This is a genomic window from Amycolatopsis sp. NPDC004747 (assembly GCF_053601335.1).
Window position 1 is genome coordinate 227263 of sequence record NZ_JBSGBQ010000007.1, and the last position, 54875, is coordinate 282137.

Sequence of the window (54875 nt, forward strand, 5' to 3'; positions counted from 1 at the left end):
GGGAGCTCGCCGAACGGATCCGCGCCCACCCGGCGCTGTCCGCCGGGCGGTGAAGCCGGGTGTCCGCCTACATTGGACGGCATGACATCGACCGCCGAGAAGGCCACGCTCCTGCAACAGCTGCACGCCGCTCCCGAGCTGCTGCTCGTCGTCAACGTCTGGGACGCCATCACCGCCAAGGTCGTCGCCGAGACCCCCGGCACGCGGGCCCTCGCCACGCCGAGCCACGGCATCGCCGCCTCGCGGGGCTACCCGGACGGCGAGAAGATCCCGCGCGACGAAATGATCGCCGAGGTCGCCCTGATCGTGCGGAGCGCCGGTGACCTGCCGGTCACCGCGGACCTCGAAGCCGGCTACGGGGATCCGGGCGGCACGGTGGCCAGGGCGATCGAGGTCGGCGCCGTCGGTGCCAACCTCGAAGACCAGATGAAGCCGCTGGGCGAAGCGGTGAAGGCCGTCGAAGCCGCCGTCGCGGCCGCGCAGTCGGCCGGTGTCGACTTCGTCCTCAACGCCCGCACGGACGCCTTCCTCAAGACCGACCCCGAGACCGCGCTGACCGAGGCCATCACCCGCGGCCGCGCCTACCTCGACGCCGGCGCGTCCAACTTCTTCGTGCCGGGCAAGCTGGACGAGGACCAGGTCGCCCGGCTCGTCGGCGAGCTCGGCGAGCGCAAGGTCAACCTCATCGGCATCCCCGGCTCGATCCCCCTGTCCCGCGCCCAGGAACTCGGCGTTTCGCGCGTCTCCTACGGCCCGTGGAGCCAGAACGTCGCACTGACGGCCCTGGCCAAACTGGCCGAAGACGTCTACGCCGGCGGCGGGCTGCCCGCCGACACCCGCAAGCTCAACTGAACCCGGCAAACGCCGGTGGGGCCGCCCGGCAGCGGCCCCACCGGCGGCGCGCCTCACACCAGGGACGCGGTCAGCCCGCCGTCGAGGACGTAGTGGCTGCCGGTCACCCAGCTCGCCCGGTCGGACGCCAGGAACGCCGTCACCTCCGCGATGTCCTGCGGAGTGCCGAGCCTGCCCTGCTTGGCCGCGACGAGGTCGCCGAACGGGACCTGCGTCGCCGCTTCGAAGTCCGGGACCAGGCGCTCGACCATCGCCGTGTCCGCGAAGCCCGGGCAGACCGCGTTGACCCGGACGCCCGTCGGCCGCATCTCGACCGCCGCGACCCGGGTGAGCTGGATGACCGCGGCCTTCGTCGCGCAGTACGACCCGAGCAGCGGGCTGCCGCCGATGCCCGCGATCGAGGCGATGTTGACGATGTTCCCCTTCGACTCCACCAGGTGCGGGATCGCCGCCTTCATCGTCACGAAGGTGCCGCGCACGTTGACCGCGAAGATCTTGTCGAAGCTCTCCGTGGGCTGCTGCAGCAGCGGCGACGACACCTCGATGCCGGCGTTGTTGACCAGGACGTCGAGGCCGCCGAGGAGGTCGACCGCCTGCTGGATCGCCGTCTGGACCTGGGTTTCGTCGGTGACGTCGCAGTTGGCGACGCCGGCCGCGCCGATCTCGTCGGCCGCCTGCTTGGCCGAGAGGGAGTCGAGGTCGCTCACGACGACCCGGGCCCCGCGTTCGGTGAACAGCGCCGCGATCGCCTTGCCGATGCCGGCTCCGGAGCCGGTGACGAAGACGCGCTTTCCTTCGAGTTCGGACATGCTGGTCCCTTTCACATCGCTTCGATCTTGGGAAGGATTTCTTCCTTGAGCCGCTTCATGTCGTCGAGTGTCTTGGCCACCGGGACGTCCTGGAAGGGCGGCCACAGGAACGGCATCGTCAACCCGGCTTCGCGGTAGCGCTTGAGCTGGTCGGTGATCTGCGCCTGCGAGCCCACGAGCAGGTTGGTGCCCTTGCCCAGCGGGCTCTGGTCCATGTCCTGGTCGGTGATGACGAACCAGATCATGCTGGCGATCTCGAGGTCGCCGACCGAGCGCGGGGTGTCGAGGGCTTCGAGCTCGCGCTGGATCTCGGCGCGCCAGCGCTTGATGTCCTCGGGCGAGTCCTGGATGCCGATCCAGCCGGACAGCCCGTACTTGGCGATGCGGGCGGCCGAGCGCTTCGCGTCCTTGAGGCCGCTGAAGAAGATCGGCGGGTGCGGCTGCTGCACCGGCTTCGCGCCGAACCCGCTGCGCTGGAAGTCGGCGAACTCGCCGTGGTACTCGAACACGTCGTTGGTCCAGATGCCCTGCATGATCTCCAGGGTTTCCCGAACGTGCTTGTGCCGCTTGGGAAAGATGTGCGACGCGCTCGCGGCGGCGAACTCCTCGGGCATCCAGCCGGAGCCGACGGCCACGTTGAGCCGGCCGCCGGAGAGGTGGTCGATGGTGGCCAGCTCCGCGGCCAGGACGCCGGGCGCGCGGTAGGGCGTGTCGATGATGCTCATCCCGATCCGCACCTTCGACGTCTTCGCCGCCAGCCACGGGATGAGCGGCATGCCCTGCAGGAACTCGCCCCGCGAGCTGACCGGCAGGCCCTTGGGGAACCCTTCGATCATGCCGAAGGCGTACTGCATCTCCTGGGTGTCCGACGTCTCCGGGACGATGATCCGGTCGAGCGTCCAGACGGAGTCGAAGTCGAGGTCCTCGGCCAGCGCGGTGAGGTCCCCGAGTTCCCGCACGGTCACCTTGTCCCGGAAGTTCGGCAGGTAGAGCGCGAGTTTCATGTGTTCTCCTTCAGCGGGTGGCGAGGGTCGTGCGGATGTCGGCCTTGAGGACCTTGCCGACGGTCGAGCGGGGCAGGTCGGGCCAGACTTCGATCTGCTTGGGCGCCTTGACGCTGCCGATGCGGTCCTTGACGAACGCGATCAGCTCGCCGGTGTCCAGTTCGGCGCCGGGCCGGAGCTGGACGACGGCGGTGACGCGCTCGCCCCACTTGTCGTCGGGCAGGCCGACCACGGCGCAGTCGCGGACCGCGTCGTGGGCCAGCACCGCCTGTTCGACCTCGGCGGAGTAGACGTTGAACCCGCCGGTGATGACCATGTCCTTGGCGCGGTCGACGATGTGGAGGAAGCCCTCCTCGTCCAGGAAACCGATGTCGCCGGTGTGGTGCCAGCCGTGCGCGGAGGCTTCCGCGGTGGCTTCGGGGTTGCGGTAGTAGCCGGCCATGACCAGCGAGCCGCGCACGCAGATCTCGCCGCGTTCGCCCTGCGGCACGGTGTTTCCGTCGCCGTCCAGGATCGCCACGGTGACCAGCGGCGACGGCCGCCCGGCCGATGACAGCCGTCCGGTGTGGACGGTCCCGTCCGGCCGCCGGTGCTCCGACGGCGACATCGTCGAGATCATCATCGGCGCCTCGGACTGCCCGAAGAGCTGGGCCATCGGCCCGATCCGGTCGAGGGCTTCGGCCAGCCGGGCCGTCGACATCGGCGCCGCGCCGTACCAGAAGCACTGCAGTGACGAGAGGTCCGTGCGGTCCAGGGATTCGTGGCCGAGCACCAGGTAGATCAGCGTCGGCGGCAGGAACGTGTGGGTGACGCGGTGGCGCTCGATCAGCTCCAGGAACCGGCCGACGTCGGGCTTCGGCATGATCACGACCTCGCCGCCGCGGGCGAGCACCGGGAAGCAGAGGACGCCGGCGGCGTGGGTCAGCGGGGCCAGGGCCAGGTAGACCGGGCGGCCCTCGAAGGGGTAGCTCATCAGCGTGATCGCCGACATCACTTCGAGGTTGCGGCCGGTGAGCATGACACCTTTGGGGCGCCCGGTGGTGCCGCCGGTGCCGACCAGAGCGACGATGTCGCCGGGTGGCGAGGCCTCGACGGTGGGGTCCGCGCGGGCGGCGTCGAGCCAGGCCTCGAAACCGGGCGCGAAGTCGTCGCCGTCGCTTTCGCCGAGGCGGACGAGGGTCGTCAACTTCGGCAGCCGCGGGGCGATCTTGCGGACCAGGTCTTCGAAGGCGGGCTGGAAGATCAGCGTGGTGCAGTCGAAGAGGTCGAGGAGCTCGGCGTTCTCGCCGGCGGCGTTGCGCGGGTTGATCGGGCACCACACCGCACCCGCCCGGGAAATGCCGAAGACGCAGGTGAACGCGGTGGGGTCGTTGGCCGAAAGGATGCCGACCTTGTCGCCCGGGGCGACACCGGAGCGCCGCAACGCGCGGGCGACGGCCTCGGCGAGCTCGACGACCTCGGCGTAGGACCGGGACACCCCGTCGAGGGTCAAGCAGGGCGCCCCGGGGTCCAGGGAGGCGCCTTTCTCCAGGTAGAAGAACAGAGACATCGTCGTCCCTCCCGACTTCGCCGGCGGCTGGTGAAGACCATGACCGCCATTTGGACGAATGTCAAGATTTTCTTGGACGATTGGTCAGAAAACTGCCGGATGGTATCTTCGGACCCGTGACCAGCGCAGCCGCCGTGAGGCGCCGGACCCCAGCCGACAAGTTCGAGGACCGCCGCCGGGAACTGGCCGACGCGGCGCTCCTGGCGCTGGCCGACCTCGGCTACGCCCGCACGAGCCTGCGCACGATCGCGGAGCACACGAAGTTCTCCCACGGGCTGCTGCACTACTACTTCGCCGACAAGGTCGAGCTGATCACCTACTGCGTGCGGCGCTACAAGGCCGCCTGCGTGCAGCGGTACGAGGGCGGCGTCGGCGAGGCGGGCTCCCCGGCCGAGCTCGCGGCCGCCTGCGCGGACGGCCTCGCCACCGCGCTCGGCGAGGCGCCCCTCATGCACCGCATGTGGTACGACCTGCGCACGCAGTCTCTCTTCGAGCCGGCGTTCCGCGAAGACGTCGCCGAGATCGACGACAGCCTGCGGGACATGATCTGGCGCAACGTGAGCGCGTACGCCGAGCTCGCGGAGAGCCACCCGACCTGCTCGGCGGCCGACGCGTACGCGTTGTTCGACGGGCTGTTCCAGCAGGCCCTGCTGCGCCACCTCGCCGGCGAGGAAGCGGCGCTCGACGAACTGCGGCGCGGGGTGCGCGAGCTGTTCCCCCGCTTGGTCGCCTGAGCGGCTACCCCTCGCCGGTGACGACGATGGTGATGAAGCCGTTCCTGGGCACCGGCTCACTCGCCGAGTACGTCACCGTCTCGGCGGCTACGGCGTGGCCGCCCGCCCGCCGGAGCTGACGTGCGCGAAGCCGGGGCGCCCGGGCCGGCGTGGTGATCGACAGTGACGACACTGCCGTCTCCGGGGTGCCCACTGCGCCGGCCGTGGAGTTTTCGCGCCACCACCGGGATTTCGCGCACACGGACCGTGATCAGGACGGCCGCGGCGCTCGCGCGGACGTGGCCGTCCGTGCCGATGCACGCCCATCCGCAGACGTCATCGGAACGGACGCAACCGTTGAAGGGCAACAAAAGTTCGTTCATCCGTCAGGTGACGGATGTCTGCGGCACGCGTAGCACGAAACATTGTTCTACGGAGTAGAACGCTCCGGCCTCGACTTCGAGGAGGAGCGATGTCCCGTGCCACCACCACCGTCTCCACTCTGGTCATCTTCGTTCTCGCACTGAACCTCCGGCCCGCCGTCACCAGCCTGGGCGCGGCGCTGCCGGACATCTCCGTCGCCGGCGGTCTCGTCGCCGCGGTGCTCGTCGCCCTGCCGCTGTGGGCCATCGGCCTGGGCGGCTGGGCGACACCGTGGCTGTGCAGCCGCGTGGGAACACACCGGACCGTCACCGTGGCCCTCATCGGGCTGGTGCTGTCGCTGGCCGGGCGGGTCCTGGGTGGCTCGGTGGAACTCCTGGTCGGGACGGCGCTGGCGTGCCTGTCCATCGCTGTCCTCGGCACCATGTTGCCGCTGCTGGCCCAGGGTTCGGCCGCCTTCACGTTCGGGCTCGGCGTCGGCAGCACGGCGGGCGCGCTGGTCACGCCGACGGCGGTCATGTCGTCGTCGTGGCGGGTCGCGCTCGGTGTGTGGGCGGGCACCGCGCTGCTGGCCCAGCAGGTGTGGCAGCGCACCCCGGGCGAGTTCGTGTCACCGCGGACCGCACCGGGCGCGGTGCGGGCCTCGGCACTGACCATCCACTTCGGACTGATCTCGACGGTGACGTTCCTGGTCATGGGGTGGCTGCCCGGGATCCTGCGCAGCGCCGGTGTGCCGTCGACGACGGCCGGGGCGTGCCTCGCGGTGTCGATGGCCATGGGATTGCCGATGATGTGGCTGGTGCCGGGCTGGACCCGACGCTGGCGCAACCAGACCCTGCTCGTCGTCGTCCTGGCCACGCCCAACGTGATCGGGGTGACCGGGCTGCTCCTGGCACCGGCGGCCGCGCCCTGGCTGTGGGCCGTGGCGACCGGCACGGGCATGGGCGCGCTCGCCTTCGCCCTGACCACCATTTCATTGCGCAGCAAGGACAGTTCGGTGTCATTGTCCGCGGTGGTCCAGGGCGTGGGGTACGTCATCGCCGGCTTCGGGGTGCTGGTCTGCGGCTGGCTGCACACGGGCACGGGTACCTGGCGGACGCCGTTGATGCTGGTCCTGGCCGTCCTGCTCGGCCAGATGGTCAGCGGGCACATCGCGGTGTTCCGCCGGAGCCCGGCACCGGCTCCGGCGCCGGCCCCGGCACCGACCGAGGCACCGGCACCTGCGCCGGCGCCCACCCCGCCGGTCGCCGTGCATCCCCAGGACGACGCCCCGGAGGTGGCAGCCTGACCCGCCGTCCCGCGCGTACCGCCCCAAGGCGGCCTTGGTTGCGTCCAGCGCACCGAAGGCCGCCTTGGGTGCGTCACACGCACCGAAGGCCACACTGGGGCGCTTGGCCCGCTCCGGTGGCGGCCGGTTCAGCCGGAGGCGGATTGGTGGCGGGCTGCTTCCCGCGCGATGTCGATGCGCGAATGCACCCCCAGCTTGGTCAGGATGTGCGAGACGTGCGTGCCGACCGTGCGCGGGGACAGGTAGAGGCGGGCCGCGATCTGCGGGTTCGACAGGCCTTCGACCACCAGCGCGGCGATCCGGCCCTCGGTCGGGGTGAGGCTGTCCCAGCCGTGCGTGGCCTGGCGGTGCTTCACCTTCGGGCCGCGGCGGATGCCCAAAGCCCGAAACAGGGCGCGCAGCCTCGCCACGTCCCACTGCGCGTCCAGCTCCGCGTAGAGGTCGATGGCGTGGATGAAGGCGGCTCGCGCCGAACCTTTGTCTTCGATGCGGGCCTCGGCGAAGGCGATCGCGGCCGCTTCCAGGGCTTTGGCCCGGGACAGCGGCCGGCCCGCGTCGGCGTAGCCGTCGGCGGCTCGCAGCAACATCGTCCCGTCCCGCTCGAGCAGGCCACGGCAGTACAGCGCCAGCGCACGGCGGTGCGGCACGGCGGACTCGGCGGCGATCCCGCGCGCCCTGGCCTCGATCTCCGTCGCGGTCCGCACGTCGCCGAGCGCCATCGCCAGCCGGGCGGCGTCGCCCAGCCGCTCCTCCCCCGCGTCTTCGCCGGCCGGCACCGCGGTCAGCACGGCGAGCGCCCGCTCCGGCGCGCCCGCGTGCTCGAAGGCGAGACTGCGGGCCCGGACCAGCGATTCGACGACCTCGTCGCCGGCGCGTTCGGAGTGACGCGCGGCGACGTCGAGGTGGTGCTGAGCCGCGGCCGTTTCGTCGCGGTGGAGGTGGATGATCGCGGCGACGCCGTGGTCGCAGCACACCACCCCCGGGTCCTTCTGGTCGTCCGGCACGACGTCCACCTCGGCCAGCGCGTCGTCCCACCGGCCGGCCCCCAGCATCAGCTGCCCGATCGCGCTCTGCACCTGGGTCAGCCGCGCCTCGCTGCCGGTGCGCTCGGCCAGCTCGCGCGCCTGCCCGGCGGCGGTGAGCGCGTCGGCGTACCGATCGAGCGCGCCGTAGGTGACCGACTGGTTGATCCGCAGCAGCAGGGTCAGCTCGATCAACGTCGGATCGCCCCGCACGACGGCGATCGCGCGCTCGAACAACGGCAGCGCGGCCGCCCATTCGCCGCGCGCCATCGCGCCCTGGCTCAGCACGTGCAGCGCCCACCCGGTGGCCCAGCGGTCCTCGTCCGAGCCGAGCTCGGCCAGCGCCGCGGAAGCGGCCCGGCCCGCGGAGTCGACCTCGCCCCGGAAGCGGCGGATCCGCGCGATGAGCACCAGCAGCCTCGCCCGGTGCCGCGCCTCGAGCCCCGGCTGGTTCAGCGCCTCGTTGAGCGCGGGCAGCGATTCGGCGGCCCGGCCGTCCGTCCCGCGGCTCTGGACGATCGTCGTGTGCAGGTCGACGCGCACGTCCGGGTCGCGGACGCGATCCAAGGCGCGGCAGGCGATCCGCTCGGCCTGGGCCACGTTGCCCACCCGGTAGTAGGCGTCGGCCAGCCGGCAGGCCAGCGCGCCGGTGACCGCGTCGTCGAGCGGCGCGTCCCGCACCGCCCGTCTCAGCAGCGCGACGGCCACCACGGGCGCCTGGCCGATCAGCGGCATGGCCACCTTCAGCAGCCACCGCACGGCCCAGTCCGGGACCGGCATCCGAGTGTCCGTTGTGGACACCATGGGCAGCAGCTGTCGCGCCACCCGCTCGACCGGGGCGCTCGCCTCGGCCAGCGCCCAGGCGGCGGACTGGTGCCAGGCGACCCGGACCGCCGTCGGCATTTCGTCGTACAACGCCGTGCGGATCAACGGGTGCCGGAACTCCAGGTCGTCGCCCGCCGCCACCAGCACACCCGCGGCACGGGCCTCGTCGAGGGCGGGCAGCAGCTCGGCGAGCGAGGAGTTCGTCACGGTCATCAGGTCCGCCACCGAGAAGCCGACGCCGAGCAGCGCCGCCGTCCGCAGCACTTCCCGGGCCGGCTCGGTGAGGAAGCCCAGCCGGTCCGCGATCGCCTCCGGCAGGGAGTCCGGGGTGGCCGCACCGGTCAGCTCCGCGATGCCCGCGGGATCGACCTCCAGGCACGAACTCCTGGTCAGCGCGTCGAGGAGTTCGGTGAGGTACAAGGGATTCCCGGCCGCGCCGGCGGCCAGCTCCTCGAGCCGGGCGCCCGGCTTGCCGCCGGCCAGCGCGGCCACCAGTTCGAGCACCGCCGGTTCCGCGAGCCTGCCCAGCCGCAGCCGCTCGGCCGGCCGGACGATCCGGAAGAGCGACCGCAGGTCGTCGCGGCGCGGCACCGGCCGCAGCACGCCGATGAGCAGCAGCGGGAGCTGGCGGACCGAACGGGCGAGCCGGCTCCACACCGCCACCGTCGTGCTGTCGGCCCACTGCAGCTCGTCGACGACCAGCACGGCCGGGCCGTCCTGGCAGAGCTGGTCGACCAGCGCGATCAGCTGTTCGGCGGCCGCGGCGGCGAGGTCGGCGCCCTTGCCCGCGACCGCTCCGCCGCCCAGCAGCTGGGAAACGGCGTCACGACGGGGATCCCGCGTGACCGGCGTGATTTCCAGGGCGTCCAGGAGCGGCAGCAGCGGCAGGGCCTGGCCGAGCTCGTCGCCGGCGCCCCAGAACACCTGGCAGCCCGCGTCGGTGGCGGCCGCGCAGGCGGACCGGACCAGCGCCGACTTGCCGATCCCGGGTTCGCCGTCGACCAGCACGGCGCGGCCGCGGCCCGCGGCGACGTCACGGATCCAAGCGACCAGCCGGGACAGCTCGCTGTCCCGGCCGACGAGCAGCTCGGTACCCTCCGTAAGCGGTCGCACACCGGGGATTTTAGAAGTAAAACCCGTTATCCAACAAGAGGTCCGGTTGGCCACCGCGGAACGGCTGCCGGCCGTCCGCCGTTCCCGGCGCGGAAACCTCCCATTCGGCAACCGCGCCGATTCGTGATCCGGCCGTGATTTCCGCACCCCGCACCGGCGGATCTTCGGCCGCTCGCCGGCGCGTCCGGGCCCGCACCGCGGATCCGGACAAGCGCCGGGTCCGGCCCTCCCGTGCGAGACGAATGCGTTGCGACACAGGCGGGTCGGCGCCGCATCCACGGCTGTGAGCGCTCCCGGCCGCGACTACTCTCGGTCAACTAGGCGGGGAACCCGGCCGAGTTCGGTGCCCCACGGCCATTGCCTGCCTTAGCAGACAACGCGGCGAATACCGGGGTTGCGGTTTCATTTCCGGGAAGCAACTACGCCCGGTTCGCCCTCCTGGATATGGCGGCCGATCCGTTGCTTTCCGCCCCGCCGGGTGCCCTCCGGCCACGTTTTTCGCACTCCGCCGACGCCTTCGTCGACCCTCGCACCGGGTGACGCGGCGCCCGGCGGCGGCGCAAGATCATCGATCTAGTATTCGTGCGGCCATTCTGGTGAAATACCGGATCCGACGCCATCACGCATTGTCAAGGGCTGCCGGGGGTCCCTACAGTGGCCCGCCTGACGCCGGGGAGTGAATCACGGACCTTCCTTGGAGCCGGTACCTCAACCGTCATCTCCTTCGAGGAGCAGACCTTGTTCGGAATAGTCAGGCGCAGTGCCCGTGTTCGTGCCGCGCTCGTGCTCGCGGTCGTCACGGTCGTAACCGGTTGCGGCGCCCTCGGCGCCACCGGCTCGGGCAGATCGTCGAGCGGCGGGCTCGAGAAGCCGACGCTGAAGGTTTCGATCCTGCCCACCACCGACCTGGCCCCGTTTTGGCTGGCCCAGGACGAAGGTTACTTCCAGGCCGAGGGCCTCACCGTCGAGTCCGTCATCGCCGCCAGCGGCCAGGCCTCGCTGACGAAGTCGATCTCGGGCGACGTCGACATCGCGTTCTCGACCTACCCGCCGTTCTTCACCGCCCGCAGCACCGGCGCCGCCGACATGCAGCTGGTCGCCGACGCGACTTCGGTCAACGCGAAGTCCAACGCGATCGTCACGGTCCCGAATTCGCCGGTGAAAACAATCACCGACCTGGCCACCGCGAAGATCGCCATCACGGCCAAGAACACCGCGTCCGATCTGCTCACCCGTTCGATCATGCAGGACCACAACGTCGATTTCAGCAAGGTGAAATGGGAGCTGATCGCGCTGCCCAACATTGCCGCGGCGCTGCAGCAGGGCCAGGCCGACGCCGCGTACCTGCCGGAGCCGTACATCACGCAGGCCGCCAAGACGGCCGGCGCGATCCCGGTGATCGACATCAACTCCGGGGCGACGCAGGACTTCCCGCTCACCGGCTACGGCGCGACGCGGAAGTGGGTGAAGGAGAACCCGAAGACGCTGGCCGCGTTCCAGCGGGCCATGCAGAAGGCCACCCACGACGCCCTGTTCGACCGCGCCAAGGTCGAGCCGCTGCTGGTCCGGTTCGCCAAGATCGACGAGGACACCGCCAAGCTGCTGACCCTGCCGGGCTACGGTTCGGTGCTGGATTCCCGTCGCCTGCAACGGGTTCCGGACCTGCTGCTGCAGCTCGGCGCCATCCCGTCGCCGATCGACGTGAACTCGATGATCGGCCCCCAGGCGGGCAGATGAGCGGGTGCGGGTGCTAGCCGAGGCTTTCGTAGGGATCGGCCGGTGCCGCGACGGGCCGGGCCTGGCCGACGTCGACGAACGGGATGGTGCCGCCGTTGACCGGGTCCGTGGCCCGCTCGGCGGTGTACCCGCCGGTGACCTCCAGCCACGAATCGGGTGGCAGCACCGGCGGGACCCGGCCGGTCAGGCCCACCTTCACCGGCTGGGCGTCGGCCGCGCAGCAGTTCAGGAGCATGCGGACCAGGTACGGCGTGCCGCTGTGGTCGAAGGCCACGAACCCGGTGATCGTCACGGTCCGGCCGGCCAGCGAGCGGCCGTGGTCGTAGACCGCGCGGTCCGCGTAGTCGATCACCGTCAGGCGGACGGGGTTGCCGTCCGGGAGCGGGGTGAGGATCCGTGGTGCCGTCACCGCCGTGCCGGCGCGCATCGCGCTGTAGGAGCCCAACGCCGGTGGCGCGGCGAGGACCAGCGCGAACACCGGCAGCACCAGCAGCCACGAAACGCGGGGCGCCGGCGACCCGCCCGGGCGCCGCCGCGCGTACCAGGCGGTCGCGGCGGCCGCGGCCACCAGCACCACGCCCGCGGCCAGCACCAGCGGTTGCAGGCCGGCCTTGACGTACCGCAGGTACAGCCCGGTGAGGCCGGCGTGCAGCAGCACGCCGCCGACCAGGAACAGCAGGATCGCCTGCACGGTCCGGTTCACAGCAGCACCGCCCCGGTCAGCACCGCGGCCGCCATGGCCACCACGAACGTCACCGGTGCGAACCGCAGCGCGAACCCGCGGCCGAACGTGGCGGCCTGCATGCCGAACAGCTTGAGGTCGATCATCGGGCCGACGACCAGGAACGCCAGCCGCGCCGTGGCCGAGAACTGCGTCAGCGACGAAGCGACGAACGCGTCGGCCTCCGAACAGATCGACAGCAGCACCGCGAGGACCGACAGCGCCAGCACCGCCACGACCGCGTGGCCGGCCGCGGCGTGCAGCCAGGCGGCGGGCACCACGGCCTTGAGGGTCGCGGCGGCCATCGCGCCGCCGACGAGGAACCCGCCCGCGTGCAGCACGTCGTGCCGCACCGAGCCCCAGAACACCGCCCCCCTGGTTCCGCCGTCACCGTGGTCGTGCGCGCGGGGCCGCAACCAGTCCGGCCGGCCGAGCCGCTGCCACAGCCAACCCATCGCGCACGACGCCGCGAGGCTCGCGGCGAACCGGGCGACGACCATCCGCGGCTGGCCGGGGAACGCCACCGCGGTCGCCGTCAGCACCACCGGGTTGATCGCCGGTGCCGACAGCAGGAACGCCACCGCGGCCGAAGGGGCCACGCCGCCGCGCACCAGCGCGCCGGCCACCGGCACCGACGCGCATTCGCAGCCGGGCAGGACCGCGCCGGCCAGCCCGGCGGCGGGCACCGCCAGCGACGGCCGTTTCGGCAGCACGCGCGTGAAGAACGACGGCGGCACGAAGACCGCGAGCCCGGCCGAAAGCAGGACGCCGAGGACGAGGAACGGCAGCGCCTGGACGACCACCGCCACGAACACCGTCATCCAGCTCTGCATGACCGGGGTGGCCAACAGGCGCCGAACCGGGCCCTGCGCCAGGAATCCGGCCAACAGGACCAACGTCAGGACGAGGACGGGATCGACGTTCCAGCCCGGTTGTTCCTCCCACGCCCGGCGGCGCCGGCTTTCCTCGATGGCAGTCACCTGGCGATCTCCCGACTTCCGCTCCACACCCGTTCGTCTATACGGGCCGCGGGGCCGCCCGGTTCACCGCCCCGAAACCCTTGCCGCGGCTAGGATCACCCGAGCCGGGGAGCGGCCGGGGACGAACAGGACACAATGGACGATGAGCTGGCGGCGGCGATCGCCGCCGCGGACGCCGGTGACCTCGGCACGGCCCGGGACACCGCCCGGCGAGTGGCCGAGGCACGGATGCGGCTGCTGGGGCGGGCCCACCCGGACGCGTTGTGGGCCCGGCACGCCTGGGCCGTCTGGACCGGGCAGGCCGGCGCGCCGCGGGAGGCCCGGGACGCCCTCGCCGAGCTGCTGGTCGACCTCGACCGGGTGCACGGACCGGACAGCCGGTCGACGCTCACCGCGCGCCACCAGCTGGCCCGCTGGACGGGCGAAGCCGGGCAAGCCGCCGAAGCGCTGCAGCTGTGCACCACCCTGCTCCCGGACCAGCTCGCCGCCCTCGGTCCGGACGACGAAGACACGCTGATCACCCGTTTCAGCATCGCCCACTGGACCGGCGTCACCGGCGACCGGGCCGGGGCGATCGCGTTGTACTCGGCGCTGCTGGCCGACCAGGAACGCGTTTCCGGGCCGGATCACCCCGACGTCCTCGCGGTCCGCCGCGAGCTGGTGCACCTGGCCGGCGAGACCGGCGACCACCGCACGGCGCTCACGATCGGCGCAACCCTGCTGGACGACCAGATCCGGCTGGTCGGCGAAGACCACCCGAGCACGCTGGTGCTCCGGCACAACCTCGCCTCCTGCACCGCCGCCGAAGACGCCGCACGAGGCCGCGACCTGCTGGCCCAGGTCGTCGCCGCCCGGACGCGGGTGCTCGGTCCGCAGTCGCCCGACACCCTGCTCACCCGCAGTGTGCACGCCTATTGGAGCGGGGTGGCCGACGGGCCCGGAGCGGCGCTCGCGCTCTACGAGGGTCTCGTTCCGGACGCCGCGACCGCGCTCGGCGCCGGACACCCGCTCACCCTCGAATGCCGCCACGACCACCTCGTCGCGCTGGCCGGCACCGGGGAAGCAGGCCCCGCGCTGGCCAAGGCGGCCCGGCTGGCCGAAGATTCGACGCGCTTCCTCGGCGCGGACCACACCGGCACCGTGAAGGCGAGGCTGCTCACGGTGAAGTTCGCGGCGCAGGCGGGCGACCTTCCGTTCGCCATCGACCTCGCCTACCTCCTCCTGCGCGACCTGGCCGCGAACCCGCACTCCGGTGCCGTCCAGGCCTTGCCGGTCCGGCACGAGCTGGCCGGCCTGCTGGGCCGCACCGGCCGGGCGGCCGACGCCCGCGACGTCTACACCCGGCTCCTGCACGACTGGCGGCAGGTGCACGGCGACGACCACCCGAACATCGCCGTGCTCGAACACAACATCGCCTACTGGGCCGGGCGGGCAGGCGGCCGCTGACGGTGGGTCAGCCGGCCAGCTTCCTCAGCACCGCGCCGGAAACCGGGGCGGGCAGTGCCCGCAGCAGGCGGACCAGCGCGGACGCCGGCCACGGGAAAGCCGCGTCGGCGGGTTCCCGCCGCAGGGCCCGGACCACGTGCCGGGCCGCCCGTTCTTCGCTGATCATGAAGGGTTTCGGCAGCCCGTCGGCGCGGACGCGCGCGGTGGCCACGAAGCCGGGGTACAGCGAGGTGAAGCGGATGCCCTCCGGCGCCAGCTCGACCCGGGCCGCGTCGATCAGGGTGCGCACCGCGGCTTTCGCGGCCGAGTACGGCCCTTGACGCGGGAGGCCCAGCCAGCCCGCCAGTGAGTTCGTCTGGGCGATCAGGCCGCCGCCCTGCCGGCGCAGCTGCGCGATGAGCGGCACGAGGTAGTTCACGGTGACGTCGTAGTTCAGCGCCATCACCCGGGCGACGTCCTCGACCCCGGCCTCGGCCATGGACATGTCCGGCCCTTGGCCCACGTTGAGCAGCGCGACGTCCACCGCGCCGAACTCCGCCACCACCCGCCGCACCACCGCGGCCGCGGCCTCGGGGTCGAGCGCGTCGGCCACGAGGTCGAGGCAGGCGCTCCCCGCCGCGCGGACGTCGGCGGCCACGGCCGCGAGCTCCGCTGCCCGCCGGGCCACCACGGCCACCCGGTTGCCGTGGCCGGCGAGGTCGCGGGCCACCTGGGCGCCGATCCCCGAAGACGCCCCGACGATCAGGATCGTCCGGTTCGCCAGCGTCGCCATCCCGCCTCCTCCCGTGCTCGGTCGCGCCGAGCCTACGCATCCCTGGACCGCCGGAAAACCTGAACGTGACTTTGTTTCATGTTTAGCCTACGCTGAGCCGATGACTCCGGAGACCGGGCTCCTGCGGGCCGAGCGGCAGGCCGTGGTCGCGGCTTGCCACGACCTCGCCGCGGCCGGGCTGCTGATCGGCACCGCCGGCAACGTGAGCGTGCGCGCCGGCGAGCACGTGGCGGTGACCGCGACCGGCGTCGTGCTCGGGAAGGCCACTCCGGACCAGGTCACCGTGGTCGACCTCGACGGCACCGTGGTCGCCGGAGACCTCATGCCGACGTCGGAACTCGAGCTGCACCTCGGGATCTACCGCCGCTGGAGCGCCGGGGCGGTCGTGCACACGCACTCGCCGCAGGCGACCGCGGTGTCCCTGGTCCTCGACGAGCTCCCGTGCGTGCACTACCAGCAGCTCCTGCTGGGCGGGGCGGTGCGGGTCGCGCCGTTCGCCGTCTTCGGCAGCGACGAGCTGGCCGAGCACGTGTGGACCGCGCTCGAAGGCAAGTCGGCGGCGCTGCTGGCCAACCACGGCGCGGTGGTGCACGGCCCGGGGCTCCAGGCAGCGGTGGACAACGCCCTGCTGCTCGAGTGGGCCTGCGAGCTCTACCGGAACGCCGCGGCCATCGGCACCCCCCGGGCCCTGGACGCCGCCCAGCAGACCGCGGTGATCGAAGCCGCCCTGCGGCGCGGTTACGGCAGCACCCGACGGATCGAGGAGGATCTGTGACGCAAACGGTGATCACACTCGGCGCGCACGTGTTCGACGTGCAGGTCCGGCCGGTCGAGGCCATCCCGGACGGGCAAGGCGCGGCCCTGGTCGAGCAGATCCGCTTCGGCCCGGCCGGCACCGCCGCCGGCACCGCGCTGACCCTGGCCAAGCTCGGCGCGGCCGTGCGCACCGCCGGCGCGATCGGCACCGACCCCATCGGCGACCTGCTGCTGGCCATGCTGGCCGGGCACGGCATCGACACGTCGCTGGTGGTCCGCCGCGCGGGCGTGCAGACTTCGGCGTCGGTGCTGCCCATCCGCCCGGATGGCAGCCGTCCCGCCTTCCACGTCCCCGGCGCCAACCTCACCTACGGGCCGGACGACATCGCGCAAGCCGACCTCGCCCGTGCCACCCACCTGCACCTCGGCGCCCCCGAGCTGATGGGCGGGGAAAACGCCGCGAAGATCCTCTCCGCCGCCCGCGCGGCCGGCGTGGTCACTTCGGCCGACCTGCTCGCCCCCGGCGACCCCGGCGTCCTGGCCTGGATCGCGCCCGCGCTGTCCCGGCTCGACTACCTGCTGCCCAACGAACAGCAGGTCCTCGGGCTCACCGGCGCCGAGACGCTCGAAGACGGCGCTCGCGCGTTGCTCGCCCACGGCGTCGGCTGCGTCGCCGTCACCCGGGACGCCCGCGGCGCGCTGGTGATCACGGCGGACGAGGTGGTCGCCGTCCCCGCCTTCGCGGTCGACGTCGTCGACACCACCGGCTGCGGCGACGCCTTCTCCGCCGGATTCCTCCGCGGCGTCGGCCTCGGCCGTTCCCCGCGGGACGCGGCCGTGCTCGGCTCCGCCGCCGCGGCCCTGGTCGCCCAGGGGCTGGGCAGCGACCACGGCGAGTTCGACCTCGCCGCCGCCGACGCCTTCGCCGCGGCCACGCCGTCGCTGGAGACCACCGATGCGCCGCACTGACGTCGTCGTGGTCGGGGCGGGCCTGGCGGGCCTCACCACCGCCCGCGCGCTGACGGCCGCAGGCCGGGACGTCGTCGTCCTGGAAGCCCGCGACCGGGTCGGCGGCCGCACGGTGAACCACGACCTCGGCGACGGCAGGGTGGTGGAGGCGGGCGGGCAGTTCGTCGGCCCCACGCAGGACCACGTCCTCGCGCTGGCCAAGCAGGTCGGCGTCGGCACCTTCCCCGCCTACGACCGGGGCGACGCGGTCTACGTCAGCGGCACGCGGACCCGCCGGTACGGCGGCGACATCCCGCCGGACCTGCTCGCGCTGCCCGACCTCGGCGTGGCGATGCGCCGGATCGACCAGCTCGTCGGCGAAATCCCGCTCGACGCACCCTGGCGGGCCCCCAAGGCCCGGCAGTGGGACGGCATGACGTTCGAAGGCTGGATCCGCCGCACCACGGCGGGTTCCGGCGCCCTCGACCTGGTCAACGTGCTCCTCGGTTCGGCCTACGGCGGCTCGGCGGCCGACGCGTCGCTGCTCTACAGCCTTTGGTACGTCGCCGCTTTCGGCAACGAAGTCACGCCCGGCACGCTCCAGCGCGGCTTCGCGGTGGCCGGCGGCGCGCAGGAAAGCCGGTTCGCCGGCGGCTCCCAGCTGATCTCCACGCGGGTCGCCGAGGAGCTCGACGGCCGCGTCGTGCTGGGTGCCCCGGTGCGCGCGATCGAGCAGGACGGCTCCGAAGTCATCGTGAAGTCCGATGTGGACACCTGGCGCGCCCGGCACGTCGTGGTCGCCGTCCCGCCCGTGCTGGCCACGCGGATCGACTGGCGGCCGCTGCTGCCGCCGCAGCAGGACGCGCTGTTCTCCCGGATGACCTTCGGGGCGCTCATGAAGTGCGAAGCCGTTTACCCCGAACCGTTCTGGCGCGCGGACGGGCTCAGCGGCCAGGGCGTGTTCCGGCGCGGCTCGACGATCTGCTCGATGTTCGACAACACCCCGCCCGACGGCGGCCCCGGTGTCCTCATGGGATTCCTCGGCGGGCCCCAGTGGCACGCCTGGGCAGCCCGGCCGCCCCGGGAACGGCGCGCCGCCGTCCTCCGGGCCTTCGCCACCGTCGCCGGGAAGGACGCCCTGCGGCCCGTCGACTACTTCGAGCAGGACTGGACCGGCGAGGAGTGGACGCGCGGCGGACCCACCTCCGTCGTCGGCCCCGGCGTCCTCACCGGGCTCGGGCACTGGCGCGACCGGCCGTTCGGCCGGGTGCACTGGGCCGGCGCCGAGCACGCGGACCACTGGAACGGCTACATGGACGGCGCGGTCCGCTCCGGCGAAACCGCCGCCCGCGCCGTCCTCGCCCACGGGTAGAGGGGACGAAGGTGCGCGACTACACCGTTTCCGAGCAGGCGATCATCCCCCACCCGGTGCGGCGCGTGTGGGAGGTGATCGCCGCGACCCACCGCTACGCCGAGTGGGTCCCGACCGTCCTCGAGGTGACCGACCACCACGGCACCGCCGAGATCGGCGGGACCTACCGCGAGCGCAACAGGTCCCTCGGCCCGCTGACCACGCGGTCCGTTTGGACGGTCCGTGAGATCCAGCCGCCGGCCCGCCGCGTGGACACGGGTGTCGGCTTCGCGCCGCTGCAGGACCTGACCAACGTGTTCGAGTTCGAGCCGATCACCCGCGGCGACGGCAGCGAAAGCACGCTCATGACCTACGCCGTCCACTACCGCCTCGGCCTCGGTCCGCTCGGGCCGCTGGTCCACCGCGTCGTCGCCGCGGGGCTCCGCACCGACCTGACCCGGGCGATGGACAACCTCGCCGACGTCGTCCTCGCCGAAGGGGTGCGCCCCTAGCGTCCTCGAAGCGCACCTGCCGCCCGTCAGCGGGCCGTGGTCCGGCGGGTCAGCACCTCGTGGACCGGGCGGCGGCCGGTCATCCGGGCCGGGTCGGCGGCGAACCGCCAGGGCTGGTGTTGTGCGGCGACGGCGCGCGCACGGCCACGGGTCCCGGCCGGCGAGGACCGAAAACCCTACAGCAGCTTCCACGCCTGGGTGAGCGCGTCGCGCAGGATCTCCTCCATCTCGTCGAACTGCGCCTGGTCGCACACCAGCGGCGGCGACAGCTGCACCACCGGCTCGGCGCGATCGTCGGCCCGGCAGTACAACCCGCCCTCGAACAGCGCCTCGGACAGGAAGCCCCGCAGGACGCGCTCCGACTCCTCGGCCGAGAACGTCTCCTTGGTCGCCTTGTCCTTCACCAGCTCGATCCCGTAGAAGAACCCCGCGCCCCGGACGTCCCCGACGATCGGCAGGTCCGTCAACCGGTCGAGGGTGGACCGGAAGGCGTCCTCCCGCCGCAGCACGTGGCCGTAGAGGTCCTCCCGCTCCATCAGGTCGAGGTTCGCCAGCGCCACCGCGCACGACACCGGGTGCCCGCCGTAGGTGGAGCCGTGCATGAAGGTCGTCGCGCCCCGGGTGAACGGCTCCATCAGCCGCTCCGAAGCCAGCACCGCGCCCAGTGGCGCGTACCCGGACGTCAGCCCCTTCGCGGTGGTGATGATGTCCGGCTGGTAGCCGTACCGCTTGGCCGCGAAGTCGTGGCCCACCCGGCCGAACGCGCAGATCACCTCGTCGGACACCAGCAGGACGTCGTGCCGGTCGCAGATTTCGCGGACCCGCGCGAAGTACCCCGGCGGCGGGACGAAACACCCGCCCGTGTTCTGCACCGGCTCCAGGAACACCGCGGCGACGGTGTCCGCCCCCTCGAACTCGATCGCCTGCTCGATCTGGTCGGCGGCCCAGCGGCCGTAGGCCTCGTAGTCGTCGGCGTGCTCGGGCGCGCGGTAGAAATTCGTGTTCGGCACGCGCAGGGTGCTCGGCACGAGCGGCTCGAAGTCCGCCTTCGCGCCCGGGATGCCGGTGATCGACAGCGCGCCCTGCGACGTCCCGTGGTAGGCCAGCGCGCGGCTGACCACCTTGTGCTTGCCGGGTTTCCCGGTCAGCTTGAAGTACTGCTTGGCCAGCTTCCACGCCGTCTCGACCGACTCTCCCCCGCTCACGGTGAAGAACACGCGGTTCAGGTCGCCGGGTGAGGCGTCGGCCAGCCGCGAGGCCAGCTCGATCGCCGCCGGGTGCGCGTGCCCCCACAGCGGGAAGTACGCGAGCTGCTTGGTCTGCCGCGCCGCGGCCTCGGCGAGTTCCTCGCGGCCGTGGCCGACCTGCACGGCGAACAGCCCGGCGAGCCCGTCCAGGTAGCGCCGGCCGCGGGCGTCCCAGATGTAGGGCCCTTCGCCGCGCACGATCACCGGGACGTCGGTCTCGTCGAAGGCGGAGTGCCGGGTGAAGTGCATCCACAGGTTGCGGCGGGCGGCCTGGGCCTGGTCGGCGGTAGTGGTCATACCCCGGTTATCGCACGCGCCAGCCGTCCAGCGCAAGCGATTCAGTCGTCCAGACGAACTTGGACGACTAATTCATGATCCCTTTTCGGCTTCAACCTTCGGATTTAGTCGTCACGGTCAGCGAGTGCCCCACTGGTAGGTCTGCTTCCGCAGCTTGAGGTAGACCATCACCTCCGCGTGCCGGACGCCGGGGAGGGCGCGGATCCGCGTCGAGATCAGCTGGAGCAGCGCCTCGTCGTCGGCGCAGACGGCCTCGCACAGCAGGTCGTAGCGCCCGGCGCAGAGGATGACGTAGGCGATCTCGTCCAGTTCGGCCAGTGCGTCGCCGACCGGTTCCAGCGGTCCGTCGACCGTGATCGCGATCATCGCCTGCCGGAACAGCCCGACCTGCAAGGGATCCGAGACGGCGACGATCTGGATGACGCCGGAGTCGGACAGCCGCTGCACCCGCTGCCGGACCGCCGCCTCGGACAGGCCGACGGCCTTGCCGATCGTCGCGTACGCGCGCCGCCCGTCCTCCTGCAGCTGCGCGATGATCTGCCGCGAGATGTCGTCGAGCACCGGCGGGGCGGGCCGTCCGGTCGGGTCCTGGCTGCTCACGCCCCGGATCATCCCCGACGCGGGCAACGCCAGGCAAACCCGCCACGCCCGTGACGTTGAGTGACCGAATCCGAATGACCCAGCCGGCTCAGACAACGATTTCGGTCGTCAAAGGCGCGTTGACAACACCGAATCGGTGCTGTTCCATCCGTCGCACCCTGCTCCCGGCCGGAGGGAACGCCCGTGCCCCGCACTCCCGCCCCGCCCCACGTCGCCACCACCGCCACCGCCGCGACGCCCCGCACGCTCAGCCGGTCCATCGGCGTCGGCGGCGGCACGCTGCTGACGCTCAGCTGCGTGACGCCGGCGTCGTCGCTGTTCGTCCTCGTCCCCGGGCTGTTCGCCGACCTCGGCACCGGCACCGCGCTCGCCATCGCCCTGGCGGTGCTGCTCTGCGTCGGGATCGCCTTCTGCTACTCCGAACTCGGCACGCTGGTGCCGAGCGCCGGCGGCGAGTACGCCATGGTGACGACGGTGGCGAACCGGTTCGCCGGCTGGCTGACGTTCATGCTGTCGTTCGTCGTCATCCTCGTGGTGCCGCCGATCATCGCGATCGGCGTCGCCGACTACCTCGCCCCCGTCCTCGACGTCAGCCCGGCGGTGGCCGGCGCGCTCGTCATGCTCGCCGGCACCGTGATGGGACTGCTTAACCTGCGCTCCAACGCCTGGATCACCGGGATCTTCCTGGTCATCGAGATCGTCGCGATCTTCGTGGTGTCCCTGCTCGGCTTCACCCACACCACGCAGAGCCCGGCCGTGCTGGTCAAGCCGGAACTCGGCACGAGCGGGATCGGGCTGATCGCCGTCGTCACCGGGCTCGCCGTCGCGTTGTTCGTGACCCAGGGCTTCAGCACGGCCGTCTACCTGGCCGAGGAGATGCGGGAGCCGCGGCGGACCGTGGCGCGGACGGTGTTCTGGACGCTCGGCATCAGCGCCGTCGTCCTCCTCGTCCCGGTCGTGGCGATCACGCTGGCCGTGCCGGACACCGCCGCGCTCGCCGGCGTCGACCTGACGGCGCTGGTCACCGGCTGGAGCGGCAGCGCCGTCGGGGTGGCGATCAGCCTGTGCATCGCGGCGGCGATCGTGAACGCCGTGATCGTCATGGTCATCCAGAACTCGCGCGTGCTCTACGCCTCGGCGCGCGACCAGGCGTGGCCGGCCCCGGTGAACCGCGCGATGAGCGTGGTGAGCGAGCGGTTCGGCGCGCCCTGGGTCGCGACGCTCGTGGTCGGGCTGTCCGAGGCCGTCCTCTGCTTCGTGCCGGTGGACACGCTGAGCGGCGTCACCGGGGTCGCCGTCGTCGCGCTCTACCTGAGCGTCGCGGCCGCCGCGCTCGGCGCGCGCCGGGCGGCGCACCGGAAGCCGCACGTGTGGCGGATGCCGGCCTGGCCGGTCGTGCCGGTGCTCGCCGTCGCGGCGCTCGCCTACGTCCTGGTCGAGCAGAAGGCGCTCGACCTCGGCATCACCGCCGGGGTGCTGGTGGTGTCGGCGCTGTACTGGTGGGGGTACCTGCGCCGGCGTCCCGAGCGGTGGGTGGTCGCGGTGCCGCAGGAATAGCCGTCCGTCGATCGGGGTAATCCACTCGCGCTCAACCTTCGGGGCCGTTCACCCGTACTGATCCCCGGCAGGGCTTTCGGCGAGGGGATGACGGATGCGCGGGACCGGAGCGGTGTCACTGCTGGCCGCGGTGCTGGTCACCGCGGCCTGCTCGGCACCGCGCGCCACGACGCCGAGCCCGATCGCCGAGCCGGTGCCGCCGACCACCACGCCTCCGGCCACGGCCACTCCCACGACCACTCCCCCGCCCGCGCCGCCGTGCGCGGTCCCGACGGGCGCCTGCGTGAGCCTGGCGCAGCGGCTGGCCTGGCTGCTGCGGGACGGCCAGGTGGTGCGCGGCCCGGTCCCGGCCGGGTTCGGGCCGCCCGACCAGGCGACACCCGCCGGGTCGTTCCACGTCGTGTGGAAGGACCGCGAGCACCGCAGCAGCGAGTACGGCACCGACATGCCCAACTCGGTGTTCTTCGCCGCCGGCGGCATCGCCTTCCACGCCGGACCGCTCGACGCGCCCTCGCACGGCTGCGTCCACCTGAGCGATGCCGATTCGGCGGCGTTCTTCGACGGGCTGAACGTCGGGGACGCGGTGCAGGTCTTGTAGGCTCCTTCCCCGTTGGACACTGACACCGTCGTTTCCCGGCTGCGCGCCGCGGGCTGCGTGTTCGCCGAGGACGAGGCCGATCTCCTCGTCGCCGCCGCCACGACCCCCGCGGAACTCGGCGCGCTCGTCGAACGCCGCGTCGCCGGGCTGCCGCTGGAACACCTGCTGGGCTGGGCGGAGTTTCACGGCCTGCGCGTCACCGTGCGGCCCGGGGTGTTCGTGCCGCGGCACCGCACCGGGTACCTGGTCGACGTCGCCGTCTCGCTCGCGCCGCCGGATCCGGTGGTGGTCGACCTGTGCTGCGGCTCCGGGGCGCTGGGGGCCGCGTTCGCCGCGGCGCTCCGGCCGCGTGAGCTGCACGCCGCCGACGTCGAGCCCGCCGCGGTCGAGTGCGCGCGGCTGAACCTCCCGGACGCCGCCGTGCACCAGGGCGACCTTTACGACGCGCTGCCGCCGTCCCTGCGCGGCCGGGTCTCGGTGCTCCTGGCGAACGTGCCGTACGTGCCTTCGGACGCGGTCGCGACGATGCCGCCGGAAGCGCGTCTGCACGAGCCGCTGGTGGCGCTCGACGGCGGCGCGGACGGCCTCGACCTCGCCCGCCGGGTCGCCGCGGGCGCGCCGGACTGGCTGTCCCCGGGCGGGACCCTGCTGATCGAATCGAGCGAGCGGCAGGCGCCGGTGCTCGCGGAAATCCTTGCCGCGGCGGGGTTGTCGCCGCGCGTGCACTCCTGCGACGAGCTGGGCGCGACGGTCGTGACCGGAACCGCGAAAATGTGACCTCACGTTCCGGCGGCCCCGGACGTCTACCTGGTGTGATCGTGAAACCGTTCGAGCAAGTCGTCACCGAGCACGGGCCAATGGTCCTCCGGGTCTGCCGGGCCCTGCTCGGGCAGGCCGACGCCGAAGACGCCTGGTCGGAAACCTTCCTGGCGGCGTTGAAGGCGTACCCGGAGCTGCCCGCGGACGCGAACGTCCAAGCGTGGCTGGTCACGATCGCGCACCGCAAGGCCGTCGATGTCACCCGGGCGCAGGCCCGGCGTCCGGTCCCGGTCGGCGAGGTCCCGGACCGGCCGGGCCGCGCGGACGCGTGGAACGGCGACCTGTGGGACGCGCTGGCGAGGCTGCCGGACAAGCAGCGCCTCGCCGTCGCCTACCACTACCTCGGCGGGCTGCCGTACCGCGAAATCGCCGAGATCACCGGAGGCACCGCCGAAGCGGCCCGCCGCGCGGCCGCCGACGGCGTCAAGGCGCTGCGGGCGGGCTATCCCCTGGAAGGAGCGCACTCATGATCGACATGTTCCGGTTCTCCGGCGACGAATTCCTGCTCGACTCGCGCGTGATGCACGAGCGGCTCGTCGCCGACGCTTCCCGCCAGGGCTTGCTCGACGTCGCCTACCACACGGTCGACTCCCCGGTCGGCCCGCTCCTGCTGGCGGCGACCGAGCAGGGGCTGGTGAAGGTGGCCTTCGACCGCCAGGGCCACGACGCCGTGCTGGCCGACCTGGCGGCGGCGATCAGCCCGCGCATCCTGCGCGCCCCCGGCCGCCTCGAGGCGGTGGCCCGCCAGCTCGACGAGTACTTCGAGGGCGAGCGGCACACGTTCGACGTCCCGCTGGACCTCCGCCTGGCGCGGGGCTTCCGCCGAGCGGTACTGGATCACCTGCGGGAGATCGCCTACGGCAACACGGAAAGCTACGCCCAGGTGGCAGCGGCGGCCGGCAGCCCCAAGGCGGTCCGCGCAGTCGGGACGGCGTGCGCACTCAACCCGCTGCCGGTGGTGCTGCCGTGCCACCGCGTGGTCCGCTCCGACGGCTCGTACGGCCAGTACGCCGGCGGCGAAGAAGCCAAGCGGGTCCTGCTGACGATGGAGGCGGCGTGACCACGTTCGAAGACCGCGTCGCCACGGCCGACTGGGCCGCGGTGGCCGCGGAGGTCGACGACTACGGCTGCGCGCTCCTGCCGCAGTTGCTGACCCCGGCCGAGTGCGCGCGGCTGGCGGCGCTGTGGGACGAGCCGTCGCACTTCCGGGCGACAGTGAACCTGCGCCGGCACCGTTTCGGGGACAACGGCGACTATCGCTATTTCGCGTCCCCCTTTCCCGAACCGGTGGAGCGCCTGCGGCAAGCGCTCTACCCGCGGCTGCTGCCGATCGCGCAGGACTGGTCCGCCCGGCTCGGCCGGGAGGCCGAGTGGCCGTCCACATTGGACGAGTGGCTGGCCGTGTGCCATGCCGCGGGGCAGCCGCGGCCGACACCGATCCTGCTGCGCTACGAGACGGGCGGCTGGAACGCCCTGCACCGCGATCTCTACGGCGAAAAGGTGTTCCCGCTGCAGGTGGTGATCAACCTCAACGACCCGGGCACCGACCACACGGGCGGTGAGTTCCTCCTGGTGGAGCAGCGGCCACGCGCGCAGTCCCGCGCCACGGCAACGCTCATCCCGCAGGGCCACGGCCTGGTGTTCACCACCCGGGACAGGCCGGTCCGCTCGGCCCGCGGCTGGTCGGCGGCCCCGGTCCGCCACGGCGTGTCGGTGGTTCGCTCGGGCCGCCGCCACAGCCTCGGCCTCGTGTTCCACGACGCGGCATGACTTCGCTCGAGCTCGAAGCGCTGCTGGGCCTGCTCGGCCGAGCGCGCCACATCGTGATCGGCACGGACTCCGCGTCCCGGCCGGACGCGGCGCGGATCGCCGAGGAGTGGGGCGGCCCGGTGCTGGCCACGGTGACCTGGCCCGAGACGGCGGCGTCGTGGCTGCGCCAGGCCCGTCGCTTCGCGGCACCGGAGCCGGACGCGTGGGTCGTCAGCGCAACCCCGGCGGGCTGGGCGGGCATGGCCCGGCGGCTGCTGCTCTCGACGTCCTGGAGTCCACATCGGACGTTCGCCACCTCCGCGCCGGCCGGCGACCCGGTTCCCGGCCTGCGCGGCGTCCACCCGGACGGCACAACCTGGGAGACCCCATGAAGCACGCGGTACTGGATTCCCCGATCGGCCCCCTGACCGTGGTCGGCGACGACGACGTCGTGACCGGCCTGTACTTCCCGAACCACTGGACCCGCCCGGACCGCACGACGTTCGGCGACCGCGAAGACACGGCGTTCCCCGAGGCGGCCCGGCAGCTGAAGGAGTACTTCGCCGGCCAACGCACCGCGTTCGACGTCCCGATGCGCGCCACCGGCCCCGATTTCGACCGCGCGGTGTGGACGGAGATCGCGTCGATCCCGTACGGAGCAACGGCAACGTACGGCGACCTCGCGCGCGCTTTGAAGGCGTTGCCCCACGAGGTCGGCGTGGCGGTGGGCCGCAACCCGCTGAGCATCCTGGTGGCCTGCCACCGCGTGGTCGGCAAGGGCGGAAAGCTGACCGGCTACGCCGGCGGGATCCAGCGCAAGGAATTCCTCCTGAACTTGGAGCGCCCACCGGCTTCGACGCTCTGGTGATCACACGCCGAGCAGCAGGCCGGCCCCCAGCCCGGTCATGGTCACGGCGATCACGACGTCGAGCACACGCCACGCCATCGGTTTGGCGAACACCCCGGCCAGCCGTCGCGCGCCGAACCCGAGCGCACTGAACCAGACGGCACTGGCCACCCCGGCCCCCAGCCCGAACAGCCACCGCCCCTCCCCATGAGCCACGGCGACGGAACCGAGCAGCAGAACGGTGTCGAGGTAGACGTGCGGGTTGAGCCAGGTAAAGGCAAAACAGGCAAGAACGGCCTTCCGCAGCGACGTCCGTTCCTCACCAACGGTCATACCCGAGGGCCGCAACGCCCGCCGCGCGGCCAGCACCCCATACCCGAGCAGGAACAGCCCACCCCCCACGGCAACAACCCCGACAGCACCCGGCCACCGTCCCAGCACGGCCCCAACCCCACTGACCCCCAGCGCAATAAGCACCAGATCCGACACGGCACAGATGACCACCAGCGGCGCAACGACACCGCCACGCAGACCTTGCTGGAGCAGGAAGGCATTCTGAGAGCCGATGGCAACGATCAGCGACAAACCGGTCCCGAAGCCGGCCAAGAGAAGAGGCAGCACGCCGTCACCGTATGACCGGCCGACGCGTTACTCCAGCTAAAGATTCTTAAGCAACATTAGCGATCATGATGATGGCTCACCCCCACCGTTGTCGGGCACCCGCTTTTCCCCGGCGATCACGCGTGCAGTATGCATTTCGGGTGACCCGGCTAACCTATCGCGACGCAGTCAAGATCCTCGGGCCCGGCAACAACGCACTGGTCAGCGCCCTGGACAAGATCTTCGGTGGGCTGCTGCTGGCCGCGACCCCCGTCGCGTCCGGTCTCCTCTCGATCTTAGACGCCAAGAGCGAGCTGACCAAGGTCGCAAACGACCTCGTGACCAGAGGCGTCGACAAGCGGCAGAAGCTGACCCAGTTCGACCGGATCCAGCGCCTGCACGCGGCTCGCGGTGTGCTGGTCGTGACCTCGTACTTCGAGGCGCTGGCGAAGGCGGACCTGCCGTTCTTGTTCAACGGCGCCGCAATTTCCCGCAAGGACGCGACCGGTCTCGCCTTCGACGATTTCACGGCGAAGTCTCTGGCTGACGTGACCCGCATCGTGTTGAACACAGATCTGCCGGTGCTCGGCATCCACGCCGCCAGCGCGGAGGCGCGGTACCAATTGGCTGCGTACTACGACCAGCTCGGTCAAAGCTTCCTCGCGTTCCTTTCCCAGCAGCCGCTGTGGAACACACTCGACGCCTTCACTCAGAGCAAAATAGGTTCGTCGTTGTCGGCGGCGACACAGTCTGCCGTCGAGCAGTTCGAATCCTCGATGCAACGACTCGCCACCGACTGCCCCGAGTTCGCGATCTGGCTGACCCTGTCGAATCAACGCGCCACGCGCAACCGCGTTGAGAACGTCTACGACGCGGTCCGGCAGCTGCTCGACCGAGCCGAGCCGATCGACCGGGTCCCGCCCGTCATGCAGGGCTTGATCCGAGCCAACCGAGCGGTCTTGAAGCGCAAGGTTCTCAAACCCGAGGAATTGCCCGACGGCCTCGACGCACCGACCGTCGAGCGCGCCTACATCGATCCGCATTTCCGGATGACCGAAGTAAACACCCAAACTCCGGTGAACGACGAAGACTACTGGAGCGGAATCGACTTCCGTGAAAATTTCGGCGAATTCCTGCTCGGCTATCTGTCGACCCCGTGGGCTCTGGTGAATCCGCTGGTCGTGCTCGGTCATCCGGGCGCCGGAAAGTCACTACTCACCGAGGTGCAAGCGGCACAGTTGCCCGCACCGGACTTCGTGCCGGTCCGGGTACCACTGCGCGACGTCGCTGCCGACGTGAACATCCACGAGCAGATCGAACAGGCGATCCGGCTGGCCACGCACGAGACGGTGTCCTGGCCGGACTTCGCCAGGGCCGCCGGCGACTCGGTCCTGGTCGTCCTCGTCGACGGCTTCGACGAGCTGATCCAAGCGACGGGCGTGAGCAAGTCCGACTACCTGTTGCGGGTGAAAGCCTTCCAGGAGGTGGAGCAAACCCAGGGACGGCACGTCGCCGTCATCGTGACCAGCCGGGTCACCGTGGCCGACCGCATGCGGATCCCCGGAAACACGATCGCGGTCCGACTGGAACCGTTCGAGATCGACCAGATCGAGCAGTGGGTCGGTGTCTGGAACCGCGTCAACGACGGGTACCTGTCCGGACAGGGCCGCGACCACCTGAGCCTCGAAATCATCGAGGCTTACCTCGAACTGGCTTCCCAGCCCCTCCTGTTGCTGATGCTTGCCATTTACGACGCGGAAAGCGGCGCCCTCAGCACAGAACGCGAGGAACTGAGCGAGGCCGAGCTCTACGAACGCTTGCTGATCAGGTTTGCCCACCGTGAGGTGACGAAGACGGACAGCACGTTGACCGGTGACGACCCCGAGGTCGAACGGGAACTGCTGACCCTCTCCGTGGTGGCCTTCGGCATGTTCAACCGGGGCGCCCAATGGATCACCGACAGCCAGCTCGCCGAAGACCTCACGGCACTGGGGATCACGTCCGGAAGCCAGCCCGGAGTCACTTCAGGTCATCAACGACTGGCTGGGTCGGCCAAGGACGCCCTAGGCCGGTTCTTCTTCGTCCACCGCGCCCGGACCAGCATCGACGGCACCGACGTGGGCTCGTACGAGTTCCTGCACGCCACCTTCGGCGAGTACCTGGTGGTACGCCAGACCTGGCGACGCCTGCTGGACATGGTCGAGCGCACCCGGTTCGAACGCACGCGCCGCTTTCCGACGACCTCCCGCATCGACGACGCCGTTCTCCGAGCACTCCTGTCCCATTCGCTCCTGTCGGTCCGGACCACGACGATGAACTTCCTCTCGGATTTCGTCACCAGGACGACGGTGGGTGAGCACGCCGAGATGCGCGCGGCTCTCTTGGCGGCCTTCCACGCGCTGCACCTGCCGCCCGTTGATTTGTTCTACGACGACTACCGGCCGGCAGCCGGGACGCCCACGGCGCGGCTGGCCACCTACAGCGCCAACCTGCTTCTCCTGCTCATGACCGTCGGTTCGAACGTCACCTCGGCAGAGCTGTTTCCCGACAGCACGGACAACGTCGAAGCATGGCGGCAGCACATGACTCTCCTGCGCTCCCAGCTGAAGCCAGGAGAATGGTCCAGTCTCACGCAGCTGTTCGTCGCGTCCCGGCTCGGCCGCCACCCCGAACGCTCGGTCAAGTTGAACCACCGCGGCACCGAAATTCTCGAAGAGGACTACTCCGAACTGTCGTGGGCGTACGGCGCAGAGCCGACAGTCAACGGCTTCAGCTTTGATATACCTTCGAACCTCGCGGGAACGGCCGAACTGATCCAGGACTTCGACACGCTGCTCGCCGTCAATGTCCTCGGCGGACCCGAGTCGCCACTCACCGAGTTGCTTTCCATCCACCTGGCCGACTCCCGCCGCGGTCTGACGGCCATCGTCACCGATCTGCTCGCAGCTTGCTGCTTCCACGCCAACCGAGTAACTACCGAAGAGCGAATGGCCGTCTACGACCGACTCATCCGCTTCACCGAAGCAGGAGTCGGGCCATCCGTGGGAGATTTGTGGGGCTGGCTTGACTCGTTGATCCTTCAGCTGCTCGTAAATGACACAACCATACCGACTGAGTACATCCAGGCGAATCTCGACGCACTCAGTTCAGCCATCGGTCCACCGAGGGGTTTGCTGAACCTGGAGCTGTTTCTCAGGTTGCTGTCAAGAAGCTCGAAATACGAATATCTGCTCAAGGTTTTCGAACAGCTGCTCACCGGAGGCCTGCCGACCCACGAACAAATAGCCGAGATTTGGTGCGCCCTCGCCGAAAAAGGCGTTCCCGTGCACGAATATCCCGAGGCGCTTCGCGACCAAGCGGTCTCACTACGCCAGCCGGAGCGCGATGAGCACCTGGCGCACCGACCCGACCTCCTCCAGCGACTCTCCGCCCTGGAGGACGCCGAACTCCTCTGACACCGATCAGCCCGGAAAGTCGCCCACCCCGCGCTCCACCAGATCAAAAGCCTGATTGATCACCCCCACCTGCTCCCGCCGCACAACCTCCGCGTCGTCCCCGTCCACGATCCGGCCCATGGCGTGCGCGAACACCGTCGTGATCGCCGCCGTCAGCAGGTTGGCCACCATGCGGCTTCGGAACGGCTCGCCCGTCTCCTCCGTCAGCACCGAGGTGAACGCGTCCGCGATCTCGCGCTCCTGCTCGTACCACCGCGCCATCAGCGCCGGGCTAGACGTCAGCACCCACCAGAAACCCGGGCCACCCGCGATCGCACCCGACAACGGATGCCCCGAGGCCAACAACGAATGCTGGTGACGACGCAACGCCTCACAAGGCGACACCCCGGCCGGCCGGGTGCGCACCACCGAAGTCAGCTCCGCCAGGCGGTCCGCGTGGCGGTCGAGGAACAGGTCCTCCTTGCGCGGGAAGTAGTTGAACACCGTCATCTTCGAGACGCCCGCCGCCTCCGCTATCTCCGCCACCGTCACCTCCTCGAAGCCTCGCTCGATGAACAGGCCTGTGGCCACGTTCGAGATCAGCAGGCGCGTGGCCTGCTTCTTCCGCTCGCGCAGTCCGGGGTCAGCCATGAGCAGAGAGTATAGACCGAGCTTAAAGTTTGACTCGGTAAAAGTTTCGCGGCATCATCGGAGCCATGAACACGGATGTGGTGATCTCCGGGGGCGGACCGGTCGGCTTGATGCTGGCCTGTGAACTGCGGCTGGCGGGCGTGGACGTGCTCGTCGTCGAACGGCTGCCCGAGCCGGACCAGACGATCAAGGCCGGGTCGGTCAACCTGACCACGGCCGAAGCCTTCTACCGGCGGGGGCTGCTGCCCGCCATGGACGCCGTTGTGCAGCAGAACCTCGCGCAGATCAAGAAGTTCCTCGAGTCGCGGGGCGCGAAAGGGCCGAACGCCGTCCCCGTCGGGCACTTCGCCGGGATCATGGTCACCTCGGACGGGGTCGACTTCGACGACCCGGCCTTCCGGGACGTCGGGCCCGCCGCCCGGGTGGTCGTCATCGCGCAGCAGGCCGTCGAGGCGATCCTCGCCGGACGCGCCGCCGAGCTGGGGGTCGAGGTCCGGCGGGGTGTCGAGCTCACCGGGTTCGACGCCGGCGACGACGGCGTCACCGTGCGGCTCGGCGAGGGGGAAACCGTGCGCGCCGGCTGGCTCGTCGGGTGCGACGGGGGTCGCAGCCGGGTCCGGAAGCTGGCCGGTTTCGAGTTCCCCGGGACCGACCCGGCCATCACCGGGCGGCAGGCGATGGCCGAACTGACCGGTGTCGACGCCCTGCCCGGCGGCTGGCAGTTCGGGACCGGCGGGCTCTACGTCTACGGGCCGACGCCCGGGCGGATCCTCACCGTCGAGTTCGACGGACCGCCCGCGGACCGGGACGCGCCGGTCACCGCGCAGGAACTCGAAGACAGCTTCCGGCGGGTCTCCGGTGCGGACGTCCGGGTGACGAAGGTCCACAGCGCCACGCGCTTCACCGACAACGCACGCCAGGCAAGCACCTACCGCCGGGGCCGCGTGCTGCTGGCCGGCGACGCCGCGCACGTCCACTCCCCCTTCGGCGGGCAGGGCCTCAACCTCGGCATCGGCGACGCGGTCAACCTCGGCTGGAAGCTCGCCGCGACCATCCACGGCTGGGCGCCGGACGGCCTGCTCGACAGCTACACGACCGAGCGGCACCCGATCGGCGAGTGGGTGCTCGAGTGGACCCGGGCGCAGGTCGCGCTGATGCGCAGCGACGTGCGGACGAAGGCGCTGCGCCAGGTCGTCACCGATCTCCTGCGCACCGGCGACGGCGCGACCTACCTCGCCAAGAAGCTCTCCGGCGTCCTGCACCGCTACCCGATCGAGGGCGAGCACGACCTCACCGGCCGCGCCGCGCCCGACTTCGCCTTCGCCGACGGCACCCGGCTCGGCGAACGCCTCCACGACGGCAAGGGCCTCCTGCTCGACCTCGGCGACCACGCCGGCCTGCGCGAGACGGCGAGCGGCTGGGCCGGGCGCGTGAACGTGCTGACCGTGAAGTGCGACAGCGAGCCGTCGCTGACCGGCGTGCTGGTGCGGCCCGACGGGCACATCGCCTGGGCACGCGAGGACGGTGCGACGGCCGGCCTCGACGCGGCGCTGCGCGGGTGGTTCGGCGAACCCGCCTGAGGCCGGACGCGGCAGGATGGGCGGGTGATCGAACTCCACCCGCCCATCGAGCCCCACGACCACGGGCTGCTCGACGTCGGCGACGGCCACCACGTGTACTGGGAGACCTGCGGGAACCCGGACGGCAAGCCGGCGGTCGTGCTGCACGGAGGCCCCGGCCAGGGCTGCGCGCCCGGCATGCGGCGGATGTTCGACCCGGCCCGGTACCGCGTCGTGCTGCTGGACCAGCGCGGCTGCGGCCGGAGCCGTCCGCACGCGGCCGACCCCGCGACGTCCCTGCGGCACAACACCACGAGCCACCTCGTCGCCGACCTCGAACGGCTGCGGGAACACCTCGGCATCGAACGCTGGCTGGTGACGGGTGGCTCCTGGGGCACGACGCTGGCGCTCGTGTACGCCGAACGCTTCCCGCACCGGGCGACGGAAATCGTGGTCAGCGCGATCAGCACCACCCGCCGGTCCGAGATCGACTGGCTGTACCGCGGCGCCGGCCGCTTCTTCCCCGAAGCCTGGCGGCGCTTCCGCGACTTCGCCGGGGACGACGACGTCGTGGCCGCCTACGCCCGCCTGATGGCGGACCCGGACCGGCGCGACGACGCCGTCCTGGCGTGGGACGCCTGGGAGCGAACGGTCCTGTCCCTCGAACCGGGCGCCACCGGGGAAGTCCACAGTGGACCGCCGGACGACGCGCTGCGGGCGTTCGTCCGGCTCACCACGCACTACTACGCGCACGCCGGCTGGCTCGAGGAGGGCGCGGTGATCCGCGACGCCGGGCGCCTGGCGGGCATCCCCGGCGTGCTGATCCACGGCCGGCTCGACCTCAGCTGCCCGGTGACGACGGCGTGGGAGCTGGCCGAGGCGTGGCCGGGTGCCGAACTGCTCGTCGACGACCGGTCCGGGCACGGCGCCAGTGACGTCAAACGCGCCTGGAAGCTCGCCGCGCTGGACCGGTTCGCCGGTTGAGTGGCAGCAGGACGGAGCCGGTGTCCGGCTTCTTACTCCTCCGCCGCGAGCTGCACCGCCACGTCGATGATCATGTCCTCCTGCCCGCCCACCAGGGCGAGCTCGCCACACCGGCGCAGGATCGCCTGCGCCGGGACGCCGTAGCGCTCCGCCGCGCGCTCGGCGTGCAGCAGGAAGCTCGAGTACACCCCGGCCCAGCCCTGCACGATCGCGTTGCGGTCCATCTTCGGCCAGCGGTGCAGGTATGGGCGGACCACCTCTTCCGCCGCGTCGAGCAGGCCGCCGACGTCGAGGCCCGTGTCGATCCCCAGGCGGTCGAACACCGCCGCCAGCACCTCGGTCGGCGAGTTGCCCGCGCCCGCGCCGAGCGCGCACAGCGACCCGTCGATGTACCGGACGCCCGCTTCGTGGGCCAGCACCGAGTTCGCGACGCCGAGGGAGAGGTTCTGGTGCCCGTGGTAGCCGACCCACGCCGTGTCGCCGACCTCGGCGACCAGCGCTTCGAAGCGGGCGCGGGCCTCGTGCATCAGCAACGCGCCCGCGGAGTCGGTCACGTACGCCGCCTGGCAGCCCGCGTCCACCATGATCCGGGCCTGCTTCGCCAGGTCCTCCGGCGGCGTCCGGTGGGCCATCATCAGGAAGCCGGCCGTCTCCATCCCGAGTTCGCGCGCCAGGCCGAAGTGCTGCGGCGAGACGTCGGCTTCGGTGCAGTGCGTCGCCACCCGGACCATCTCCGCGCCCGCGTCGAACGCGCGCTGCAGGTCTTCCGCCGTGCCGATGCCCGGGACGAGCAGCACCGCGATCTTCGCCTGCTTCGCCTCTTCACGCGCCGCGGAGATCAGCTTCAGCTCGTCGACGGCGGAGAAGCCGTAGGTGAACGACGAGCCGCCGAGGCCGTCGCCGTGGGTCACCTCGATCACCTCGACGCCCGCGCGGTCCAGCGCGCGGACCGTGTCACGCACCTGCTGCTCGGTGAACTGGTGCGCCATCGCGTGACTGCCGTCGCGCAACGTCGTGTCGACGATCCGGACGTCGTGCTTCAGTTCCGGACGAGTCACGCCGGCACCTCCTGCTTCGCGCGCGCCATCAGCTCGCCCACCCGGGCGGCCGCGGCGGTCATGATGTCCAGGTTGCCGGCGTACTCCGGCAGGTAGTCGCCGTTCCCGCGGACCTCGAGGAAGATGCCGACCCGCGCGTTCCCGTCCCAGTCTTCGCGCGCGTCGTCGAACTGCGGATCGGCGCGCAGCGTGTAACCCGGTACGTACTTCTGCACTTCGGCGACCATGTCGTGGATCGACGCGGTGATCGCGTCGCGGTCGGCGTCGAGCGGGATCGCGCAGAACACCGTGTCCCGCATGATCATCGGCGGCTCGACCGGGTTGAGGATGATGATCGCCTTGCCGCGCCCGGCCCCGCCGATCTCGGCCACCGCCTGCGACGTCGTGCGCGTGAACTCGTCGATGTTCGCCCGCGTCCCCGGGCCCGCGCCGCGCGAGGCGACCGACGCGACGATCTCGGCGTAGGGCACCGTCGTGACCCGCGAAACGGCGTGCACCATGGGGATCGTGGCCTGGCCGCCGCAGGTGATCATCGAGACGTTCGGCGCGTCGAGGTGCGCGCCGAGGTTCACCGGCGGGCACACCATCGGGCCGAGGTGCGCCGGGGTCAGGTCGATCGCCTGGATGCCGGCCTCCTCGTAGCGCGGGGCGTTCGCGGCGTGCGCCTTCGCCGACGTCGCCTCGAACACCAGCTGCGGCAACGGGTCCTGGCGCAGCAGCCAGTCGACGCCGTCCGCCGAGGCCGCGATCCCCTGGGCGCGGGCGCGCTCGAGGCCGTCCGACTCGACCACACCCACGACGTAGCCGACTTCGATCACTTCACTGCGTCGCAGCTTCGCCAGCAAATCGGTGCCGATGTTGCCGGGGCCGACGATCGCCGCCATCACGGGAGCCATGCCCCGACCGTCGCACCACGCCGGTCGCCCGGCACAGGCTTGCGTTCCGGCGAGCGGAACGTCGACCCTGAACCCCGGCACGGCCGCGATCGCGCCGGTTTGATCGACTCCCGATCGGGGCAGTTGGCGGCAAGAGCACCCGATCGAGGAGGTTTCGATGGCCGAACGGCGTTGGCACTTCATCCCGGAAACGGCTGCGCTGTGCTGGATCTTCCTGGGCGTGGGGGCGGTTCTGCTCGTTTCGAGCATCCTCAGCCTGACCGGCACGGACAGCCGGGCACCCGTCCTGACGGTGATCGCGGCGGTGGCCGCGGTGGCCCTGATCGGCATGTCCGTGGTCGGCCTGGTCCGCCCGAAACTGCGCGGCCGCTGACCGGCCGGGTCCCGCTGCGGCGGCGGGACCCGACCGGAATCCCCTACAGCTCCTGGTGATCCGCGTGGTCGACCCGGGCCTCCGGCACCGGACGGCCGACGCTCACCCGGAAGTCGTCCACCCCGTCGAGGACGAACGCCGGCGTGCCCGCCGCCTGGTCCGCGCGGCAGTGGTGCACGTCGGCGTCGGCCACGTCCCGCAGGACGAACGCCGGGCGGGTGTCCGGCCTGCCGAACCGGACGTCCACGTTGTCCCAGCTGATCCCGCGGGCGTGGCGGACGAAGAAGCCGTACGCCGGGAGCGTCCCGAACATCGACGGCTCGGGGTAGGCGGTCTCCAGCTCCGGCGGGTTCTGCACCGCGTCACCCGGCGTCAGGCCGCCGGCCAGGTGGTGGCGGATGTTGCTCAGCTTGACGTCTTCGATCGGGTGGCCCGGGATCCCGGCGAAGCACGACGGGTAGCGCGGGTCGGCGTCGATCGTCGTGACGTCGCTGATGCTCACCCGGCGGAGGAACCCGACCGGGATTCCGGCGGGCCCGCGCAGCCGCGCGCCGAGCCGCAGGAACAGCGGCATCTGGACGTTGCGCATGGTCAGGTTGCTGACCGTGACGTCTTCGAGCCGGCCGCCGTCGACCGTTTCCAGCGCCAGGCCGCGGCAGTGCTCGAAGACGACGTTGGAGATCGCGATGTTGCGGAAGCCGCCGTTGGACTCGGTCCCGAACTTGACGCGGCCGGTGCGGCCGTAGGACGCCGCCGTCTTGAACGTGCCGCCGACGAGGGTGCCGAGGTCGTAGCCGCTGACGAAGCAGTTGTCGATGGTGACGTTTTCGGTGTCGCGCACCTGGTTCAGCGCGTACGTGCTCTTGAGGACGATGGCGTCGTCGTTCGGCGAGTTGACCGTGGTGTTGGCGATCCGGACGTTCTTGCAGCAGTCGATGTTGATGCCGTCGCGGTTGGTGTCGATCACCAGCCCGTCGATGCGGAAGTTGTCGACGCCGGTGGGCAGGATGCCGAAGTGGCCGCCGTTGACGATGGTGATGTCGCGGATGGCGATGTTGCGGCACAGCTTGAGCGCGATCGCCTTGTTCCCGTTGAGCGGCGCGGATTCCGCGCTGCCGCCGGCGACCAGGCCCGTGCCGTCGATCTTGCCGGGGCCCTCGATGGTGACGTTCTCGAGGTTTTCGCCCCAGATCAGGCTGTTGTGCCAGTGGCTGTGCCCGAAGTCCTGGTACGGGTTGCCCGCGCCGGGTTCGGCGGGGTCGTAGCCCTGGCCGCCGGCCGGCGCGGCGGCCAGGATCGTCGCGCCGGCGCCGAGGTACAGCGCGATGTTGCTCTTGAGGTGGATCGAGTAGCTCGCGTACGTCCCGGCCGGGAAGTACACGGTGCCGCCGCGGGTGGCGGCCGCGTCGATCGCGCGGTTGACGGCGGCGGTGTCGATGGTGCGCCCGTCGCCCCTGGCGCCGAACTTCGTGACGTCGAAGAAGCGGCCTTGCGGGCTCCCGAAGTCCTCGGCGGCGGCCGCCGGAGATCCGACCAATGGCAGGGCGGCACCGGCCGCGCCCGCGGCTCCCCAAATGACGGCACGGCGACGGCTCAACGCTCTTCCCACTTCAGCTTCCTTTCTCGCCACGGCAGAAGCCCATCAAGGTGCTTCCGACGGCGGATCGGGAATGCGTCTTTCACCTAAGAGCAAAAGATCGGATGAGTCAAGCGGGGTCATCCGGTTTTCCGCGGCCGCATGATCAGGGCCGCGACGAAGTACACACAAGGGATTCCCCCGCGGTTGGCATAGGAATGCGTTGTGTCGGCGGGGAAGTACACCGAATCCCCCGCCGCGAGGACGTACTCCGCGTCGCCGACGCGCAGGCTCAGCTCGCCCGACTCGACCGCGACGAACTCGTGGGAACCCGTTGCGTACGCGGGGAAATCGCCAGCGTCGCAGCCGGGTGGCAGGGTCGTGCGGATCCATTCGAAGTTCACGCCGGGCACCACCGGCGTCAGGACCGTGCGGTGCCAGCCGCCCGGTTCGGTGACGTGGTCCTGCTCCGCCGCGCGGCGGACGATCACCCGGTCGGTCTCCAGGCCGGCCAGCAACCGGGAGAGCGGCAGCCCGAGGCCGTCGGCGATCCGGGACAGCACCACGACCGTCGGCGTCTTCTCGCCGCGCTCGATGGCCGAGAGCATGCTGACGCTGACCTCCGCCTGCCGGGCCAGCGCCGTCAGCGCGAGGCCGCGGCCGGCGCGGAGTTCGCGGAGATGGCGGCCGAGCGCGACCGGTTCGATCATTCCTCTATAATAGCGACTATGTCCACTATAGCGGAAGCGACCGAGGCCGACGCCGAAGGCATCGCCGCCGTCTTCGCGCCGTACGTCACCGACTCCGTCTTCACCTTCGAAACCACGCCGCCGACCGTGGAGCAGTGGCGCACGAAGATCCGCGAAAGCACGTGGCCGTTCCTCGTGCTCGCCGAGGAAGGCGAGATCCTCGGCTACGCGCTGGCCGCGCCGTGGCGGCCAAAGCCCGCCTACCGGTTCTCGGTCGAGACGACGATCTACCTCGCCCCCCGGGCCGCCGGGAAGGGCCACGGCAGGCGGCTGCTCGACGAACTGCTGAAGCGCTGCGGGGAAGCCGGGGCCCGGCAGGCGGTCGCGGTCATCGTGGACTCCGGCCACCCGGCCTCACAGCGGCTGCACGCCGCGGCCGGGTTCACCGGCGCCGGTGTGCTGCGCCGCGTCGGGTTCAAGCAGGACCGCTGGCTCGACACCCTCCTCATGCAGCGCGAGCTGGGCTAGCGCGACTTCGCCCGCAGGTGCAGCCGCTCCCCCTGCTTGCCGAACAGGCTGAGGATCTCCGCGGGCCGTCCGTCGACCGCGCCGAACCAGTGCGGGAGGCGGGTGTCGAACTCCGCCGCCTCACCCGGGCCGAGCGTCAGGTCCCGGTCGGCCAGGATCAGCCGCAGCCGGCCCGAGAGGACGTACAGCCACTCGTACCCCTCGTGGACCTGGGGATCCGGTTCGCCGGTCTCCGGTTCCAGGATCATCTTGAACGCCTGGGGCGCGCCCGGCTGGCGGGTCAGCGGCAGCACCGTCATCGCCGCGCCGTTGTGGCGCGGGATGCGGCGCGCGGTCAGCCGGACCCGCGGGTCGCCAACCTCCGGCGCGCCCACCAGCTCGTCCAGGGGCACCTGGTGGGCCTGGGCGATCGGCAGCAGCAGCTCCAGGCTCGGCTTGCGCTGGCCGGACTCGAGCCGGGACAGCGTGCTCTTCGAAATGCCCGTCGCCTCCGACAGGTCGGCGAGGGTGACCCGCCGCTGCGTGCGGACCCGCTTCAGGCGGGGGCCGACCTCGGCGAGGGCCTGGGTGATCGCGTCCGTCATGCCTCCAGCAAACCCGCTTGTCCCGGAATCGGCAACATTAGTTGTCGGATTCGCGAAGGCGGGTTCAAGGTGGCGGCATGAGCGAACACAACAGCTACGACGTACTGGTGGTGGGTGGCGGCGCGGCGGGCCTCAGCGCCGCCCTGATGCTGGGCCGGGCGCGTCGGCGCGTCGCGGTCGTCGATGACGGGGCGCCGCGCAACGCACCGGCGTCGCACATGCACGGCTTCCTCTCCCGTGACGGCCTGCCGCCGTCCGAACTCCTGGAACTCGGCCGCGACGAGCTCCGCGGCTACGGCGTCGAGTTCTTCGAAGACCGGGTCACCCGGCTCGGCCACGGCTTCACGGCGGAGCTGGCGACCGGCCGGGAGCTGACCGCCCGGCGCGTCCTGGTCGCCACCGGCGTCCACGACGAGCTCCCCGACCTCCCTGGCCTGCGGGAGAGCTGGGGCTCCGACGCGGTGACCTGCCCCTACTGCCACGGCTACGAAGTCCGCGACCAGCCACTCGGTGTCCTCGGCACCGAGCAGGCGAGCGTCGAGCACGCGCTGCTGGTCCGCCAGTGGTCGCCGGACGTCGTGTACTTCCCGCACACCGAGCCGGTGTCCGAAGAGGACCGTGAGCGCCTGGACGCGCGCGGGATCCGCGTCGTCGACGGCGTGGTGACGGCGGTCCGGCGCGAAGGCGGCCACCTCACCGGCGTCGAGCTCGGCGCCCGGTTCGTGCCGCGGACGGCGCTGTTCCTGCGCACCCGGACCGTCCCGCACGACGGGCTGCTGCGCGACCTCGGCCACGTCGAAGGCGAGGTCGACCCGTCGGGGAAGACCGGCGTGCCGGGCGTGTGGGTGGCCGGGAACGTCGCCGACGCGCGGGCGACCGTGATCATCGCCGCGGCCCAGGGCGCGACCGCCGCCGGAGCGCTGAACCACGACCTCGTCACCGAGGACGTTCGACGGGCGGTCGACGCGCTCGGCGGTTTCACCCCCGCCGCGGAACGCGCGGCGGCCGGGGCGCGCTAGCCTGCGGCGCCTCGGCGTGCCAGGCTCGGCGGGTGCGTCCGACGTTGTACGAATTCGCCGGCGGCGACCCCGCGTTCCGCGCGCTGGCCGCCGCCCACCACGAGCGCTGCCTGGCCGATCCGGAGCTGAACCACCCGTTCTCCAAGCAGGATCAGCACCCGCAGCACGTCGAGCGGCTCGCCTGGTACTGGGCCGAGGTCATGGGCGGGCCGCCGCGGTTCTCCCGCGAGTGCAGCGACCATTCGGCGATGCTGCGGATGCACGCCGGCAACGGCGACATGAGCGACCTCGGCCGCCGGTTCGTGAGCTGCTTCGTGCGGGCCGCGGACGACGCGGGCCTGCCGCCCGACCCGGAGTTCCGCGCCGCGCTGCGGTCCTACATGGAGTGGGCGGTGGCCGAGGTGCTCGCCTACCCGGGGCCGCCCACCGAGGTCCCCGCCGGGCTCGCGGTGCCCCGCTGGTCGTGGAACGGGTTGCAGCGGCTGTAACGACCGGGGCGCCCGCCGCGTCTTGCAGGCGACGACCGGCTGTGGAGGTCCGTCGCCAGAGCCGGCCCGGCTGGGTTCCCCCCACCCGCCCGGGCCGGCTCGTCCAGCCCGCCCGGGCTGGTCAGGCGGTCCGGCCGGGCTCCTCGGCGAGCCGGGCGACCAGCTCGGTCAGCGCCGGCCCCAGCGGCCGGTCGACCCGCACCGAGGCGTAGCGGTCACCTCGGGTTTCGCCGCGGTTGACGATCAGCACCGGCTTGTCCGCGTTCGCCGCGTGGCGGACGAAGCGGAGGCCCGACATCACGGTCAGGGACGAGCCGAGGACCAGCAGCGCGTCGGCGGCGTCGACCAGGCGGTAGCACTGCTCGACCCGCGGCCGCGGCACGTTCTCGCCGAAGAACACGACGTCCGGCTTGAGGACGCCGTCGCAGGCCTCGCACGAGACCGTCCGGAAGCCGCCGACCACGTCGGCCGGCAGCTCGACGTCGCCGTCCGGGTTGATCCGGGTGGCCGCGGCGGTGAAGCCGGGGTTGGCCGCGCGCAGCCGGCTGTCCAGCTCCGCGCGCGGGCTGGTGCGGTGGCAGCCAAGGCAGATCACCCGGTCGAGGCTGCCGTGCAGCTCGACCGCGTCCGCGGTGCCCGCCGCCTGGTGCAGGCCGTCGACGTTCTGCGTGATGACGCCGCACAGGTACCCGCGGTCGCGCAGGGTGGTCACCGCGCGGTGGCCGTCGTTCGGATCGGCGCGGGCGATCGTGCGCCAGCCGAGGTGGCTGCGGGCCCAGTACCGCTGCCGCCCCTCGGCACTGGTGACGAACTCGTCGTAGGTCATCGGCGTGTGCCGCCGCAGGCTGCCGCTTTCCCCGCGGTAGTCCGGGATCCCCGACTCGGTGGACAGCCCGGCCCCGCTCAGGACGGCGACGCGCCCGCGGGCGACAACGCCGGTGAGCTCGTCGAGGCTGGACGTCCGCGGCAGCGGCGCGTCCGCCGAAGTCCAGGAAAGGGTGGGCCGGGTCCGCACCAACCCAGGGTACGTGGGCCGGCGAGGACCTTCCCGATCCAGTGCGCCGGCCGCGGATTCACTCTCCGGCCGGAGCCGGAGAACCCGGACCGGCCCAGACCGAGCCGGCGTCGACGAACGCGCTCAGCAGGGTGGTCAGCTTCCGGTCGCCGCGGCCGTTGAGCTCGTCCGAAGCGATGCGGCGGGCCACGCCCGCCAGGAAGTCCGCCACCTGGACCCGCGCGTCGGCGCGGGAGTCGACGAACCGGACGCCCGCCAGCCGGGGGCCGAGTTCGGCCTTGAGCTGCAGGACGCGCTCCGCGGTGAGGGCCAGCTGCTCGTCGTGGACCAGCTCGACCGGCGTGCCGTCCGCACTCCAGTGGCGGACGGTGTGGATCACCGCGGGGACCAGCGGATCGAGGATCGGCACCAGGCCCGGGTCGGCCGCCAGCCGGGCGCGGTAGGCGGCGACGCGCTCGCCGCCGTCGCGGAACCGGGCGACCATCTCGCCCGCTTCGCCCGGGACGCCCGCGAGTTCGTCGACCAGCGCGAAGAACTCCCCCGGCGTCGTCGTCACGCCGCGGCGGGGGTTCAGCCGCAGCAAGCTGACGAACGCCTTGAGGAAGAACTCCCAGCGCTCGGCGCCGAACGCCGCCGGGCCCGTGCGGTGGAGGGTGCGGGCCGGCGCTTCCGAGCCGTCCCCGGCCAGCAGGGTGACCGCCGCCCGCACGGCGAAGAACGTCTTGCCGGTCAGGTGCACGTGCCCGCGGCCGTCGAGCGGACCCCCCGGGGCGAGCAGCCATTCGAGCACCGCGCGGTGCTTGGCGCGCAGCAGGTGGTTGGCCTTGCACTCCTCGGCCGGCGAGCCGATCCGGGCGCGGATCTCCGCCACGCAGGCCGTCGCCTCGGGCCAGGACATCCGGACGCCCGCGTGGGCGAAGACGTCCGTCTCGCCGCCGAGCAGGTTCTCGCCCTCCGAACCCGACTCGTCGCAGGCGATCTCGACCGGGCGCACCCGCCGATCGTGCCAGAGCGGACCGGCCGCGGGCGACCGCATTCACCGGCCGGGTTCACCGCGGCCGACGACCTACGCCTGGGCCAGGGTGATCTTGCCGCCGGTGACCGTGATCGGCTTCTTCTCCAGCGGCTTCGACGCCGGGCCGTTCGCCACCGAGCCGTCGGCGATCTTGAACTTGCTGCCGTGGCAGGGGCAGTTGATCGTGCCGCCGGCGACCGCGTCGACCGTGCAGCCCTGGTGGGTGCAGATCGCCGAAAAGGCCGCGAAGGTCCCCGCCACCGGCTGCGTCACCACCACCTGCTTGTCCGCGAACACCTTGCCGCCGCCGACCGGGACGTCCCCGGTCGCGCCGAGCTCGGTGCCGCCGGGTGCCGGGGCCGCCGACGTGCCACCCCCGGTGCCGCCGTAGGTGGTGCAGCCGGCCGCCAGCCCGGCGCCGAGGAGCGCGAGGGCCGTCCGGCGCGCCAGCACCGGGTCCACGTCGTCGTTGCGCACGTTTCGTCCTCCGCGAGCTCAGAAGGTCAACCCGGACCGGGTGAAGAACCACAGCGACGCGCTCAGCCAGAGCCCGACCAGCCCGGTGAACGCCAGACCGCCCAGCAGCGGGAGCGACCAGGCCGGCGCACCGTCCCTGCGCAGCAGGAGCATCTTCGCCACGAACACGCCGTAGAAGAAGCACCCGAGCAGGGAATGCAGGAGCACGCGCGGGTCGAACGCCTGGAACCCGAGCGCGTACAGGCAGTGCATCGCGACCGGGATCGAGACGAGGAAGGCCAGCCGTCCCGACCACCGGTGCACCGGCGCGACCCACGCGGGCGCGCCGGTGCCGAGCTTGCCGTACATCGCCAGTGCCGAGACGAGCTGGACGAGGGCGAGCACGACGACGACCGTGGCGAGCCACGCCTTCACCGCCTGCGGCCCGGAGAACCCCGCGACGTTCACCGCGACGCCGGTCGGCGTGTGCAGGCCGCCGTAGACGCCGAGCGCCACCGAAACGACGGCGCCGGCCACCAGCGGCACCGCGAGCGCGACCGCGGCGCGGCGGCCCGCCGCCGGGGCGGCCATCAGAAGTCACCGGTCCCGGCCAGGCCGGTGATCGCCTCGGCGGTCACCGGGGTGCCGTCGACGGTCGCGGTGGCCGCGGCCGGGTCGAGCGGCGGGGCGGCCGACGGGCCCTCGTCGGTCGTGAGGATGCCGACCTGGCTGCCGTCGGGCTGCACGATCCAGCCGACCTTCGCCGCCTTGCCCTTGACCTTTGGCGTCGCCCGGTAGAGGCCGGCGGGCTTCTTCGCCGCCGGCACGGTGAACCGGTAGGTCCTGCCCGCGGCCGTCACGGTCCCGGTGGCCGACGCCGAGTCGAAACTGCCCGTCAGGGTCGCGTCCGGGGCGCCCTTGAGGTCCAGCTTGCCGCCGACGGTCACGCCCTGGAGCCAGGCTTCGACCTTCTTGCCGTCGCAGACGTACGCGATGGCGTGGCCATCGCGCGCCGACACCGCGATCGACGCGCCGCCACCGGTCACCTTCCCGGCGTAGTCCGCCCGCGCGGGGACGTCGGCCTTCGGCGGCTCCGAAGAGGGCCCCAAGGGAGCCGTCGTGGGTGGCGCGGTCTTCGTGGCGCTCACCGCGCTCGCGGCCCCGGCGACCGTCGGCGCGCCGGTCCCGGTCGCCAGGTCGGCGACGCTGATCCCGCCGGCGAGCAGCGCCCCGGCGAGCAAGGTGAACAACGGCCCCGGATGCTTCATGGTCTTCCCCGCTTCTCCCGGTCCACCACCGTGTCCGCAACACGAACCGCACGCCGAAACGGCTCAACGCTACGCGTCGAAAAGAGGTAATGCTTAGCCCGTGCACGTGGTTGACTGGCGGCATGCTCCCCTGGGACGGCGAACTCGCCGGACGGCTCGACCGGCGCACCGTGACTTCCGCGGTGCTGCGCGGCAATCCGCTGGGCGATCCGCACGAACGGCCGTTGTGGGTGTACGTCCCGCCCGGCTACGACGACGGCGACGAGCGCTATCCGGCGGTGTACGTCATCCAGGGCTACACCGGGCACCTGACGATGTGGGCCAACCGGACCCCGTTCCGGCAGCCGTTCGTGGAGACGGCCGACGCGGTCTTCGCCGACGGCGCGCCGGGCTGCATCGTGGTGTACGTCGACGCGTGGACCGCTTACGGCGGCTCGCAGTTCGTCGATTCGCCGGGCACCGGCCGGTACCACTCCTACCTGTGCGACGAAGTCGTCCCGTGGGTCGACGAGCACTACCGGACGCTGCCCGGCCGCGAATCCCGCGCGATCGCGGGCAAGTCGTCGGGCGGGTTCGGCGCGATGATCACGCCGATGCTGCGGCCGGAGCTGTTCGGCGCGCTGGCGACGCACGCGGGTGACTCGCTCTACGAGCTGTGTTACGTCCCCGACTTCGGCAAGGCGGTCCGCGCGCTGCGCGGGTACGACCAGGACATCCAGGCGTGGTGGGCGGACTTCCGGAGCCGCCCGGCCTTCACCAAGCCCGAAGACGCGACCCTGCTGTCGCTGCTCGGCGTCGCGGCGTGCTTCTCGGCGCAGGAGGACGGCACGCCGGAGCTGCCGTTCGACCCGCTGACCGGCGCGCTGCGGCTGGAGCAGTGGCAGCGCTGGCTGGACTGGGACCCGGTCCGGATGGTGGCGGCCCACGCGGAGGCGGTCCGGTCGCTGCGCGCGGTGTGGATCGACGCGGGCACGAGCGACGAGTACTTCCTGGACATCGGCGCGGAGGCGTTCCGGGCCGAGGTGGCCCGGGTGGGCCTGCCGGACGACCGCGTCCACTTCGAGCTGTTCGACGCCGGCCACGGCGGGATCGACTACCGGTACCCGCTTTCGCTGGCCTGGCTGGCGGAACGGCTGGCCCGCTGATGGTCACCGAGACCGAGCTGGCCCGGCCCGGCGGGCGGAACCTGCACGTCTACGACACCGGCGGCCCCGCGCGGCTGACCGTCTTCTGGCACCACGGCACCCCCAACACCGGCGCCCCGCCCGGGCCGCTGCTGCCGCTCGCCCGGGAGCTCGGCGTCCGGTTCGTGTCCTACGACCGGCCCGGCTACCGCACCTCGACGCCGGTACCGGAGCGGACCGTCGGGAACGCCGCCGAGTGCGTCGAAGCCGTCGCCGACGCGCTCGGGATCGGCGAGTTCGCGCTGCTGGGGCACTCCGGCGGCAGCTCCCACGCGCTCGCCTGCGCCGCCCTGCTGCCGGATCGGGTCGAAGCCGTCGCGAGCCTGGCCGCCGTCGCGCCGTTCGACGCCGGCGGGCTCGACTGGTTCGGCGGCATGGCCGCCGCCGGTGCGGCCTCGCTGCGGGCCGCCGCCGAAGGGCGGGCCGCCAAGGAAAAGTACGAAGCTTCCGCCGAGTTCGACCCCGACGTCTTCACCGACGCCGACCTGGCCGTGCTGCACGGCTCGTGGTCGTGGCTGGACGAGGTCGTGCGCGCGGCGCTCGCCGACGGGCCCGGCGGCCTGATCGACGACGACCTCGCCTACGTCCGGCCGTGGGGCGGCGATCCGGCGTCGATCACCGCGCCCGTCCTCCTCCTGCACGGCGAGCAGGACCGGATGGTCCCGGCCACGCACAGCGCGTGGCTCGCCGGGCGGTGCCCGCACGCCGAGTACCGGCCCGTGCCCGGCGAAGGCCACCTGTCCGTGCTGCACCACGCCGCCGACGCCCTCACCTGGCTCGCCGGTCAGGGCAGCAGCGCCAGCGAAGCGACCACCGGAGCCAGGTAGAGCAGCGGGAACACCAGGTGCGCGTACGACCGCGCCCGCGCCACCGTGACGAGCGCGCCGCCGAAGTACAGCACCAGCCCGATCGCCGCCGCGATGCCGATCGGCGGCCAGAAGAGCCCGGCGACCAGGCCCGCCGCGCCGGCCGCCTTGGCCGTGCCGAGCAGGTTCCACCACGACCGGGGCACGCCGTACTCGGTGATCGGCTCGACGACCCACTTCGCGCGGGCGAACATCGAGACGGCCGAGAAGCCGACCCAGGCCGCGGCGGCGATGGTGACGATCAGGTGAGCGGTGGTCATCGGGACTCCCCGGGGTTCGCGGCCCCGCTTTTCGGGGTCCGTCACCCCCACGACTCCGCGGCCCGATCCGATGTGACAGCCCCGAGCGTGACGGCCGTCACCGCGCCGCGAAGTGCGCCACGACCATCTCGGCCAGCGCGTCGACGTCGGCGTCGACCATCGGCTCGCCGGTCATGCCCATCCGGTGCAGCAGCGCGCCGACCACGACGTCGACGAAGAACAGCACCCGGCTCTCCGGCTCGCCGAGCGCGTCCTCGAGCGCGAGCCGGTAGGGATCCTGCAGCCGCGAGGACAGCACCGCGCGCAACGCCGGATCGCTGACGGCGTCGCTGAACACGCCGGCGAACGCGTCGCCCACCCCGGGTTCGCCGATCTTGGCCGCCGCCCAGCGGATGACCGCGGTCAGCAGCTCCGCCCGGCTCCCGCCGGCCAGTGGCGCCGGGCCGAAGGCGTCGAGGAGGCAGTCGACGATCAGCTCGCCCTTGGACGGCCAGCGCCGGTAGATCGTCGTCTTCGCGACACCGGCCGCCGCCGCGATGCGCTCGACGGTGGCCTTCGCGTAGCCGAGCTCGGCGACCGTGCTCAGCGTCGCGGCGAACACCACGTCGTGGAGGCCGGCGCGGGGACGGCCCGGCGGCCGGGCGGCAGGAGTCATGGCGGGAGCCTATCGGTTTCCGCTACCGTTGGTTTCGATACCCGAGGTTTCGAAACTAGGGAGTGACCATGTCGGCCGACCCGACCGTGCAGCGCCCGCCGGAGCCGGACTGGCTCGCGATGACCACCGCCGAGCTGCTCGCCTACCGCGAGGCGGAGAACCGCTTCCGGGCCTCCGCCGCCGCGCGGGCGATCACCGGGGAACCGGACCCGGACGCCGTGATCGAGTGGCGGGACCTGGCGCTGCCCGGCCGCGACCTGCCGATCCGGATCCATCGGCCGGCCGCGCACGACGGGGCGGCGCTGCCGCTCGTGGTCCACGTCCACGGCGGCGGGTTCGTGGGCACGGCGGTGCAGAGCGACTGGGTGAACAGCCGGCTCGCCGCCCGGCTGCCCGCGGTCGTCGTCTCGGTCGAGCACCGGCTCGTCGCCCCGGACCACCCGCTCGCGGACGCGGCCGACGACGGCTGGGACGCGCTCCGGCACCTGGTGCGCGACGCCGGCACGTGGGGCGTCGACCCGGCACGGGTCGCCGTCTTCGGCGAAAGCTGCGGCGGCCTGATCGGCGCGCTGGCCGCGCTCCGGGCCCGGGAGGCCGGGCTGCCCCTGCGGGCCCAGGTGCTGGTGAACCCGGCGGTCGACGTCACCGACGCGATGTTCGAGTACCCGTCCGTCGCCGAGCACGCCGACACGCCGACCCTCTCCGTGCCGGTGCTGCGCCTGTTCCGGCGGCTCGCCGCCCCGCCGGACGCCCGCGCGCTGTCCCCGCTGCACGCCGCCTCCTTGGGCGGGCTGGCCCCGGCGCTCGTGGTCGTACCCACGGACGACCCGCTGGCCGACCACGGCCGGCGCTACGCCGAGCGCCTCGAGGCGGCGGGCACCGCGGTCCGGCTGTCCGAATACGACGGCGCCGGGCACGCGTTCCTCAGCATGCCGGGCCTGGTCCCCCAGGCCGAGCCCGCGGCGACGGAGATCCTCGGCTTTCTCCGGGAGTCTTTCGCAACGTCTTTCGCGGCGGACCGGCCATGACGACGGAACCGATCGACGGCGCGAGCCTGGACGGCGTGGCGGCCACCTGTTTGTGGACGCTGCGCAACCGGGCCGAGGAGTCGCGGAACCCCGGCTCGACGTTCGCCGACCCGCTCGCCGAACGCCTCCAGCGCCGGATTTCCTACGACTACGCGAAGTTCGGCAAGCCGGACCAGATCCACCCGCTGCGGGCCGCCGCACTGGACTTCGCCATCCGCGGCTACCTGGACCGGCATCCGGCCGCCACGGTGGTGGCGCTCGGCGAGGGCCTGCAGACCACCTACTGGCGCCTGGGGCGGCCGGCGGTCGACTGGCTGTCGGTGGACCTGCCGCCGGTGGCCGACCTGCGCCGCCGCCTGCTCCCGGAGGAGCCGCGGATGACGGTGTTCGCGGGCTCGGCGCTCGACCGCGGCTGGCTGGACATCCCCGACCCGGCGCGGGGCGTGTTCATCTCGGCCGAGGGGCTGTTCATGTACCTCGACCGCGACGAGGTGTTCGCCCTGATCGCCGGCTGCGCGGCGCGGTTCCCCGGCGGGCAGCTGTTCTTCGACTCGATCCCGCCGTGGCTCAGCCGCCGCACGCTGCGCGGTGGGCGGACTTCGCCGGGTCGGGGGACTTCGCAGGACCGGCGGGCTCGGCTGGATCGACCGGCTTCGCCGGACCGGCAGCCCTCGCAGGACAGCCGGACTTGGCAGGCTCGGCCGAGTTTGCCAGGCCGCCCGCGGGGGCGCCCCCCGTTTTCCACGCTACCGGCCGGCACCGACAATTCCGGGCCGCACCTGTCCGGACCACAGCATTCCGAGCCGCACCGACCCGGGCTGCGTCTGTCGGCCCGCTACACCGCCCCGCCCATGCCGTTCGGCCTGACCGTCACCGAAGCGGCCCGGCTGCCCCGGCAGATCCCCGGCGTGGCCCGCGTCGAAGACGTGCAGCCACCACCCGGCCGCGGCGCCTGGCGGTCCGGCACCCTGCGGAAGCTGGCGAACCTGCCCGGCCTGCGGGACCTCCGGCCGTCGATCAGCCTGGTGAGCTTCGCCGGGCCGCGGTGAACCCCGGGTCGTGGGTGGTGGCCCGCGTTACCACCCACGACCGCGGAGACGTCCACTGTGGAGCGTCAGCGAGCGGGCAGCAGCGCCAGGAGCTCCTGGTGGGAGCCCGCGCGCCGCAGGACGGGTGAGCCCGGCCGGTCCGGTTCGCGGGCGCCCGCGCGCAGCGCGGTCAGGAAGCGCACGACCTCGCGCGGCGGCGGCAGGATGTCCGCGCCGCCGAGGTAGGACAGCACGATCATCTCCTCGCCGCACGCCGCCTCGACGGCGACCGCCCAGCCGTGCACCTCGTCCCAGAGCAGGGCCACGTCGCGCTCGGGGAACCGGCGCAGCCGCCAGTCCACCGCCAGGTACGCCGACACCGGGACGTCGACGTCCACGGTGCAGGATTCCAGGCCGAAGCCGAGTGCGCGCGCCACCTCCCCGAGATACGCGCGCAGCCCGCGCTGGAACCAGAATTCGAGATCGGTGTCGATCAGGCCGGACACCCGTTTCCTTTCGCCACGTTCGACAAGACCGGCAACGGCCGCCACATCATTGTCTTTCGCCACCGCGACGGCTGTCGCGCTTCGTGCGTAGACCGTACCCACTTCGCCGACTTCGGCCCACCGCCGGACATCCGCATGTCCGGTCCGTGCAGCGACACGCCCGTCTGCACGTGCACAACTCCACTGTGGACGATCAAATCCGCAGGTGAAGACGTTTTCCGCAATTCCCGGAAAACCTCCCCGGCCCCGGGCGGGAATGGCAGCCGCCGAAAGTTCAGCCGAACGCAGGAATCGGTACCCGGGAACGTTCCAGATCGGCGAACAGATCGCCCAGTTCGTCGACTCGTGCCAGAACCTCGCCCGCGGTGAACTTCAGGTGCGTGACGTGCCGGCAGGCGCGGACCTCGTCCCACGTGACCGGAGCCGACACCGTCGGCTCCTCGCGCCCGCGCAGCGAGTACGGCGCCACCGTGGTCTTGAACGGGTTGTTCTGGCTCCAGTCGATGAACACCTTGCCCGGCCGCAGGTTCTTCGTCATCCGCGCCACCACGAGGTCCGGCGTCTCGACGGCGAGCCGCTCGGCCAGCGCCTTCGCGTACCGGGACGGCTCACCGGCGTCCGTCGTCACGATGCCCGCGTACAGCTGCATCCCCTTGGAGCCGCTGGTCTTCGCCACCGGCGTGAACCCGTCCGCGACGAGGACGTCGTGGAGCCGTTCGGCGACCCGGCAGCAGTCGACGACCGTCGCGCCGGGGCCCGGGTCGAGGTCGAACACCAGCCGATCCGGGGTGCTGCGCTCGTCACCGGGCCCGACGGTCCACTGGTGGACGTGCAGTTCGAGCGCGGCGAGGTTGGCCGCCCACACGAGCTCGGGCAGGTCGTTGATCAGCGGGTAGGCGACGATCTCGGGGTCCTTGCCCCGGCCGCCGACGGTCAGCCGGGCGGTGCGGACCCAGTCCGGGGCGTGCCGGGAGACGTCCTTCTCGAAGAACGAGGCACCGGTGACCCCCTCGGGGAACCGCACGAACGTCATCGCCCGGTCGCGCACGTGCGGCAGCAGCACCGGTGCGATCCGCGTGTAGTAGTCGAGCACCTCGCCCTTGGTGAAACCGTGCCGCGGGTAGAGCACCTTTTCGAGGTTCGAGATCGTCAGCTGCCGCTCGCCGACCCGCACCGTGATCCGGCTCCCCGCCACGGGCCCACCCTACCGCGGCCGGGTGCGCCCGGAGACCACCTGCTCGACGAACCGCTCCGCGACCTCGCGCAGCTTGACGTTCTCCCGCTGCGACTGCTCCACCAGCAGGGCGAAGGCGTCGTCGGCCTCGACCTGGCGGATCGCCATCAGCATGCCCTTGGCCTGGTCGATGACCGCGCGGGAGGTCAGTGCGGTCCGCAGGTGCTCGACGGTCTCCCGGGCCCGCAGGTACCGGTGGTACACGCGGAGGATCGCCTCCACCGCGGTCGTGTAGAGCTCCAGCAGCCGGGCTTCGACCTCCTCGAAGCCGTCGTCCTGCCGTCCGTAGCAGTTGACCGCGCCGGAGACCTGCTCGTCGGCCACCAGGGGTGCGGCGAGGAAGCTCCCGAAGCCCGCCTCCCGTGCCCCGCGGGCGAAGCGCGGCCAGCGCTCGACCGCGTCGGTCACCGCGGTGCGGACGATCTTGCCGCTGCGGATCGCCTCCAGGCAGGGGCCGTCGCCGATCCGGTACTGCTCGCCGTCGAGCTCGTCCACCACGGCGCTGGTGGCGGTCGCCGTGTGGGGCACCTCGCCGGTCACCAGGGTGACCGACGCCTCGTCGACGCCGGGGACGGCGGTGCGCACCTGCAGGCACACGTGCCGCAGCAGGATCCGGAAGTCGTCCTCTTCCCCCAGCACCGCGGTGAGGGCTTCCAGCGCCCCGGTGACCTCGTCGAACAGCGGCGCCGTCGAAGCGGTGTCCGGTCGTTCCATGGGTGCTCCTCCCGCTCGGACGCGAAATGCCAACGGGTACCCACTTCGCCGCCGGTCCATGTCCGCCGGCCACGGCACCGTGCCGCCCGGTGCCACGACCGGCGCGTAAGGAATCGGTAACCGCGCGCCGGGCGTCGCCGGGCGATTCGTCCCGTTGAATGAACCGTCGGCGGACGAAGACGGCAGGAGAAGGCGATGAACCGCAAGCGGCTGCTCACCCGGCCCTGGGTCCTGGGCACCTTGGCGGCGGGCCTGGTCGCCGTCGCGGGTGGCCTGTACTGGTTCCAGCCGTGGCAGCTGGTGGTGGACGAGACGGTGCAGGAAGCCCTGCCGGCCGGGGCGCCGGCGGCGGTCCCGGCTTCGCCACCCGCACCGTCGTCGACGACCGCTCCCCCGGCGGCGCCCGCTCCCCCGGCGGCGCCCGCCGAACTCTCGAACGGCACCCTGATCAGCCACGAGCACCGGACCAGCGGCACCGTCCGGATCCTGCGCTCGGCCGACGGCTCCCTCGTGCTGCGCCTGGAGAACCTCGACACCAGCAGCGGGCCCGACGTCCACGTGTGGCTCACCGACGCGCCGGTGAAACCGGGCAAGGACGGCTGGGGCGTGTTCGACGACGGCAGGCACGTCGACGCGGGCAAGCTGAAGGGCAACAAGGGGAACCAGAACTACCCCCTGCCCGCCGGCACCGATCCGGCCGCCTACACCAGCGTGAGCATCTGGTGCGACCGCTTCGACGTCTCCTTCGGAGCGGCGGAACTGGCGCACCGCCCGGCCTGACCCCTCGAAAGCCGCGCACCGGAGGGGTTTACCGGAGCCCCCGGATTGGTAATCCCCGGCCATGTCGTCGGAACAGGTCGCGCCGGGCGAGCTGCCGCTGGACGGTGAGCTGGCCGGGGTCGCCGCCCGGATGGCGGGACTGCTGCTCTCCCGCGAATCCGTGGACTCGGTGCTGGAGCTGATCGTTTCGCTGGCCGGGAGGACGATCCCGGCCGCCGCGGGTGCGGGGGTGACCCTGGTCGGCGCCGACGGCGGTCTCGTCACGACGAGCGCGTCGGCCCCGCTGGTGCGCGCGGCCGACGAGCTGCAGTACGAGCTGGCCGAAGGCCCCTGCATCGCCGCACTGGCCGGGTGCTCGCCGCAGCGGATCGACGACGTCGGCACCGAACCGCGCTGGACCCGGTGGTGCGCCGCGGTCGCCGGCTCCGGGCTGCGGTCGGTCGTCACCGCGCCGATGGTCGCCGAAGACGGCTGCCTCGGCGCCATCAAGGTCTACGCGACCACGCCCGGTGCCTTCGGGCCCGGTGACGAGCGGACGCTGGCGAGCTTCGCCGACCGCGCCGCGGTCCTCGTCGCCAACGCCCGCGCGTACGACCGGGCCGGCCGGTTCAGCGAGCGGTTCAGGGACACCCTCCGCGACCGTGACCTGATCGCCATGGCGAAGGGCTTCCTCATGGGACGGGACGGCCTCGGCGAGGACGCCGCGTTCGACCGCCTGCTCTCGCTGGCCCGCACCCACGGCACCAGCCCGGCCGAAGCCGCCGCCCGGCTCGTCGGTCCGGCGCCGCGGGAAGGGTGAAGCGATGCGGTTCCTGCCAGAGGGGGAACAGCGGCGGCTGGTCGCCGCCTGCTTCGCCCGGAGCGACCTGACGCTGGAACAGCTGTGGATGCGGTACTTCGCGCTCGGCGGCAGCCTCTCCCTGCTGGAACTGGACGCCTACCTCAACGGGCTGGTCACGCTGCCCCGCGTCGACCGCGACATGGTCGCCCACGCCGTCAACGAGCGGCTCGACGAGATGACCGGGCCGGCCCGCGCGCCCTACAGCCACTCGGTCCGGGACGCGAAGCCGTTGCGCGGTCCCCTGAAGGCGCTCGTCGACCTGCTCGAAGGCGCCCACTGCGCCCCGCCCGAGCGGCTCCCGGCCGTCGTCGCCGAGGCGGGCCGCGCGCTCGACCTCACGATCGGCGTCTACCTGGCCGACTACGACCAGCGCACGCTGGTGCCGCTGCGGCCGGGCGCGGCGGAGCTCGACATCGAGACCACCGTCGGCGGCGACGTGTTCCGCCGCGCCGGCACCACCGTGACCCGCGACGGTACGTTGTGGACGGTCCTGCTGGACGGCGTCGAACGGCTCGGGGTCCTCGAAATCGTCCCGGCCGCCGACGCGGACCCGGACGACCCGGCGCTGCGGGAGCAGTGCCGGTGGCTGGCCACCCTGCTCGGGCACCTCGTCACCATCACGACGCAGTACGGCGACGGCCTGGACCGCCGCCGGCGGCACCGGCTGCGCGGCTCCCCCGCCGAGCTGCTGTGGCAGAGCCTGCCCCCGCTCACCGGGGCGACCGAAAGCGTCGTCGTGGGCGTGAGCGTCCAACCGGTGTACGACCTGTGCGGCACCGTGTTCGACTACGCGCTCTCGGAGGAGCGGGCGCAGCTGGCGATGTTCGACGCCGGCGCGCGCACCCGCGCCGCGAACACCGCCGTCGTGAGCGCCCTCGCCGCCTACCGCGCCGCCCGCCGCGGCGGCGGTCGCCTGGCCGAGCAGTTCGCCGCGGTTGGCGCCGAGCTCGACGACCAGCTGCCCGTCGGCGGCGTGCTCGCCGAGCTGGACCTGCGCACCGGCGTCCTGCACCTGCTCGGTGCCGGACACCCCGGGCCGCTGGTCGTCCGCGGCGGCGAGGCGCTGCCCGTCACCACCCACACCGTGCCGCGC

Annotated in this window: 58 protein-coding genes (2 of these 58 only partly in view); 32 read left to right on the forward strand and 26 right to left on the reverse strand. The window is 72.1% G+C overall.

The window, feature by feature from the left end; all coding sequences use genetic code 11:
- Together ACWEGE_RS13980 and ACWEGE_RS13985 are read left to right on the forward strand one after the other, a co-directional pair.
- A protein-coding gene (locus tag ACWEGE_RS13980; RefSeq protein WP_449660815.1) for a hypothetical protein crosses the window boundary here: on the forward strand, positions 1-53 show its final stretch. Its footprint begins 1390 nt before the window's first position; the window shows 53 of its 1443 coding nt (coding positions 1391-1443); the start codon falls outside the window, past its left edge; the stop codon is at positions 51-53.
- 28 nt (positions 54-81) lie between these two features.
- Complete coding sequence (locus ACWEGE_RS13985; RefSeq protein ID WP_449660816.1) at positions 82-852, forward strand: isocitrate lyase/PEP mutase family protein; 771 nt, start codon at positions 82-84, stop codon at positions 850-852.
- Positions 853-905: 53 nt separating this feature from the next.
- Here the strand turns inward: ACWEGE_RS13985 and ACWEGE_RS13990 are convergent, their stop codons facing one another.
- Genes ACWEGE_RS13990 through ACWEGE_RS14000 form a run of 3 tightly spaced genes read right to left on the reverse strand, consistent with a single transcriptional unit; the run spans position 906 to position 4214 of the window.
- Entirely contained in the window at positions 906-1661 is a 756-nt protein-coding gene (locus tag ACWEGE_RS13990; protein WP_449660817.1) for an SDR family NAD(P)-dependent oxidoreductase, read from the reverse strand.
- Positions 1662-1672: 11 nt separating this feature from the next.
- Positions 1673-2665 carry an LLM class flavin-dependent oxidoreductase gene (locus ACWEGE_RS13995; RefSeq protein WP_449660818.1) on the reverse strand — a complete coding sequence of 331 codons (993 nt, stop codon included), beginning with the start codon at positions 2663-2665 and terminating at the stop codon, positions 1673-1675.
- Positions 2666-2675: 10 nt separating this feature from the next.
- The gene (locus ACWEGE_RS14000; protein WP_449660819.1) at positions 2676-4214 is read right to left on the reverse strand and encodes an acyl-CoA synthetase; all 1539 of its coding nucleotides are present in this window, start codon (positions 4212-4214) and stop codon (positions 2676-2678) included.
- A gap of 116 nt (positions 4215-4330) precedes the next feature.
- Between ACWEGE_RS14000 and ACWEGE_RS14005 the strand changes: the two genes are divergently transcribed.
- Together ACWEGE_RS14005 and ACWEGE_RS14010 are read left to right on the forward strand one after the other, a co-directional pair.
- Positions 4331-4948 carry a TetR/AcrR family transcriptional regulator gene (locus ACWEGE_RS14005; RefSeq protein WP_449660820.1) on the forward strand — a complete coding sequence of 206 codons (618 nt, stop codon included), beginning with the start codon at positions 4331-4333 and terminating at the stop codon, positions 4946-4948.
- A 451-nt stretch (positions 4949-5399) separates the two neighbouring features.
- Positions 5400-6596, forward strand: coding sequence for an MFS transporter (locus ACWEGE_RS14010; protein ID WP_449660821.1), 1197 nt, complete (start codon positions 5400-5402; stop codon positions 6594-6596).
- Positions 6597-6724: 128 nt separating this feature from the next.
- Here ACWEGE_RS14010 and ACWEGE_RS14015 read toward each other — a convergent pair whose 3' ends face one another.
- A complete protein-coding gene (locus tag ACWEGE_RS14015; protein WP_449660822.1) occupies positions 6725-9556 on the reverse strand; it encodes a helix-turn-helix transcriptional regulator in 2832 nt (943 codons plus the stop codon).
- A gap of 738 nt (positions 9557-10294) precedes the next feature.
- Here ACWEGE_RS14015 and ACWEGE_RS14020 point away from each other — a divergent pair.
- Positions 10295-11293, forward strand: coding sequence for an ABC transporter substrate-binding protein (locus ACWEGE_RS14020; protein WP_449660823.1), 999 nt, complete (start codon positions 10295-10297; stop codon positions 11291-11293).
- A gap of 13 nt (positions 11294-11306) precedes the next feature.
- On the opposite strand, the gene ACWEGE_RS14025 is transcribed toward ACWEGE_RS14020, so the two are convergent.
- Positions 11307-11996, reverse strand: a complete 690-nt coding sequence (locus tag ACWEGE_RS14025; protein WP_449660824.1) for a TIGR03943 family putative permease subunit — start codon at positions 11994-11996, stop codon at positions 11307-11309.
- Complete coding sequence (locus ACWEGE_RS14030) at positions 11993-12994, reverse strand: permease (protein WP_449660825.1); 1002 nt, start codon at positions 12992-12994, stop codon at positions 11993-11995. Before ACWEGE_RS14030 ends, ACWEGE_RS14025 begins: the two co-directional genes overlap by 4 nt.
- Positions 12995-13129: 135 nt before the next feature.
- Here ACWEGE_RS14030 and ACWEGE_RS14035 point away from each other — a divergent pair, with 135 nt between their 5' ends.
- Positions 13130-14440: a tetratricopeptide repeat protein gene (locus ACWEGE_RS14035; protein WP_449660826.1), complete on the forward strand. Its 1311-nt coding sequence runs from the start codon at positions 13130-13132 to the stop codon at positions 14438-14440.
- A gap of 7 nt (positions 14441-14447) precedes the next feature.
- Here ACWEGE_RS14035 and ACWEGE_RS14040 read toward each other — a convergent pair whose 3' ends face one another.
- Entirely contained in the window at positions 14448-15212 is a 765-nt protein-coding gene (locus ACWEGE_RS14040; protein WP_449660827.1) for an SDR family NAD(P)-dependent oxidoreductase, read from the reverse strand.
- Positions 15213-15312: 100 nt separating this feature from the next.
- Between ACWEGE_RS14040 and ACWEGE_RS14045 the strand changes: the two genes are divergently transcribed.
- Genes ACWEGE_RS14045 through ACWEGE_RS14060 form a run of 4 tightly spaced genes read left to right on the forward strand, consistent with a single transcriptional unit; the run spans position 15313 to position 18779 of the window.
- Positions 15313-15987 (forward strand): class II aldolase/adducin family protein, encoded by a 675-nt coding sequence (locus tag ACWEGE_RS14045; protein ID WP_449660828.1) that lies wholly within the window; start codon positions 15313-15315, stop codon positions 15985-15987.
- Positions 15984-16937 (forward strand): carbohydrate kinase family protein, encoded by a 954-nt coding sequence (locus ACWEGE_RS14050; RefSeq protein ID WP_449660829.1) that lies wholly within the window; start codon positions 15984-15986, stop codon positions 16935-16937. Before ACWEGE_RS14045 ends, ACWEGE_RS14050 begins: the two co-directional genes overlap by 4 nt.
- On the forward strand, positions 16924-18288 hold the full coding sequence (locus tag ACWEGE_RS14055) for a flavin monoamine oxidase family protein (RefSeq protein WP_449660830.1): 1365 nt from the start codon (positions 16924-16926) through the stop codon (positions 18286-18288). The genes ACWEGE_RS14050 and ACWEGE_RS14055 overlap by 14 nt, the downstream gene beginning before the upstream one ends.
- 11 nt (positions 18289-18299) lie before the next feature.
- Positions 18300-18779: an SRPBCC family protein gene (locus ACWEGE_RS14060; RefSeq protein ID WP_449660831.1), complete on the forward strand. Its 480-nt coding sequence runs from the start codon at positions 18300-18302 to the stop codon at positions 18777-18779.
- A gap of 176 nt (positions 18780-18955) precedes the next feature.
- Here ACWEGE_RS14060 and ACWEGE_RS14065 read toward each other — a convergent pair whose 3' ends face one another.
- The gene (locus tag ACWEGE_RS14065; protein ID WP_449660832.1) at positions 18956-20323 is read right to left on the reverse strand and encodes an aspartate aminotransferase family protein; all 1368 of its coding nucleotides are present in this window, start codon (positions 20321-20323) and stop codon (positions 18956-18958) included.
- A 117-nt stretch (positions 20324-20440) separates the two neighbouring features.
- The gene (locus ACWEGE_RS14070; protein WP_014467079.1) at positions 20441-20935 is read right to left on the reverse strand and encodes an Lrp/AsnC family transcriptional regulator; all 495 of its coding nucleotides are present in this window, start codon (positions 20933-20935) and stop codon (positions 20441-20443) included.
- Positions 20936-21106: 171 nt separating this feature from the next.
- Here ACWEGE_RS14070 and ACWEGE_RS14075 point away from each other — a divergent pair, with 171 nt between their 5' ends.
- The 8 genes from ACWEGE_RS14075 to ACWEGE_RS14110 all read left to right on the forward strand — a co-directional run bounded on the left by ACWEGE_RS14075 (position 21107) and on the right by ACWEGE_RS14110 (position 26514).
- The gene (locus ACWEGE_RS14075) at positions 21107-22480 is read left to right on the forward strand and encodes an APC family permease (protein WP_449660833.1); all 1374 of its coding nucleotides are present in this window, start codon (positions 21107-21109) and stop codon (positions 22478-22480) included.
- Between the two features lie 94 nt (positions 22481-22574).
- Positions 22575-23078: a L,D-transpeptidase gene (locus ACWEGE_RS14080; protein ID WP_449660834.1), complete on the forward strand. Its 504-nt coding sequence runs from the start codon at positions 22575-22577 to the stop codon at positions 23076-23078.
- 12 nt (positions 23079-23090) lie between these two features.
- Positions 23091-23855, forward strand: a complete 765-nt coding sequence (locus tag ACWEGE_RS14085; protein ID WP_449660835.1) for a putative protein N(5)-glutamine methyltransferase — start codon at positions 23091-23093, stop codon at positions 23853-23855.
- A gap of 35 nt (positions 23856-23890) precedes the next feature.
- Positions 23891-24367, forward strand: a complete 477-nt coding sequence (locus ACWEGE_RS14090; RefSeq protein ID WP_449660836.1) for an RNA polymerase sigma factor — start codon at positions 23891-23893, stop codon at positions 24365-24367.
- Positions 24364-24957, forward strand: coding sequence for a methylated-DNA--[protein]-cysteine S-methyltransferase (locus tag ACWEGE_RS14095; RefSeq protein ID WP_449660837.1), 594 nt, complete (start codon positions 24364-24366; stop codon positions 24955-24957). Before ACWEGE_RS14090 ends, ACWEGE_RS14095 begins: the two co-directional genes overlap by 4 nt.
- Complete coding sequence (locus ACWEGE_RS14100; RefSeq protein WP_449660838.1) at positions 24954-25667, forward strand: 2OG-Fe(II) oxygenase; 714 nt, start codon at positions 24954-24956, stop codon at positions 25665-25667. Before ACWEGE_RS14095 ends, ACWEGE_RS14100 begins: the two co-directional genes overlap by 4 nt.
- Positions 25664-26038, forward strand: coding sequence for a hypothetical protein (locus tag ACWEGE_RS14105; protein WP_449660839.1), 375 nt, complete (start codon positions 25664-25666; stop codon positions 26036-26038). Before ACWEGE_RS14100 ends, ACWEGE_RS14105 begins: the two co-directional genes overlap by 4 nt.
- Positions 26035-26514, forward strand: coding sequence for a methylated-DNA--[protein]-cysteine S-methyltransferase (locus ACWEGE_RS14110; protein WP_449660840.1), 480 nt, complete (start codon positions 26035-26037; stop codon positions 26512-26514). Before ACWEGE_RS14105 ends, ACWEGE_RS14110 begins: the two co-directional genes overlap by 4 nt.
- Here the strand turns inward: ACWEGE_RS14110 and ACWEGE_RS14115 are convergent, their stop codons facing one another.
- Complete coding sequence (locus ACWEGE_RS14115; RefSeq protein WP_449660841.1) at positions 26515-27114, reverse strand: LysE/ArgO family amino acid transporter; 600 nt, start codon at positions 27112-27114, stop codon at positions 26515-26517.
- Between the two features lie 140 nt (positions 27115-27254).
- Between ACWEGE_RS14115 and ACWEGE_RS14120 the strand changes: the two genes are divergently transcribed.
- Entirely contained in the window at positions 27255-30548 is a 3294-nt protein-coding gene (locus ACWEGE_RS14120; RefSeq protein WP_449660842.1) for an NACHT domain-containing protein, read from the forward strand.
- Positions 30549-30554: 6 nt separating this feature from the next.
- Here ACWEGE_RS14120 and ACWEGE_RS14125 read toward each other — a convergent pair whose 3' ends face one another.
- On the reverse strand, positions 30555-31178 hold the full coding sequence (locus tag ACWEGE_RS14125; RefSeq protein ID WP_449660843.1) for a TetR/AcrR family transcriptional regulator: 624 nt from the start codon (positions 31176-31178) through the stop codon (positions 30555-30557).
- A 65-nt stretch (positions 31179-31243) separates the two neighbouring features.
- Here ACWEGE_RS14125 and ACWEGE_RS14130 point away from each other — a divergent pair, with 65 nt between their 5' ends.
- Positions 31244-32758, forward strand: a complete 1515-nt coding sequence (locus ACWEGE_RS14130; protein WP_449660844.1) for an FAD-dependent monooxygenase — start codon at positions 31244-31246, stop codon at positions 32756-32758.
- Between the two features lie 24 nt (positions 32759-32782).
- Positions 32783-33721: a prolyl aminopeptidase gene (gene pip / locus ACWEGE_RS14135; protein WP_449660845.1), complete on the forward strand. Its 939-nt coding sequence runs from the start codon at positions 32783-32785 to the stop codon at positions 33719-33721.
- A 32-nt stretch (positions 33722-33753) separates the two neighbouring features.
- Here pip and dmpG read toward each other — a convergent pair whose 3' ends face one another.
- Entirely contained in the window at positions 33754-34779 is a 1026-nt protein-coding gene (gene dmpG / locus ACWEGE_RS14140) for a 4-hydroxy-2-oxovalerate aldolase (protein WP_449660846.1), read from the reverse strand.
- Entirely contained in the window at positions 34776-35675 is a 900-nt protein-coding gene (locus ACWEGE_RS14145; protein ID WP_449660847.1) for an acetaldehyde dehydrogenase (acetylating), read from the reverse strand. Before ACWEGE_RS14145 ends, dmpG begins: the two co-directional genes overlap by 4 nt.
- 157 nt (positions 35676-35832) lie before the next feature.
- On the opposite strand from ACWEGE_RS14145, the gene ACWEGE_RS14150 reads away from it, so the two are divergent.
- Positions 35833-36048, forward strand: coding sequence for a hypothetical protein (locus tag ACWEGE_RS14150; RefSeq protein WP_176170025.1), 216 nt, complete (start codon positions 35833-35835; stop codon positions 36046-36048).
- A gap of 43 nt (positions 36049-36091) precedes the next feature.
- On the opposite strand, the gene ACWEGE_RS14155 is transcribed toward ACWEGE_RS14150, so the two are convergent.
- Both ACWEGE_RS14155 and ACWEGE_RS14160 read right to left on the reverse strand, forming a co-directional pair.
- Positions 36092-37585 (reverse strand): rhamnogalacturonidase, encoded by a 1494-nt coding sequence (locus ACWEGE_RS14155; RefSeq protein WP_449660955.1) that lies wholly within the window; start codon positions 37583-37585, stop codon positions 36092-36094.
- Between the two features lie 179 nt (positions 37586-37764).
- Positions 37765-38334 carry a helix-turn-helix domain-containing protein gene (locus tag ACWEGE_RS14160; RefSeq protein WP_449660848.1) on the reverse strand — a complete coding sequence of 190 codons (570 nt, stop codon included), beginning with the start codon at positions 38332-38334 and terminating at the stop codon, positions 37765-37767.
- Between the two features lie 18 nt (positions 38335-38352).
- Between ACWEGE_RS14160 and ACWEGE_RS14165 the strand changes: the two genes are divergently transcribed.
- On the forward strand, positions 38353-38841 hold the full coding sequence (locus ACWEGE_RS14165) for an N-acetyltransferase family protein (protein WP_449660849.1): 489 nt from the start codon (positions 38353-38355) through the stop codon (positions 38839-38841).
- Here ACWEGE_RS14165 and ACWEGE_RS14170 read toward each other — a convergent pair.
- A complete protein-coding gene (locus tag ACWEGE_RS14170; RefSeq protein ID WP_176170029.1) occupies positions 38838-39425 on the reverse strand; it encodes a helix-turn-helix domain-containing protein in 588 nt (195 codons plus the stop codon). The genes ACWEGE_RS14165 and ACWEGE_RS14170 overlap by 4 nt on opposite strands.
- Before the next feature lie 77 nt (positions 39426-39502).
- Here ACWEGE_RS14170 and ACWEGE_RS14175 point away from each other — a divergent pair, with 77 nt between their 5' ends.
- Entirely contained in the window at positions 39503-40444 is a 942-nt protein-coding gene (locus ACWEGE_RS14175; protein WP_449660850.1) for an NAD(P)/FAD-dependent oxidoreductase, read from the forward strand.
- A 32-nt stretch (positions 40445-40476) separates the two neighbouring features.
- A complete protein-coding gene (locus ACWEGE_RS14180; protein WP_449660851.1) occupies positions 40477-40932 on the forward strand; it encodes a group II truncated hemoglobin in 456 nt (151 codons plus the stop codon).
- Positions 40933-41053: 121 nt separating this feature from the next.
- On the opposite strand, the gene ACWEGE_RS14185 is transcribed toward ACWEGE_RS14180, so the two are convergent.
- The 5 genes from ACWEGE_RS14185 to ACWEGE_RS14205 all read right to left on the reverse strand — a co-directional run bounded on the left by ACWEGE_RS14185 (position 41054) and on the right by ACWEGE_RS14205 (position 44686).
- Positions 41054-41947 carry an NAD-dependent protein deacetylase gene (locus ACWEGE_RS14185; RefSeq protein ID WP_449660852.1) on the reverse strand — a complete coding sequence of 298 codons (894 nt, stop codon included), beginning with the start codon at positions 41945-41947 and terminating at the stop codon, positions 41054-41056.
- 58 nt (positions 41948-42005) lie between these two features.
- Entirely contained in the window at positions 42006-42941 is a 936-nt protein-coding gene (locus tag ACWEGE_RS14190; RefSeq protein WP_449660853.1) for a DUF3800 domain-containing protein, read from the reverse strand.
- A 72-nt stretch (positions 42942-43013) separates the two neighbouring features.
- A complete protein-coding gene (locus tag ACWEGE_RS14195) occupies positions 43014-43439 on the reverse strand; it encodes a Rieske (2Fe-2S) protein (RefSeq protein WP_449660854.1) in 426 nt (141 codons plus the stop codon).
- A gap of 18 nt (positions 43440-43457) precedes the next feature.
- Positions 43458-44009 carry a DUF6529 family protein gene (locus ACWEGE_RS14200; protein WP_449660855.1) on the reverse strand — a complete coding sequence of 184 codons (552 nt, stop codon included), beginning with the start codon at positions 44007-44009 and terminating at the stop codon, positions 43458-43460.
- The gene (locus ACWEGE_RS14205) at positions 44009-44686 is read right to left on the reverse strand and encodes a hypothetical protein (protein ID WP_449660856.1); all 678 of its coding nucleotides are present in this window, start codon (positions 44684-44686) and stop codon (positions 44009-44011) included. Before ACWEGE_RS14205 ends, ACWEGE_RS14200 begins: the two co-directional genes overlap by 1 nt.
- A 122-nt stretch (positions 44687-44808) precedes the next feature.
- On the opposite strand from ACWEGE_RS14205, the gene ACWEGE_RS14210 reads away from it, so the two are divergent.
- Positions 44809-45831, forward strand: coding sequence for an alpha/beta hydrolase (locus tag ACWEGE_RS14210; protein WP_449660857.1), 1023 nt, complete (start codon positions 44809-44811; stop codon positions 45829-45831).
- The gene (locus ACWEGE_RS14215) at positions 45831-46697 is read left to right on the forward strand and encodes an alpha/beta fold hydrolase (protein WP_449660858.1); all 867 of its coding nucleotides are present in this window, start codon (positions 45831-45833) and stop codon (positions 46695-46697) included. Before ACWEGE_RS14210 ends, ACWEGE_RS14215 begins: the two co-directional genes overlap by 1 nt.
- On the opposite strand, the gene ACWEGE_RS14220 is transcribed toward ACWEGE_RS14215, so the two are convergent.
- Together ACWEGE_RS14220 and ACWEGE_RS14225 are read right to left on the reverse strand one after the other, a co-directional pair.
- Positions 46655-46996, reverse strand: coding sequence for a DoxX family protein (locus tag ACWEGE_RS14220; protein ID WP_449660859.1), 342 nt, complete (start codon positions 46994-46996; stop codon positions 46655-46657). The two genes, ACWEGE_RS14215 and ACWEGE_RS14220, sit on opposite strands and share 43 nt — an antisense overlap.
- A gap of 97 nt (positions 46997-47093) precedes the next feature.
- Complete coding sequence (locus ACWEGE_RS14225; protein ID WP_449660860.1) at positions 47094-47651, reverse strand: TetR/AcrR family transcriptional regulator; 558 nt, start codon at positions 47649-47651, stop codon at positions 47094-47096.
- A gap of 68 nt (positions 47652-47719) precedes the next feature.
- On the opposite strand from ACWEGE_RS14225, the gene ACWEGE_RS14230 reads away from it, so the two are divergent.
- Together ACWEGE_RS14230 and ACWEGE_RS14235 are read left to right on the forward strand one after the other, a co-directional pair.
- On the forward strand, positions 47720-48679 hold the full coding sequence (locus ACWEGE_RS14230; RefSeq protein WP_449660861.1) for an alpha/beta hydrolase: 960 nt from the start codon (positions 47720-47722) through the stop codon (positions 48677-48679).
- Positions 48676-49728, forward strand: a complete 1053-nt coding sequence (locus tag ACWEGE_RS14235) for a class I SAM-dependent methyltransferase (protein WP_449660862.1) — start codon at positions 48676-48678, stop codon at positions 49726-49728. Before ACWEGE_RS14230 ends, ACWEGE_RS14235 begins: the two co-directional genes overlap by 4 nt.
- 65 nt (positions 49729-49793) lie before the next feature.
- On the opposite strand, the gene ACWEGE_RS14240 is transcribed toward ACWEGE_RS14235, so the two are convergent.
- From ACWEGE_RS14240 to ACWEGE_RS14250, 3 genes are all read right to left on the reverse strand, one after another.
- Positions 49794-50213 carry a DUF6292 family protein gene (locus ACWEGE_RS14240; RefSeq protein ID WP_449660863.1) on the reverse strand — a complete coding sequence of 140 codons (420 nt, stop codon included), beginning with the start codon at positions 50211-50213 and terminating at the stop codon, positions 49794-49796.
- Positions 50214-50487: 274 nt separating this feature from the next.
- Positions 50488-51408, reverse strand: a complete 921-nt coding sequence (gene ligD, locus ACWEGE_RS14245) for a non-homologous end-joining DNA ligase (RefSeq protein WP_449660864.1) — start codon at positions 51406-51408, stop codon at positions 50488-50490.
- Between the two features lie 9 nt (positions 51409-51417).
- Positions 51418-52161, reverse strand: a complete 744-nt coding sequence (locus ACWEGE_RS14250; RefSeq protein ID WP_449660865.1) for an ANTAR domain-containing protein — start codon at positions 52159-52161, stop codon at positions 51418-51420.
- 195 nt (positions 52162-52356) lie between these two features.
- On the opposite strand from ACWEGE_RS14250, the gene ACWEGE_RS14255 reads away from it, so the two are divergent.
- From ACWEGE_RS14255 to ACWEGE_RS14265, 3 genes are all read left to right on the forward strand, one after another.
- Positions 52357-52941: a DM13 domain-containing protein gene (locus ACWEGE_RS14255; RefSeq protein ID WP_449660866.1), complete on the forward strand. Its 585-nt coding sequence runs from the start codon at positions 52357-52359 to the stop codon at positions 52939-52941.
- Between the two features lie 61 nt (positions 52942-53002).
- Positions 53003-53740: a GAF domain-containing protein gene (locus ACWEGE_RS14260; protein ID WP_449660867.1), complete on the forward strand. Its 738-nt coding sequence runs from the start codon at positions 53003-53005 to the stop codon at positions 53738-53740.
- A 4-nt stretch (positions 53741-53744) separates the two neighbouring features.
- A protein-coding gene (locus ACWEGE_RS14265; protein WP_449660868.1) for a PP2C family protein-serine/threonine phosphatase crosses the window boundary here: on the forward strand, positions 53745-54875 show its 5' portion. The gene runs 267 nt beyond the window's last position; 1131 of the gene's 1398 nt are visible here — the first part of the coding sequence; the start codon lies at positions 53745-53747; the stop codon falls past the right edge of the window.

Coding starts and splice junctions, on each gene's coding strand:
- ACWEGE_RS14045 (WP_449660828.1), top strand. CDS start 15,313: ATGACTCCGGAGACCGGGCTCCTGCGGGCCGAGCGGCAGGCCGTGGTC.
- ACWEGE_RS14230 (WP_449660861.1), top strand. CDS start 47,720: ATGTCGGCCGACCCGACCGTGCAGCGCCCGCCGGAGCCGGACTGGCTC.
- ACWEGE_RS14125 (WP_449660843.1), bottom strand. CDS start 31,178: ATGGCTGACCCCGGACTGCGCGAGCGGAAGAAGCAGGCCACGCGCCTG.
- ACWEGE_RS14215 (WP_449660858.1), top strand. CDS start 45,831: ATGGTCACCGAGACCGAGCTGGCCCGGCCCGGCGGGCGGAACCTGCAC.
- ACWEGE_RS13990 (WP_449660817.1), bottom strand. CDS start 1,661: ATGTCCGAACTCGAAGGAAAGCGCGTCTTCGTCACCGGCTCCGGAGCC.
- ACWEGE_RS14150 (WP_176170025.1), top strand. CDS start 35,833: ATGGCCGAACGGCGTTGGCACTTCATCCCGGAAACGGCTGCGCTGTGC.
- ACWEGE_RS14250 (WP_449660865.1), bottom strand. CDS start 52,161: ATGGAACGACCGGACACCGCTTCGACGGCGCCGCTGTTCGACGAGGTC.
- ACWEGE_RS14260 (WP_449660867.1), top strand. CDS start 53,003: ATGTCGTCGGAACAGGTCGCGCCGGGCGAGCTGCCGCTGGACGGTGAG.
- ACWEGE_RS14110 (WP_449660840.1), top strand. CDS start 26,035: ATGAAGCACGCGGTACTGGATTCCCCGATCGGCCCCCTGACCGTGGTC.
- ACWEGE_RS14205 (WP_449660856.1), bottom strand. CDS start 44,686: ATGAAGCATCCGGGGCCGTTGTTCACCTTGCTCGCCGGGGCGCTGCTC.
- ACWEGE_RS14160 (WP_449660848.1), bottom strand. CDS start 38,334: ATGATCGAACCGGTCGCGCTCGGCCGCCATCTCCGCGAACTCCGCGCC.
- ACWEGE_RS14065 (WP_449660832.1), bottom strand. CDS start 20,323: ATGACCACTACCGCCGACCAGGCCCAGGCCGCCCGCCGCAACCTGTGG.
- ACWEGE_RS14255 (WP_449660866.1), top strand. CDS start 52,357: ATGAACCGCAAGCGGCTGCTCACCCGGCCCTGGGTCCTGGGCACCTTG.
- ACWEGE_RS14235 (WP_449660862.1), top strand. CDS start 48,676: ATGACGACGGAACCGATCGACGGCGCGAGCCTGGACGGCGTGGCGGCC.
- ACWEGE_RS14170 (WP_176170029.1), bottom strand. CDS start 39,425: ATGACGGACGCGATCACCCAGGCCCTCGCCGAGGTCGGCCCCCGCCTG.
- ACWEGE_RS14035 (WP_449660826.1), top strand. CDS start 13,130: ATGGACGATGAGCTGGCGGCGGCGATCGCCGCCGCGGACGCCGGTGAC.
- ACWEGE_RS14055 (WP_449660830.1), top strand. CDS start 16,924: ATGCGCCGCACTGACGTCGTCGTGGTCGGGGCGGGCCTGGCGGGCCTC.
- ACWEGE_RS14010 (WP_449660821.1), top strand. CDS start 5,400: ATGTCCCGTGCCACCACCACCGTCTCCACTCTGGTCATCTTCGTTCTC.
- ACWEGE_RS14145 (WP_449660847.1), bottom strand. CDS start 35,675: ATGGCTCCCGTGATGGCGGCGATCGTCGGCCCCGGCAACATCGGCACC.
- ACWEGE_RS14220 (WP_449660859.1), bottom strand. CDS start 46,996: ATGACCACCGCTCACCTGATCGTCACCATCGCCGCCGCGGCCTGGGTC.
- ACWEGE_RS14040 (WP_449660827.1), bottom strand. CDS start 15,212: ATGGCGACGCTGGCGAACCGGACGATCCTGATCGTCGGGGCGTCTTCG.
- ACWEGE_RS14130 (WP_449660844.1), top strand. CDS start 31,244: ATGAACACGGATGTGGTGATCTCCGGGGGCGGACCGGTCGGCTTGATG.
- ACWEGE_RS14095 (WP_449660837.1), top strand. CDS start 24,364: ATGATCGACATGTTCCGGTTCTCCGGCGACGAATTCCTGCTCGACTCG.
- ACWEGE_RS14225 (WP_449660860.1), bottom strand. CDS start 47,651: ATGACTCCTGCCGCCCGGCCGCCGGGCCGTCCCCGCGCCGGCCTCCAC.
- ACWEGE_RS14175 (WP_449660850.1), top strand. CDS start 39,503: ATGAGCGAACACAACAGCTACGACGTACTGGTGGTGGGTGGCGGCGCG.
- ACWEGE_RS14080 (WP_449660834.1), top strand. CDS start 22,575: ATGCGCGGGACCGGAGCGGTGTCACTGCTGGCCGCGGTGCTGGTCACC.
- ACWEGE_RS14105 (WP_449660839.1), top strand. CDS start 25,664: ATGACTTCGCTCGAGCTCGAAGCGCTGCTGGGCCTGCTCGGCCGAGCG.
- ACWEGE_RS14070 (WP_014467079.1), bottom strand. CDS start 20,935: ATGATCCGGGGCGTGAGCAGCCAGGACCCGACCGGACGGCCCGCCCCG.
- ACWEGE_RS14165 (WP_449660849.1), top strand. CDS start 38,353: ATGTCCACTATAGCGGAAGCGACCGAGGCCGACGCCGAAGGCATCGCC.
- ACWEGE_RS13995 (WP_449660818.1), bottom strand. CDS start 2,665: ATGAAACTCGCGCTCTACCTGCCGAACTTCCGGGACAAGGTGACCGTG.
- ACWEGE_RS14200 (WP_449660855.1), bottom strand. CDS start 44,009: ATGGCCGCCCCGGCGGCGGGCCGCCGCGCCGCGGTCGCGCTCGCGGTG.
- ACWEGE_RS14000 (WP_449660819.1), bottom strand. CDS start 4,214: ATGTCTCTGTTCTTCTACCTGGAGAAAGGCGCCTCCCTGGACCCCGGG.
- ACWEGE_RS13985 (WP_449660816.1), top strand. CDS start 82: ATGACATCGACCGCCGAGAAGGCCACGCTCCTGCAACAGCTGCACGCC.
- ACWEGE_RS14210 (WP_449660857.1), top strand. CDS start 44,809: ATGCTCCCCTGGGACGGCGAACTCGCCGGACGGCTCGACCGGCGCACC.